Genomic DNA, 57,671 nt, shown 5'->3' with positions numbered 1-57,671 from the left:
AATTTAAATTGGCTTAAAAGTCAAGCCTAATCCAGCACTGCGCCCTTAAACAAAGCCTGTGGCTGGAGCGGAGGAACCAATTTTCGGGGCGAATCCCTACAGAATTAAAAACCAAAGTTAAAAATTGCCAAATTTGAGTGTAATTTTGAGTTTGAAATCTTTAGAGAAGGACATCTCTCAGTCCTAGCCCGTCAGCTAACTTCGCAGGCATTGAGAAGAGACTGAAGAGTCAACTTGTCTTCAATAGATAGTTTGGCTTCGTCAGTGTCTCCGGTTGGTATTGTTCAAGATTTCTTGTACCGCCCCTGACTCTGAGGAGATTTAAATGTCAATTCAACTTAATTTATCTGCGATCGCAATTGCCGGACAAGCTGCCTGGAAACGAACAAAACCCGTCATCATCCGAGATAATGTATTGTTGCCGGCGGTTGGTTTTTTGGGAATTCTTGGCCTGTGGTGGATTGTTGCCAGCTTCAAAAGCGATTTAATTCCCACTCCGTATCAAGCGTTAATCGCTAATTTAGATTACATATTGCATCCATTTTACCAGCGCGGGCCGGGAGATTTAGGCATTGGCTGGCTGCTGCTGGCGAGTTTGCGGCGGGTGTTGCTAGGATTTTTGCTGGGTGCCGTTGTGGCGATTCCCGTGGGATTTCTGATCGGGATGTCGAAACCGGCGATGATGGCGCTCAATCCGCTGATTCAAATCTTCAAACCGGTGTCGCCGCTGGCTTGGCTGCCGATCGCTCTATCAATCTTTAATTTAGCAGATCCGTCGGCAATTTTTGTGATATTTATTACGTCTTTGTGGCCGACAATTATCAACACGGCTTTGGGAGTCTCTAGCGTTTCCAAGGATTATCTGGATGTGGCGCGAGTGTTGGAGATGCCGCGCTGGAGGCGGATTACTAAGATAATTTTGCCTGCGAGTTTGCCTTACATTTTTACTGGCTTGCGGATTAGTTTGGGGATTGCTTGGCTGGTGATTGTGGCGGTGGAAATGCTGACTGGTGGTGTAGGAATTGGCTTTTTTGTGTGGGATGAGTGGAGCCGTTTGAATCTAAGTTCGGTATTTTTAGCGGTGTTTGTAATTGGCATAACTGGTTTGCTGCTCGATTGGGCTGTTGGCAAAGTTCAAGAAATGGTAACGCATCGATCGATCGAGAGTCATTAGTTATTAGTCATTAGTCAGTAGTCATTAGTCAGCAGTCATTAGTCATTAGCTAAAAACTCAGGTTTGAGATGGCGGATAGTTAGCGATTAACGATGGAGAATTATATCATAGTGAACTCCAAATAAAATGCAATTGATTTGCTAGAGCCAAACCCTTAACTCATCAGTAATTGCCAATTCTTCAATTCTTCAATTCTTCAATTCTTCAATTCTAAAATCTAAAATCTAAAATCTAAAATGGTATGAGTGATAACTTTTCCAATGAATGGAATCGGCGGGAGTTTTTGCAAGGAATGGGTGCGGCGGCGGGAATGGCTTTATCTGGTTGTGGGATTAACGCCGATCGATCGGCAAAAGGACTCACAGAAGAAGCCGAAGCGGTAAAGCCGATCGTCAATTCCCAAACCTTAGAGAAACCCAATCTAACCATAGGGTACGTACCCGTTAACGATTGTGCACCATTTGCGATCGCCTGGAAGAAAGGATTTTTCCGCAAATACGGCTTAAACGTCAAACTCAACCGCGAAGCAAGCTGGGCAACCTCCCGCGACGGCCTGATTTTCGGGCGCCTCGACGCCTCCCCAGTCGTATCCGGCGCCATCACAAACGCCCGCATTGGTGCCGAAGGAGCGCGTCACGCACCCATGTGCGCGGCAATGACAATTCACCGCCACGGCAACGCGATGACGATGAGCAAAGCAATGTGGGATTTTGGTTTGCGCCCGTGGCACGAATACAACGGCAATTTAGAAGAATTTGGCAAGCAATTTCGAGGTTTTTTTGAGAGTCAACCAGTAGAAAATAAAGTCTGGGCAGTTGTACTAAGTTCTGCTATTTACGAATACTTTGTGCGTTATATATCTGCCGCTGCCGGTATCGATCCGTTCAAAGAATTTAGGATAATTATTGTGCCGCCGCCTCAAATGGTAACGAATATGAGAATCGGGGCGATGCAGGCTTACATGGTGGCAGAACCTTGGAATACGCGGGCAATTAAAGGTAATTTGGGCGTGGGGTTTACCTTCGCGCAAGGTAAGGAAGTTTGGCAGGGACATCCCGATCGCGTTTTGGGAGTAATGCAATCATTCATTGACGAAAACCCGAAGACTTATTACTCGCTGGTGAAGGCAATGGTGGAAGCTTGTCAGTTTTGCAGCAAACCGGAAAATCGCAGTCAAATAGCAGCATTGTTGACCGATCGATCTTTTACGGGGGCTAAACCTAAAAACGGGGCGATCGACAAATTTACGCGACCGGGAATAGTTGGGGAATACAATTATGGTGGGTTTGATGAAAAAGACCGCACTATAATATCTGAAGATACCACAATTTTCTATGACATTCCTAAGAACTTGCCCCAAATACCGGGAAATCATTCAACATTTTTGTGGCAGTCTCACAGTATTTGGTTGATGACTCAAGCGGCCCGCTGGGGACACATTAAGGAGGTGCCGAAAAATGCTGATGAATTAGCTAAACAAGCTTGGAGAACCGACCTTTACCGCAAGATTGTTGCCGAAATGGCGATCGATTGTCCCCAGGAGGATTACAAAGTCGAACCTGCGGAAGTTTTCATTGACAAAAAATCATTTGACCCCAGCGATCCGGTGGGTTATTTGAATAGTTTTGAAATTCGAGCCAATCGCCCTCAATCTTTTTTTCAGTCTTAATATTTGACTGCTTTCGCTGTTCCTATGACATCTTGCACCATTTTCAACAACCTGTATGGGCGGGGAAAGCCAACAGCCTAAAAGGTAGCAGACAGGTTAAATAAACCCGCCCCACCCCACGAAAAAGCCCCAATTGACATTGATGCAAGAGCTCAGTTGAAACCGACTGCTAAATTTGAGGCTTTAGGCAGTGGCAGTTAAATTAAATTACTTTACTACTTGTTAGGAGAATACCGTGACTCAATTTACTTCTACATCTACCCCCACCAACGACAAAGTTAACAGCAAATCTGCTAATTTTCTGGAAATAAACAATTTGTTCAAGTCGTATAAAAATGCTGATGGCAGCGAATTTAGCGTTTTGGAAAATATCAACTTAAGTATTGGATCTGACGAATTTATTTCAGTAATCGGTCACTCGGGTTGTGGCAAATCGACGCTGCTGAAAATAGTAGCAGGTTTGGAAAAACAAAGCGGCGGAATTGTGACACTAGAAGGCAAGGAAATTCGCAAACCTGGAGCCGATCGCATGATGGTATTCCAGCACTACGGATTGCTGCCTTGGTTGACGGTGCGGGAAAACATTCGCCTAGCAGTTGATGAAGTTTTGCAAAATCTCAACCGCGCTGAGAAGATTAGCCTTGTCAATGAACACCTAGCAATGGTAAACTTAACAGCAGCAGCAGATAAATATCCCGATCAAATTTCAGGGGGCATGAAGCAACGGGTTGGGATTGCGCGAGCTTTGGCACTTCGGCCGAAGATGTTATTAATGGACGAACCATTTGGAGCGCTGGATGCTCTGACTCGTGGCAAGTTGCAAAAACAGGTGCTCGATATCTGGGAAAATCACAGACAAGCTGCAATGATGATTACCCACGACGTGGACGAGGCTATCTATATGTCCGATCGCATTGTGTTGATGACAAACGGCCCGGCGGCGACAATCGGCGAGATTTTGGCAGTGCCGTTTTCGCATCCGCGCGATCGCCAGGAGTTGCGGGAATCTCAGGAATATTACGAACTGCGAAACTACGCTTTGAATTTTCTCGATCGCTACTTTACTCAAGACGAATAACCCAAGGGCGACTAGAAGAACCGACAAAAAAATTCACTTAAGAGAGGTCTAGCCTGTGAATCTCAAAACAATTTTAGCGCGTTTTGAAAGTGCATTAGGATGCCAAAACTTAGCGGAAGAAATGGTGTTGCTGCCGGAGTCAAAAGTCCCTGTTTCTAAGAAAAAGTCAAAACCGACAAAACCGACAAAATCTATCAATTTTATTGTGGGTTACAACAGTTCTCCTCAAAGTCAAACAGCTCTCGATATTACCCTTTGGATTGCTCATCAAACTCGTTTAGTAACAACTCAAGAAGTCACGGTGCAAGTCGTCTACGTACTCGACGAAACTCCCAACATTTACGATGAAAATACTTGTAGTTTGGGTGTGGAAAATGCCTGGGCTACGAAGCCCCAACTGTCGGATTTAGAGGAAAAATCGGCTCTTTACTGTGCAGCGCCTGCGATCGCATTACCTACAGCCGAAATCCAATCGGTATCCCAGCGAGCGACCTGGATCGATCCGCCTTATTTTCGGGCAATTTTCTGTCAAAATAATGAGTACGAGGTAGCAGATAAGTTGCTGTGGCAAGCCCGCTGTTTGGCTGAGGAATGGCGCGGTTTATTCAAAGCTCATTTACGCATCGGTAAAGTTGCGACAGAATTGAGAAATGTGGTAGAATTAGAATCGGCAAATTTACTATTTTTAGGCTGCAATTCTCGCAACCACCCGCTGGTTAGGCAACTCGGCAAGAATTTTCCCTGCTGCGTGTTGGGGATTCCTGCCGCACTCAGCTATCCGATGGATTTGGGGCCCGAAGAAAGTTTGAGCAACTTGCAGTTGGCTACAGCTATGCCTGCACGTTAAACTTGTGGGAAATGGAAGCCTCTGAGGTGAGATTTTATAGCGCGAGCGAGTTAAGATCCCTGCGCGGTTGGTGCTTCTCTTGCTTCAAAAACGCTAGATTGATGAGTGTTATTAAGGGTTGTTGAATGCTTATCGGATCGCAGAAAGTTCATCAACTAATTTTATCCTGCCCCGGCAGACAGAGCGCAGGAGGCGATCGATAGAGCGTTTGTCATCCTCAGTCAAAGTCTCGTCAAAAATAGCCGCCAGCAAACCGTAGCGATCGGCTACAGTAATGTAGCCTCTATGATTCACTTCGGCAAACAACTCGCCCAAAGCAGATGGAATTAGGTTGACAGGGGTTTGCATAGAGATTGACTCTCAACTCGACATCGCGCGATCGATCTTTTCTGCGGTAACAGAGATCGATCGGACTATTTTATTCTCTCGGTATATTGCCTGAAAAGATGTGATAATAAACAGCAAAATTTGTGATAATAAACATCAGAATTTGTGAACGAAATCACATTTAATCTTGGCGAATTATGATTCAATTTTACAGTTGCGTTGGGATCATCTCAGTTTTGCAAGAAGCATTTTTAAAGAGCGGACTGAAGTCCGTACTACGAAGCATTTTTTGAGCGGGGCAGCACTGTAAATGCAAAACTGAGATGATCCCGTTGCGTTCGATCGCAAACAGAGCAACTGCAACGTTAATTTTTGTTAAAGATTGTAAATCGGCACTGGTTCCACCGGTTCAGCTAACTCAAACCCAAACACGCGGGAATAGAAATAGAATTCCCCATCAAGAGTTCTTTTAATATTTTCAGCGCGACGAAAACCGTGCTGTTCCCCTTCATAAGCAACGTAAGCAACCGGTAAACCTTTAGCTTTCAATATCTCTACCATCATTTCGGCTTGATTGGGCGGCACGACTTTATCTTCCAATCCTTGAAAGAAGATAACGGGACAAGATAAACCTTCGGCTGCATGAATGGGCGATCGAGCTACATACAAATCTTTTCGTGCAGGATAAGGCCCGATCAATCCATCCAGATACCGCGCTTCAAACTTGTGAGTATCATTTGTCAAAGCCTCCAAATCGCTAACTCCATAATAGCTCGCACCGGCCTTAAACACATCGCGGAAAGTCAGAGCGCACAGAGTTGTGTAGCCCCCTGCACTGCCTCCGGCGATCGCCATTCTTTCGCCGTCTACCAAACCCTGTTCGGCTAAATATTTAGCACCATTAGCGCAGTCATCAACATCAACAATACCCCAACTATCTTGCAGCCTTCTTCTGTATTCCCGGCCGTAACCAGTGCTACCACCGTAGTTGACATCAAGCACCGCAAAACCGCGACTCGTCCAATATTGAATTTTCAAATTCATGCTGCTAGAAGTAGCAGCAGTCGGGCCGCCGTGGCTTTTGACAACTAACGGCGGTTTTTCAGATTCAGGTGCAGCGAAGTCTTGGTTTTTCGGAGGATAGAAGAAGCCAAAAGCAGTCAAACCATTTTCGGTGGGAAATTCCAGCGGTTCCGGTACAGAAAGATAACCAGAATCGATGTTTAAATCGCTCGACTTTCGCAAAATTTTCCGTTGACTTGTGGCTAAATTTAGCTGTACAATAGCAGTAGATGCGATCGGCGAACCTGCCAGGAAAACTACCGTTTCTCCGCGCGCTTGCACCGACGAAATATCAGTGTAACCTGTCTCAATATTTGTCAACTGCTTTGTCGCTAAATCGAGACTCGCTAAATGCCACTTTCCCTGCTGAGTGTAGGTGCAAATAATTTGACTTTCCGACACAACAGCATAGGTTGACATTCCAAAAACCCACTGAGGGAGACCGAATTCAGCGGACATTTCGCAGACAGGTTCAATTTCTGGTTGTTCGCGCAAGCTTGTTTCTATTTTTGCTTCCCCCCTTGCTAAGGGGGGATTGAGGGGGGTTCTATAGAAATTCCACCAGTTCGATTTGTCAGAAACAAAATACAAAACTCCATCGGGCGACCATTCCGGCTGAAAAATCGACTCATCAACTCCGCCAGCAACTAAGTTTTTTTCACCTAAAGAACCGTCAACATTAATTTCTGCCACCCACAATTCGGTGCCATCCCACGGCATATTTGGATGGTTCCAACAAATCCAGGAAAGTTGAGAACCGTCAGGGTTCAAACGAGGGGAACCATAAAAATCGTTGCCCTGAGTTAAGATTTGAATATCTGCGCCGTCATCCAAATTAATGCTAACAATTGTATTCACAGATTCGCCTTCACCTGCATTGTCTTCGCGCACGCAAATCAGGCGATTTCTTTGCTTGTCAACAATCGCATCTGCGTAGCAACACTTAGCAGCAGGTGTCAAGGGTTCTGGTGGAGAATTTAATGTTTGACAATAAATTCTTTGGTCGGCAAAATGAGAAAAATAGATAGTGTCGCCAGCAACTGCAAAAGCACCGCCTCCGTATTCGTGAACGCGGGTGCGAACGTTGAACGGAGGCGGTGTTACGTCAGCTATTTTACCGTCGGGAGTGCGCCGCACGATGACGCTTCGTCCTGCTTCCGAGGGCCGTCCTTCTACCCAGTAAATAGCGTCGCCGTCAATAGCAATTTGTCCGAGTCCGACAGTTCCCGAAACAATTAAATCTGAGGTAATGGGAGATTTCCAAGAGCCGTAAGGTGATACTGTATTCATATAGTTTAGGTTGTTTTGTTTGACGCACAAATACAGGAGTTACGCACTCTCGACAAAGAAACCGGGTTTTTTGCATAATCTGCAAGTTGCAACAAAGTATTTTCGTAAAAAACCCGGTTTCTAGTCACCCGTGCGTTGAGGACTAACATAAATTTATATTTGTACTTTACAGGAATTCAGTCACGGGGAAGCAGAATGTCGAAAAAATTGGTACTAATGGATCACGACGGTGCAGTTGACGACTATCTCTCAGTCGTGTTGCTGATGACAATGGAGGAAGTGCAAACTCTGGGAGTAATTGTCACTCCGGCGGATTGCTACATTCAGCCAGCCGTGAGTGCAACCCGCAAAATCCTCGATTTGATGGGGTGTTCAGAGGTGCCAGTGGCGGCGAGTACGGTGCGGGGATTGAATCCATTTCCGGTGTTGTTTAGGCGAGATTCCTTTGCGTGCGATCGACTTCCCATTCTAAATGAAAAAGCAACCATTGACACACCGTTAATATCAGAACCCGGACAAAACTTTATGGTGGGAGTTTTGCGGGATGCAAAGGAACCGGTCACATTAATGGTAACGGGGCCGCTAACAACAGTGGCACAAGCCTTAGATATTGCACCAGAAATTGAAAGCAAAATCAAAGAAATTGTGTGGATGGGAGGGGCGCTCAACGCTATAGGCAATGTTAGCAAAGATATGAAACCGGGACAAGATATGTCGGCGGAATGGAATGCTTACTGGGATCCGATAGCCATTGAGAGAATTTGGCAAACACAAATTCCCGTTGTGATGTGTCCTTTAGATATCACCAATAATGTACCGCTGACTGTGGATTTTTCTAATCGCTTAGCCAGACAGCGCAAATATTCAATCTCCGATTTAGCAGGACAGTGTTATGCTTTAGCAATATCTCAAGATTACTATTTTTGGGATATTTTGGCAACGGCTTATTTGGTACATCCAGAATTTTACGAACTGCGAGAATGGGAAACCGAAATAGTTACCGAAGGTGTCAGTCAAGGGCGTACAAAAGTTGAAACAGGAGGGCGAAAAATTCAAGCAATGGATCGAGTAGATACGGAAAAGTTTTACAATTACATATTGCAACAGTGGGCGCGTTAAGCATAACAATATCTGGTAGAGGCGGGTTGTTAGCCAAAAATATCCCTACAAAACCCGCCCTAACTCAAATATTTACGCTATCTTCTCTTTCCTCTCTTTCTCTGCGCCCTCTGCGCCCTCTGCGGTTAATCAAAAAAAATCTCATTCACAAATCCAACAAAATTGCGGTAAGCGGCGTGGACTCGGTTCGTCAATTGTCGATAGTGGAAAAAATCCGATGAAATTATCCTCAAAAAAATTCTGGATTGTTGCGTGTGTTTTGTACTTGTTAATTATTCTCAGTATCATGCTGGTAGCAGATATGGGAAAGTTAACTAACTTTCCTCTGGCTCATCCGCCTTATGACAAACTCGGACATTTTATTTTGTACGGAATAGCATCTTTTTTGTGCCATAGAGCAACGGGCAAAAAAATGATGATGGTGTTGAATTATCCAATTCCTTTCGGGCCAGCACTGTTTACTATTTTCACTGCTGGGGAAGAAATGCTGCAAGCTATTTTGCCAAATCGTACTGCTAGTATTGAAGATTTTTTAGCGAGTTTTGCGGGTATTGTAGTTTTTTATTGGATTGGAGAAGCTTGGGATAAAGAAAAAGGAAAGTTCGGCAACTGATTGTGTAACGGATGTAACGGATGTAACGGATGCAAGGAAGAAATAAGAATAAGGAAGAAGGAAGGAAAGAAGGAAGAAAGAAAGAAGAAGGAAGAAGGAAGAAGGAAGAAGGAAGAAGTTGAGTTTGTAGGGTGATATTCGGCGCATCGGTTGATGGGGGCGATCGACTAATGTTGTGTTTATGTATTATCCAACCATTGCGATCGGGTGCGTAGCTATTAAATTAGCTAGGGATTGTTGGTGGATCCACACCCTAGGACTTTTTTGGTATAAGGATATTTTGGCAGCATAAAATGGAGCAAATGTCAATAAAATGTGTTTGCGAGGGATCAATTAGTCTCTTCCAAAAAGGTTTGTACTCGACCGTTTGGTCTTAAGACTACTCGAATTTTCGGGTTTTTTCCATGAGTAACGGCAGAAACAAAGGGCTCGCCGACTAAGGGCATACTAGCCCGATCGATATAATCGGCGGCTGCTTTGCCCATCGGGACAATAGTTTGAATTGAGCCGTTTTCATCGATTTGCAGGCTGTATTCTAAGGTTTGTTCCATTCCTTCTGGTGGCTTCCAGCGTTCCTCAAAGTAGGTTCTAGCTTCTGAAACTTGGGGAATTGTGTCAAATAAGGTGCGGTTTTTTTTGCTGGCGGTAGCCCGGTTGTTGTCCTCAGACTCGGCTTGCGGTTTAGTGTCCTCAAGGGGTGGGAGTTCGGTGCTGGGGGGGGAAATAGGCTGGGGGAGGGGGGGGAATGATTGCGGTGGGGGAACTGGGAATCGCGATGCAGATAGGGATGGTGGCAGGGGGGGCGGTACGGCGGGAGCTAGTCTCGGCGGTATGGGGGGCAGCAGGTAGGGTGCTTGGGGGGCGGCAATTGGGGGCCCTGCGGGATCGGGAATTGTGATGATTTGCCCTTGGGGGAAGGCTGGGGCGCTCTGTGATACTGCGGGTGCGCTGCTGTTGGGGGGGAATAGCAGGGGTGGCTGCTGGATGGGGCTGGGTTTGTTGGTGCTTGGGCTTGGGGCTAGGGCGATAGGGGGCAAGCTGGGGCTGGGGGTGGCGGCGGCGGTGTTGATGGGCGGGGGCGGTAGGGGGGGTAAGCCTGGTGTGGCTGCGGCTGTTGGTGTTGCTGTTGGGGATGTGGTGGGGGATGTGGTGGGGGCGGGAACTGGGCTGGGGGTGGCGCCGGCAAGTATTTGGGGCTGCGGGAGTGCGGGGGTAAATTGTGGGTTGGTGGGGGCTGTGACGGGGGCTGTGGCGGTTGTTGGGGAGGTGTTGGAGGACGATCGATCGAGCATTTTAACAATTCCCGTGGTCATTCCGACGCTGGCGACTAGGATTGCTGCGATATTCAACCATGGTAATGCTTTCGCTTCTGGGCGATCGCGGTTGAGGTTAGGGACTGCCATGACTTCGGCGGCGCAGTCATCTAGTGCGGTGGCCAAGTCAAAGAGTTGGAGGGTACTCAAGTGTACTTCCGGCCCGGATTCGGCGGCGCTCAATGAGCCTAAGAACAAGTTGTGGGCTAGCAAGCCGCGGGGTTCTAGGCGGGGGGGGACTGGCAGGTAGGTAGTGTTTGGGGCGGCGGTTGCTAGTTCGGATGCGTTGGGGGGTCGATCGAATGTAACGACATTGCGCGCGACTTCTGGCGAGTCTGGGGCTATGGTAAAACCTGTTTGGGAGTTGAGGTTGTTGTCCCAATCGCGGGCTTCGCCGAGGAAGTTTTGGACGTAGTTGGTGACTGCTTCGTGGAGGGTTTCGAGTTGATTGCGATCGCCCCTGAGAGTAACGTGTTCGGTATCTGGTAGCCTGGGGTCATCTAGTCGCAACTCAAAATTTAAAGATTTAAACACGGGTTTGCCCGCCCAACGAGATAGAGGCGAACTTTTGGCTGTAATTTCCAGCGTGCAAGTGGGGGGCGTGTAGCGTTTGAGAGCCATAGCAAGAAGACTGTATGTTATTTGTTATTTGTTATTTGTTATTTGTTATTTGTTTGTTCTAATAACCAATAACCAATAACTAATGACTGGTGACTAATTCTTAGCACGATCTAGGAGGGCGAGCCAGAGGCGCCGGTGGCCGCCGGGACTGCTGTAAAACAGCAAATCGATCAGGAGTTTCAGGGCCAAATTAGTTAGTTCTTTTGCCGATAAAGTTTCTGCATCTTCCATGCGATCGGCATAAGTGTTGCTGAACCTATCAATATAGTCTCCCAACAAAGCGACTGTGTGAGGTTCGCGGTTTTGCTCAGCCATTTGTTCGAGCAAGGCCACGGCGCGGCGGATTAAAGCTTGATGCTGTTTTGCCAAATTACAGCTTATCAAAACGAGCGATCGAGCTTCCTCCACATCCAGTTTTTTCCGTCCTCCCTGGCCTTTTCGCAGCGGGTTCGATTGGCGCAGCCGCCACAAAGCTACGCGATCGGCTACCATTGGCTCTAAATTCAGTTCGGCTGCTACCTTGAGCATCGCCTCTGAGCCAATTTCTGCCAGGGCTTCTAGGGCTAACAGCACTAAATCCAGTTGGGCTTTAATGTTGTCCAACTGGGTAGGTTCTGGTGCTTTTTGGGTCAATTCTTCCCAGTTGGGAGATGGGCCCGTTTCGTTTGTGGGAGCGGAGGGCTTTACAGTCGAGCGCATGGCTTGGGCACGGGAAATAAGACAGGTTGATGCAGGATATCGACAGTATGCAGTAATGCAAGCTTTGTGGCCGGACAAAAGCTGATCTGTTAATTTTTCTCCATAACTCGTGGCTTTGATTCCGGCAATCCTAGTTGCTGGACGGATTTGCGAGTTGAAAGTTGCGGTTGCAAGTTCGATCGCCCAACCGCAGCAAAACCCAAAAATTTTCACCCCCAACCATCCTACGCCGCAGAGTGACCGAAATCAAATCAGTGTTTTGAGGCGATCGGAACTTATATCAAGGCCAAACTCTTAGCATTCTCGAATGCTACTTATAGTCTGTCGCTACTTATAGTCTGTCAGATTATAGTTGTCATTGCTTAATCTGGCGCAATCTATGGATATTACGGAGCAATTTGGCAAAAAAGTTAGACATTTCAGAAAGCTCAGAAATCTTTCCCAAGATCAGCTTGCAGAACTATCTGAATTACATCGTACTTATATTGGCTCTGTTGAACGAGGAGAAAGGAATATAACGCTGCTGAATGCAAACAAAATAGCCAAAGCATTATCCGTTAGTTTAGCTGAACTGGTAACTGATGACTGAAAGAAAACTAGATCAAATTTTAGCAAAATACCAAAATTCATTTACCGAGAAAGTTTACGCAGAAGAGAATGAAGAACACGATATTTTAATGGATGTGTTTGGTATTTCTCCCATAATAAAAAGAGAAAATAGGCAATATTGGGGGCGCGAGTTAGGTATGTGTTGGCAATTGTTAGTTATTGAAACGTGCAAAACATATTGCAGTAGTTTTCAGCCAGCATTTAAAGTGGGAAGCGATGAGCCGTGCGATCTAATTGTTGATGGGTATGCGATAGATACAAAATATCGTATTGGCTCAGGAGATTCTGGAACACTGAAAAAGTTTAAATCCTATGGCCAACTACTTCGTACCTATAATTATGAGCCAGTTTTTTTAATACTTAGACAAGATAATTTGTCCGCAGCTATTACAGCGTGCCAAGTAGGGACTTGGAGAGTTTATACTGGCGATGCTTCGTTTGAGTTTATACAAACAATAAGTGGGTTTGATTTAAAGTCATTTCTTATTGAAAGAGTGGGAGAATTCCCTGTACACCGATGAAACTATCAAGGCGCTTGTTAATAATATCTATGTAGTCAGGTACTATTTCAATGCCAACATACTTAATCCCAAATTCTTGCGCCGCCAGTAATGTAGTTCCCGATCCTGCGAAAGGATCGATTAGAATAGAATTTTCCAAACGCGGTACAAATATTTCAACCAACTTTCTCATTAGAGCGATCGGTTTGACTGTGCAATGAACGTTAAACTCCTCGGTTTTCTCACGCTGTATACCTTCTAAAATATTTGACTGAAAACCACCGCACCGATCTTTAGTATAAAATAGACCAGTACCATACTCCTGTAGAGTTTCCAAGTAATTATTGACCAGTGGTTTTTGAAGTACGCAGATTGCTTCCCATTCGTTCCTCAGACAACTGTGCCAACCATCCCATTTTTCAGGATTTTCATATCCTTTCTTCTCCAACTGTTGTTTGATATTGACACCTTTAGGGATACCACTGGATCTTTTATAAACAAGCATATCTCTCGCATAGAAACCAGCACTTTCAAGTGCTACTTGTACGTGAGCAACAGTCCGCGTGCTGTTGAAAACTAAAACTGTCGCACCCGGTTTGCAGATCCGAAAAAGCTGCTCGCCCCACTCAAAGCACCACTTTTCATAATCCAGAGTGTTGTTACGATTCCTTTGATACCATTTTTCGTTTCTGACTCCACCTGCTAAACCACTGCCATATGGAATGTTTTTAACAAGGGTTTTACTTCCTTTGTCATTGACTTTTTCAATACGTCTTTGAATTTCTGAGTCATCCCATTTATGCCCAATAAATTCATAATTGTAAGGTGGGTCAGTGATACACGCAGAAATATAATTTTCTGGCAATGTCTTCATCACTTCACGACAGTCGCCAACCAAAACTTCATTTGAGGGAGTTTTTTTCATTAGTCAGGCAGTTAGTTACTCAATATGATACTTTATGGTGTTTATATCATATCAATTCCGGCTGCGCCGGAATGACAAGCGAGGAGACGGCTTGGCCTTAGTCCCTACGCCAGATTAATTGTAGGGACTAAGGCCAAGCCGTCTCCTAATTTCGACTACTAATAATTCCGATGGTACCGGATTTGATATCAACCGGAAATGTGTAAATCCTGACTATTTCAAATAAACCAAGGTCACACCTCCACCTCCTTCTTTTTGACTGGCGAGCTCGTAGCGGGAAACCTGCGGGTGAGAATCGAGGAACTCGTGAACCCCGCGCCGTAACTGTCCTGTACCTTTGCCGTGAATTATCCACAGCGCACCGTATTCGACTGCTTTGGAAAGAGCTCTGTCGATTTCGATTTCGGCATCGGAGACTCTGGCGCCCCGAAGGTCGATCGAATTATTAGCAGTGCGGATGGCAATTTCGGGATTGGGTTTTGCTGGTTCCGACGCTGCTTGTTTAGCTTTGGCGGTAGCGGCTGCTTGAGCTGCAACCTTGGCTAATTGAGCCTTAGTTTCCGGTTTTTGACCGTCGAGGGATTCAATTTCTGTTAGTTTGACGGTCATTTTCATAATCCCAAACCGCACGCTCAACTCTTCGTTAGCATCTGGCCCGCTGAGAACTTCGGCGGTTTGGCCTAAGCTGGGAATGCGGATACGATCGCCCGTTTTTGGCATAAAACCCGGTTTCGGTTTCGCCGGTTGTTTCCGAGAGGGCAGGTGTTTTTGGGAAATTTGATTTAAGGTTTCTGTCGCTATTTGGGCATTTTGAGCCGTTTGGTCGCCCGCCTGCAAGCGACGAATAATTTGAGCAATTTCTGATTTTGCCGATCCTATTGCCTCATTTACTGCCACTTCCTGAGCTATTTTTAGTTCTCGCTCCCGCTCTTGCAAAGCCGCTGCTTTTTGAGAAACTTCCTTGTGCAGTTTTTCGGTTTGGTGCAGCAGTTGAGTTGCTTCTCTGGCCTTGGTTTCCTGTCTCCGGCGCTGGGCTTCGAGTCCAGCAATCACTTGATTGACATCTTGAGATGCTCCGCCGACATAGGTTTGAGCTTCATCGACTATCGATGCTAGCAAACCGAGTCTTTTAGCAATAGTTAGGGCGTTGGAACGTCCGGGAATTCCCCACAGCAAGCGATAGGTTGGCTGCATCGAACTGTCGTCAAATTCTACTGAGGCATTTTCAAAGCGGGCGTCTTGATATTTGAGGGCTTTGAGTTCGCCAAAGTGGGTAGTTGCGACTGTTAGCAGCGAATGTTGGGCGAGATATTGCAATAGGGCGATCGCCAATGCACTGCCTTCTGATGGGAATTGGGAATTGGGAATTGGGAATTGGGAATTGGGAATTGGGAATTGGGAATTGGGAATTGGGAATTGGGAATTGGGAATTGGGAATTGGGAATTTTCTTCTCCTTCTCCTGCACTTTCCCCTTCCGATTTATTATGCAAAACTTCTAAAATGCGGCTGATGCGGCGGATGTGGCCGGAAAAAGTAGACAAACTTTGCTGCAAAGATTGTTCGTCACCAATATCAGCAAGAATATTGTCGAACCAAGGCAATTCTACGGGTTCGCGGGCGGCGACAAACATTCCTGCTTTCGCCATTAAAGCTGCCAATCCCAAGGTTTTGAGCGTGACAGTTTTGCCACCGGTGTTGGGGCCGGTGATGGCGACGACGCGGATCTGGGGGCTGATTGTTAAATCGACGGGAACGACTGCAAAGCCTTGTTCGTGCTGTTGCTGCCAAACTAATAAAGGATGGCGCAATTGACGGAGGGTAATTGGCGATCGCAGATTCCGAATTAATACTTGGCTTTTTTCTGGTTGTTCCTCATCTAAATTTTCATCACTCGAATTTTCATCATCTAATTTTTCTGTATTTTTTGGTGCTAATTCTGGCTCTCCCAAGTCGATAAATTTCGGCGGGTTTGCTTGGAGCCAATAACCGTAGCGCGCTTTAGCCGCAGCTAAATCTATAGTTGTTACTACCACCACCAATCTATCTAAATCTGGTTTGACTGCTGCGACTTGCTCGGTGAGGGCGCGGCGGACTGCTTCTTCTTCGGCTTGTTCTTGCCGGAGCAACTGCCGCATTTGGTTGTTAAGATTGACTGTGTTGTGGGGTTCTACGTACAGTGTCGCGCCGCTGGCGGAGGAGTCGTGAACGATGCCCGGTATAGCATCTTTTTGGGGAGCTTTTACCGGAATCACAAAGCGCGAACTTCTTTGGGTGATTACCTGTTCTTGGACGGCGTTGGATTGGCGCTGTAAAATTCCTTGCAATATTTGATAAATGCGATCGCGCAACTGTCGCATTTGCACTCGAATTCCTGCTAATTTAGGAGTGGCGCGATCGGCTACTTGAGCGCGATCGTCTATACAGCGATGGATTTCTTGCTCGATTTCGGGATAAGTCCGCAGTTGCGATGCCAGTTCTTTGAGCGTCGGGACATCGGGCGCCGAGTCAATTATCCGGCGCAATTGCCTTGCTCCTGCGAGTGTAGTAGCAATCGCGAGCAATTCTTCGCCACCGAGCAAACCTTGAAGTTCGGCTCGTTGCAGGGTAGAGCCGATGTCTTGGATGCCCTCAAAACTCAAAGCACCCCCAGCGCGGCTTTCTAACTGATAAGCTTCCTGAGTTTGGGCTAGGAGTTCGGCTGTTTGAGCTTGAGTTGCTGGGATTTGGAGGTCGAGGGCGGCCGCGACGCCGAGTTTAGTAGCAGCGAAGGTAGCCAAGTGCTGACACAGGCGCGGCCATTCTAATAGTTCTAGTGTTTCGGATTGAATCAAAGTTGAGGTGGTGTTGGTGATTGGCATTCCCAGGCGCTGACCGAGAAGGTTCATTTGACGATACTATTAATTAATTTTAAAGTTTTTTATGGTTTCCGGGCGCAACTTGAGAAAGTATCTGGGATAACCGTCAGTCTATTTTCCATGTTTGGATTTGAGATTTGAGATTTATTGCACAGGTGAATCTGCGAGCTTGAACAGGGTCTAAAATTGTAGGATCTCCACGACTCCTGTCGGGGGCTGGTATCTGTTTGCGGGCGGGTGACAAATTAGCAAGGCGAGAATTTGTATTTTTGGGTTCGCCGTCTCAAATTATACATTCTACTGATACCTGTTTGGCAAAACGATGCAACTGTAGGCCCGCAATCCAAATCATTATCCAGTAACTCCTGCCCAATCTAAAATCTCCAATCTAAAATCTCAAATGGTATGAGCATTTTTGCTGTTGAGGGAGCTAGCATCTACTGTTTTTTGCTGGGATTAAACTATTTTGTTTTAAATATGTCCGGGTAATTGTGGCGGTTGTATCCTAAAGAGAAAGTTGTGGAGCTGGTGTTATGGCAAAGATTCTGACGATCGCAGATAGTGTGACTTGGGAAGTCGTCCAAGAGTTACTGGAAAAGGAGGGACATCAGGTAAAAGTCGCTTCCGACGGCAAAGATGGTTTTGACATGGCGAGGGAATTATCTCCGGATGTGATAATTTGCGATGGGACTTTGCCTCAAATTCACTGGTTGGAGGTGTGCCGGCTGGTGAAAGCCGATAGAGAATTGAGTACAGGGTATTTTCTGCTGCTGACAACACCCGAGCAATTTGCCGAAGTTCAAGAATTGGACGCGCTGGTGGACGATTTTCTGTTGAAACCGATAGTGAAGCAAGAATTGTTGGGGAGGCTGCGGGCGGGATTGCGCGAGCGCGAGTTGAGGCTGGAGTTGGCACGAACTCAGCAAGAATTGCAACTGTCGCGCGATCGATCGCTGGAAAGTGAAAAAATGTCCAACTTGGGGGAATTAGTGTCTGGTATTGCCCACGAAATTAACAACCCAATTACTTTTATTTACAGCAATCTCACCCACGTCCAAAGTTACGCTACCGATTTAATTGAACTACTGCGATTGTATCAAAAACAGCTCGTCAATCCTGACGCGGAAATTATGCAAAAACAGCAAGATATGGATGTGGAATTCCTGCTCGACGACTTGTTGAAAATTGTGAGTTCCATGCGTACCGGGAGCGATCGCATCCGCCAAATAATCTTGTCGGTACAGGATTTTTCCCGCAGCGATCGCTCTGGCTGGCAGTTATTCGATATTTCCGACGGTTTAGAAAACACTTTGTTGTTGTTGCAGCACCGCTTGCCGGCCCGCGATGGCAGGCGGGATATCAAGGTGATGAAGGAATACGGAAATTTGCCGCAAGTTGAGTGTTACGCGGGTCAGCTCAATCAAGCTTTTCTGAATATTATCAATCATGCGATCGATGCTTTAGAAGAGTCGAGTCAAGAGTTGGATGAGTCGGAATCGGTCAAATTTAGACCTGTAATTTTGATTAGCACTCAGGTAATCGATGCTCAGCGGATTGCTATTGAGATTGCTGATAACGGCATGGCAATCAGCGAAGAGATTGCAGCGGAAAATTCGGACAATTTTTTGATGGGGAAACCTGCGGAATACAGCAGCACCTTGGGGATTGCTGTCAGCTATCGGATAATTGTAGAGCAGCATAAAGGAGAGTTAAAGTATTTTTCGGAACCGGGTAAAGGTACTAAGTTTCGGATAGAAATCCCGCTCAGGCACAGTTAATTAATGGGAGGTTAATCTTTAGGTACGTAGTTGCGCTTCAGCGCTCTTTGTTTATATAGATAAGAGCGCTAAAGCGCAACAACGTACCTTATTTTTCGTGAGATATTGTGGCGAATCCGCCCCAAGCGATGGGTGCATCTCACCGTTGAAGAGGGCGAAGCATGACCGCATATAAGTTATTAGTTATAATCCCATATTGACTGCGGTCATGCTTCGCCCCTACAAACATATTTGCCAAAACCAGATGCACCATTTATATTTATATAATAGTAGATTTAAATGATTTGTAAGATGCTGTTTCTCTGGATCAAGAGCCTGCTCTGCGGTTAGTTGTAAAAACTCCGATCAACCGCCAGACCCGGAAATTGAGAAACTACTTCGATATCAAATATTGGAAAATGTAAAATTTTGTATAGAAATTACCCAAGTTTCCGAAAGATAGACGATAGTTGATATTCAAGAGACTTCAATCGTCAACAAAAACAAGTTTAAATTAGGTAATAAAATGGTAGTAGCAGCACCTGTTCAATCCGGCAGTCAGTCGATTTTTCAAGCTCGTTATGACAACTTTATTGGCGGTAAGTGGGTAGCACCGGTGAAGGGGAAATACTCGGAAAACCTTTCTCCAATTACCGGAAAATCAATTTGTCAAATTCCCCGATCGAGCGCGGAGGATGTAGAATTGGCACTAGATGCTGCCCACGCCGCGAAAGACAAGTGGGGTAAGACTTCCCCCGCAGACAGGGCACGGGTTTTGCACAAAATTGCCGATCGCATCGAAGAAAACCTCGATCGCCTCGCCATCGCCGAAACCTGGGACAACGGTAAACCAATTCGCGAAACCAGACTAGCAGACATCCCACTGGCGATCGACCATTTCCGCTACTTCGCAAGCTGCATCCGGGCCCAAGAAGGGTCGATCGGCGAACTCGACGAAAACACCGTCGCCTACCACTTCCACGAACCCCTAGGCGTCATCGGACAAATCATCCCCTGGAACTTCCCAATCCTCATGGCTGCGTGGAAACTCGCCCCAGCCCTCGCCGCCGGAAACTGCGTTGTCCTCAAACCCGCAGGGCCAACCCCCGCATCCATCCTAGTATTGATGGAAATCATCGCCGACTTAGTACCGGATGGCGTCATCAACGTCGTCAACGGGCCCGGCGCCGAAATCGGCAAAACCCTCGCCACCAGCCCCCGGATTGCGAAAGTAGCCTTCACCGGTGAAACAACCACGGGCCGGCTGATCATGCAGTACGCCTCCCAAAACGTCATCCCCGTCACCCTAGAATTAGGCGGAAAATCGCCCAACATTTTCTTTGAGGATGTCTGCGCCCAAGATGACGATTTTCTGGACAAAGCAGTCGAAGGCTTTGTGATGTTTGCTTTCAACCAAGGCGAAGTTTGCACTTGTCCTTCGCGGGCGTTAATTCAAGAGTCAATTTACGATCGATTCATGGAAAAGGCGATCGATCGCATCCGCCAAATCAAACAAGACAACCCCCTAGATCCAACAACCGCCCTCGGCGCGCAAGTCTCCGTCAACCAGATGGAAAAAATCGCCGAATACGTCAAAATCGGGCGTGAAGAAGGCGCAGAATGCCTGATTGGCGGCGAAAGAAAAATCTTATCCGGCGACTTACAAGACGGCTATTATTTCCAGCCGACAGTCTTCAAAGGAAACAACAAAATGCGAATTTTCCAAGAAGAAATCTTCGGCCCAGTATTAGCAGTCACCACCTTCAAAGACGAAGCCCAAGCCTTAGAAATTGCCAACGATACGTTGTACGGTTTAGGCGCCGGAGTTTGGACGCGCGACATCAACACCGCCTACCGCATGGGCCGCGCCATTCAAGCAGGCCGCGTGTGGACAAACTGCTATCATTTGTATCCCGCCCACGCAGCCTTCGGCGGCTACAAATCATCGGGTATCGGCCGCGAAAACCACAAAATGATGCTCGATCACTACCAACAAACCAAGAACTTATTAGTCAGCTACAGCCCGAAAGCATTAGGCTTCTTCTAAAAAGGTACGTAGTTGCGCTTCAGCGCTCTTAGATTATCTAAAAAAAGAGCGCCAAATCGCAACAACCAAGAACTTCTTCTAAAAGGTACGTAGTTGCGCTTCAGCGCTCTTATCCATATACAAACAAGAGCGCTAAAGCGCAACAACGTACTTAATTACCATACAATAATTTCTCCCATGGAAACAATCCCCAAAGTCACAGCCACAGAAGCCGCCTTAAAACTAATAGAATACCTCAAAACCCAGCACGGAGAATTGATGTTTCACCAATCCGGCGGCTGCTGCGACGGTAGTTCTCCCATGTGCTATCCCAACGGGGAATTAATCGTCGGCGATGGCGATGTATTGCTGGGAAAACTAGACGGTTGTCCCTTTTATATTGCAGCACAGCAATACGAACATTGGCAGCACACGCAGTTAATCCTAGACGTAGTACAGGGGCCCGGAGGCAGCGATTTTTCCCTGGAAGGGCCGGAGGGAGAGCGTTTTATTACTCGTTCTCGCTTGTTTATCAATGTTGATTAATTGTATTTTGCCTCTTGTTTGGACTAAAGAAATTTTATTTGTATTGAACCGCAGAAGGCGCAGAAAACGCAGAGATAGGACTTACGAGAGCAGTCAGAAACCGGGTTTTTTACGAATATCCTTCGCCGCAGCTACAAAATTTAGGAAAAAACCCGGTTTCTTGGGCCTTGATGCGTAAGTCCTAAGAGAAAGAGAACAGAGAGATATCTTATAGATGTTGACAATCTAGGCGTTTTTTGCTAGATGTACTTTGTCTAAGGCAAGCGCGTTTCTTTAATAAATGAGATGCCATCAAAAATACTGTTTTTAAAGGCTTGAGTGCTGCGAACTCGGTGATTTTCGCTGAGTAATGTCATTGTTTCCATAAAGGTAATAAGGACGTTATCTTCAGTTTTATTTGCCCGAAAGCATACTGTTTCCTGGCCTGCATCCCAGGCGATCGCCGAAAAATCAGAATAACTGCTAGAATACAGTTTCAGAATCCGTTCTTCAAACTCTCCTTGAAAATTAAGCTGAACGCGAGAACCGTCTGAAAATTCATAATTGTTAACTTGTTGGTAGTGACTTCCTTGAATCCAGATGGTAAAATTACCGAAAAAGCTGCGAGAAAAATGTCCGCGAGTATCGGTCTTGATGTATTCTCCTTGCCAAGTACCAATATGACGGGTAAAAATTTCAGGTACTTTCTCCAAATCTGGAGAACTTACAGGGGTTACTGTATTTTCACGAATTACAGGATTGTTACTCATTATTTCCTCTCCAGTTTTTCTCGACACCTGATTTGCTTAAGACTGACGGAAAAATCAAGTTAATTTCATCATTAAACCACCCAGAGTTTGTTGATCTGTACTGCATTTAATTAAATTGTAAATTTCAATTTCATCTCCCCCTCTCCCCCTCTCCCCCTCTCTCTTTCTTAACGACGGCCAACTTTTTGACTAATTTCTCGGCTGCTGCGTTGATATTCGTGGACAATTGGGAGTCTTTCAGTTTGGAAGTTTTCCAGGGCTTCGGGAATATTTGCACTATTTGCGAGATGTTTTGCTAAATACAAACCATCTTCCCAACCGGAAGTCATTCCTCTGGCGCGTGTGGAACTTTTGGCGTGGGCTGCATCTCCAATTAAGATAACACGACCATCGTAGATTTTCGGTAGGGGGTCAATGTCATAGGAAAAACGACAGACAATATTTTCTAAAGGCGTTGATTCTATAAGTTTTCGGGCATCTTCTGGGAGTTTTGCTAGTTCTTCGGGAGGAATGGTAATATTGGTAGGTTGCAGTTTCCCGATTTCAGATTCAGTGCGCTCTTTTTCAATAAAGAAGCCCCAATGAGTGCGACCTCCACCGATGTGAAAGAAGTTGGCATAAATTCCCCGACCCCGTACATAAACAAAAAAGTTTCCTTCGGGACAGAAGCTGTTATCTTCGACTATTCCCCGCCAGACGACATCGCCTAAATAAAATAGTTCTACGTTAGGAACTATAAATTGACGGACTTTTGAGACAATGCCATCGGCACCAATTAATAGATCGCCTTCCCATTTTGTGCCATCTTTAAAGTGGGCGATCGCACTGTGCTCGGTTTGGGCGATCGATGCCAATTCTGCATTAAAATGAATACACTCGGGGGGTAACTCGTCAAGGATTGCTTCTAATATAGCTTTGCGGTGTACCAGCATTGCTGGGACTTCGTTTTCTTCGTAGGTGACTGGCTCGGAATTGATGACACCGCCGCGCAGGTTGCGAAACTCGAATAATTTAACTCGATCGCCCGAGTTGATGATTTTTTCGGTAATTTGAGCGTTGCCTTGATGCAGTGCTTCCATACCTGCTTGCACGATCAGAATACCACAGCCATCGGTACGCGGATAGGGTGCTTTTTCAAACAAGTCAACTTTAAACCCTTGTTGAATCAGCAAAATTGCCAGATAAGCTCCTGATGTTCCTGCGCCGATAATACCTATCCTGGTCTGGGACGGAACCATTTGTGCTGCTCCTGATTTTAAGATTGCGATCGCTCCTCAACCAATATTATTATTACATAAAATAAGATTTGGGCTAGGTCTGGATGGGCGATCCTCTTTGAGGGCTTTGCTAACGAGCTTTTGGTGATAGCGACTGGTTTCAAGCAGCAGTTAAAATCAGTATCGGAAGTGATGCAGGATTAATAATTAATATTATGTCAGATCTAACGACCATATTGGTTTGTAGTGAGGACTTTAGTCCGCATCAAAGAGAGGACTGAAGTCCTCACTACGAACCGTTACTGATTGTGGTCAATTGACCGGACATAATATAATGGGTGAGTTGAAAATTATCGCACTCACAACTTAAGGCTGGTTTAAGCTTTAGGAGTGGTAATTAAAGCCAATTCAATTTTGTCATCAGGCTTTTGAGTGACTTTTGCGTCCAAACCAGGACCAAAAAATTTAGCTATTTTTTCTTGCTTTTCTTCCCAAAGTGCGATCGGCAGCAGCGGCGAATAAAACTCTAGAATTAAAGCATAAGCACCGTCAATATCAACTTCCCGCAAGCTTTGGAGGAGGGGGCGTTCCTCGTCAGTCGGGGCCATTCCCAAGCGTTCCAGAGCGTCATCTAAGTGGGCGGGTTGGCCGTAACGAAATCGGGTGATATCTTTGCGGACTTGGTTTTGAGTATCCGTGGCCTGACTTTCTCTCAACAGGAGAACTTCAGGAGAAGTCGGTTCGGTGAACTCCACTGGCTCGAGTTCGGCTGCTTTCAGGGCCAAACCTCCCAGCAAAAGGGGAATTCCATAAAAAAAACCGGCTAGGTTGAGGGTAGCTTGGTCGGTGAAGTAGGCATAGAACCCGACTACTGCTAAAATACCGCCCACCACTAAGGCTAGGCTTGCTAAAGAAATTTTACGTAACATATTAGTGAGGTAAGTAGCTGGAATCAACAATATACTTTAATTATTATCGGGCAAGAAGTCTGGAATAAATTTAGTTTTTTTGCCAAAATACCGGTCAAAACTGCTAGCATCTATGAGAGCGGGTTCTCTGTGCATCCACAATCTTGTCTCTAGCTTCAAAAAAATATCCCGCTTTCCCTCGCCGCGGCGCCACCGATAAATATCCGGTTAATTGGACGCCGTTGGTTCCAGAAGGTAATCGAGATCGGCAGTATCATCAAAGTATAGAGAGCGGCGATCGCGATCGACGCTCTTGCCGACGCCAGTTTTCCGCTCTGTCATCTGCAATTAAACAGTTTTAAAGTCACTGAAACAGTGTTGCAGGTCTAACAAGCCTTTATAACCAGGTCGAGGCGAACATTACCCCGCAAGGGAGAAAGGATACAACTGTATCGACCTTGGAGGGGCAACCATACCCCTCTAACCCCGAAAGGGGATTCAAGGCGGTTGAAACCGCGCCCGTCGTTTTCCTCTCAGGTCTAAAGACTTGCTCGTTTCCCACTTACCGAATATTTTTTATGATTAAAGACGAAGACAAACAGACTGCGGTCGCCAACAAGTCTGTTCTAGACCAGATTAACTCGCTCAAACGCGAAGATGAAAGGCTTTATAATATTTTAGCGATCGATGTCTGGGCCCTAGCCAAGACAATGGATGAATATCAACCGGGATTTTGGGCTGCGTTCATGAAAAACCGCGAGAAGGCCCTGAAGCGATTTTTAGCTGAAATGATGAAAAATAAACCCGCAGATAGCAAACGTCCGCCTTTCCTGCGCTAAAGTTTTGATGTACAATCAAACTATAACACAGACTCAAAAAAACCAGATCGCGCTCATCACTTCTATATAAAAATAGTAAAGGATTGGCGCCGAAAGGCACGTCGGTGAATTAAGAATTCTCGTCTGTTCGCAGGGGGGAAAGTCAAATATTTTTGTTAATACTAGCCAAGGCAAAAAACAATGGATGTACAGACAATCAAAGAGCGCGTAGCAGAAATCGAAGTCAAGCGGGAATCCCTCGTGCGGCTGTTAGATCGATCGGACTTGGGAGCTCTGAGAATTGATGTCAGTCAGGCGATCGAGGAAATTGATGATTTGTTAGAAGAATTTAAGCGCACTTTTGACAGTTGACAGTTGGCAGTTGACAGTTGGCAGTTGGCAGTTGTTAGTATTTGTAGGGTGTGTCGCTATCGATAGTATCCAAAAAAGATGAAAAATCGAGCGGGCGACGCACCAGCGACAATAATATTTGAGAAAACAACCTCAACCTCAATCGTTGTAGCAGCAATGATTTGTTGAATTGCTATTACTTATCGCGCCTTTGATTTGCATATTTCGGTGGGTTAAAAACTTTGTGGGGTGGGCATCTTGCCCGCCCTAAAAGTTAAAATTAAATGCAGTACAGCTTAATAACTAACAATAACTGACCACGACTAACTGCAAAATTTGACCGCTGTCAACTGTCAACTATCAACTATCAACTGACTAATTCATCGCCATATCCATCAAAATCTGCTGAGAGTTAACCTCCGGGTTATTAGCAGGTGGCCGCCGCTGAGAATAGTGTCCCCCAGGCTGCAAATCCCAAGCTTGACGGTTGTCCGCCAGCATCACACCGAGAATTTCTTGCAATTCCATTACTATAGTCGGATCTTCGACTTGGACGATCGCCTCAACCCGCCTGCTAAGATTGCGCTGCATCCAGTCAGCAGAACCAATATACACCTCTTCGCTGCCACGGTTGAAAAAATAAAACATCCGCGAATGCTCTAAAAAGCGGCCGATAATACTGATAACTCTGATATTGTCGCTAACACCCTCAACGCCCGGACGCAAACAGCAAATCCCGCGAATAATCAAATCAATTTTAACTCCCGCTTGCGAAGCTTCGTACAAAGCAACAATAATTTGAGGGTCAACTAAAGCATTCATTTTAGCGACAATCCGGCCGCAGCTACGAGTGCCGCTTTCCGCATTCAAGCGACATTCGTCGGCCTCGCGGCGGATTAATGCTAAAAAACGATCGCGCATATTGACAGGCGCCACCAACAATTTACGATAAGATAGCTGTCGCGAATAACCGGTTAAATAATTAAACAAATCTGTCAAATCTGCACCCAAATCCTCGCGACAACTCAACAAACCGACATCCGTATACAGTCCGGCTGTTTTGGGATTGTAATTTCCCGTGCCGATGTGGACGTAGCGGCGAATACATTTGTCCTCGCGGCGCACTACCATCACAACCTTAGTGTGGGTTTTGAGTCCCACCAAACCGTAAACGACGTGGACTCCTGCTTGTTCTAACTTGCGCGCCCAATTAATGTTATTTTCTTCATCAAACCGGGCTTTGAGCTCTACTAAAACAGCTACTTGCTTGCCGTTTTCCGCTGCTTGAATTAAGGCGCTGACGATCGGCGAATCACCAGAAGTGCGGTATAAAGTCATCTTAATCGCTAACACCGAGCGATCGTTCGCCGCCTCAGTAATAAACCGCTGGACAGTCGCTGCAAACGAGTGATAGGGATGGTGTAGCATGATATCCCCTCGACGGATGACCGTAAAAATATCCTCACCATCCTCAACATCCAACATCGATTTGCCTAAAATCATTGGCGATTCCGAATTCCGCAAGCGCGGCGGCACCACCGGAGTCCAAGGCGGGTCTTTGAGTTCCGGCACAGGCAGCCCCACAAAAGACATCAAATCCTTGAGGCCTAACAGCCCCTCCACCGCGTAAACATCCTGCTCGCCGAGATCCAACTCATCCATCAGCATATCTCGCAGCGCAAGCGGCATAATCGCTGGAATTTCCATCCGTACCGCAGAACCTGTAAACCGGCGCTTGCGGAGTTCCTGTTCGATCGCCAGCAGCAAATCATCTGCCTCATCTTCCTCGACAGTCAAATCGGAATTGCGAGTAATCCGAAACGGGTGATATTCCTGAATATCCATCCCCGGAAACAAAGCCTCTAAATTGTGGGCGATTACCTGCTCTAAAGGTACGCCCGTCCACACAGGAGTTTTGCCCCTTTGCTGCCACTGCAAATGGGCCGGTAAGGGCAAAAATCTCGGCAAAACCTGCGGTACTTTAACCCGCGCAAACAATTCCTCGCGGGTGTCGGGATCTCTGACAACTACTGCTAAATTGAGGCTGAGATTGGAGAGGAATGGGAATGGGTGGCTGGGGTCAACTGCTAGGGGAGTGAGTACGGGAAATACTTGTTCTTTGAAGTAACGGTGCAAGTAATTTCGTTGTTCTTGATTGAGGTCAATGTAGTCGAGAATGTGGATGCCGCTTGCTGCTAATTTGGGCCGCAGAGTTTGGTCAAAATAGGCGTGTTGCTGAGTTACCATCGGCAAAAGCCGCTTGTTGATGGCATCTAGCTGTTGTTGGGGCGTGCTACCATCGGAGGTTAATTTGGTGACTTTTGCTTCTACTTGCTGTCTGAGGGCCGCCACTCGCACCATGAAGTATTCGTCTAGGTTTGAGCTAAAAATAGCGAGGAATTTGAGTCTTTCTAGGAGGGGCGTGCGGGGATCTAGGGCTTCGTGGAGCACGCGGTTGTTGAATTCTAACCAGCTTTGTTCTCGGTTGAAGTAGTATTGAGGGTCGCTGAGGTTGATTTCGGTGTAGGTTTTGGCTGGGGTCTTTTTTGGCTTGGACATGGTTTGCGGGAGTCTTGCGGGGAGGCTCGATTGTATCTTTACCATTAGTATTGCAGTAGTATCGCGGTAGTGGGGCGGTTGCGGGCGATTGAAATCGCGTGTTGATAGAGTAACGGGCGATTGAAATCGCACGCCAGAGAGACAAAACCCGAACGAGCGAGGGGTTGGAGAAATTAAAACTCTTGTGGGGCGATGCTCCTAGCCCGCTCCGGAGTAGCGGGCGATTGAAATCGCACGCCAGACAGACAAAACCCGGATGGTGCGCGGGTTGAAGAGAATATGTCATTGCGCGCGAAGCAAAGCAATCGCAGATCCCAGGGAACACCATGACTATCCCAACATCACGCACCAATCCCGCGAATCCAATTCTGCACCGCCTCCAACACATCCTCTCCATCGGCGGCAAAACCTGTTAGCGGCAATTCCAGCGGTGTATCGGTAATCCAGGCGATATGAATACCCATGTGAGTGTCGGCGAGTTTGCGACAGAAAGACGAAAGCGCATCTTCGCAGGGACAGGAGTGCAAAATTAAGGCAATGTGCTGTTTTTGCAGGCGGTTTTTGAGTTGCGGAATTAATCGCTTGAATTCGGGGGCGTTGCGGATGGCGGGGATGTCGGTATCTGCGGGGAAGATTGCTTGATATAGTTGGGTACAGAGCTCTTGGGCGATCGCACTTGCATCGGTTTCGCCTTCTAAGCCGCGAATGTTGAGGGGAACGGGGCAGGTTTTATCGGTGGGTTGGAGTTGTTTGAGGAGTGTGGGGATATCTGTATTTTGTCGGTGGTTGTCCGGTATTGGGGAATTGGTGGGTTGAGTGTGCCATGCTTGATAAAAGTCTGGGTAAGTCATATTTTGGGCACAGACCCAGATAATTGGGTAGCGATCTTTATAGCGATTAAAATCGTTTTCGTAGACTTCGGAATTTAGACAATCTTTCAAACCTGAGAGTGCGAGGACGAAGTGTTTACCTTTGATAATTTCCCCTAAGATATCTGCCGCTTGCCACCGGGCAATGTTATCATCTGAATTTCTGATTAAATCGACTAAAGTGGCGATCGCAACTACGTTATCTTTGCATATTTTCCCTAAGCTTACGGCCGCTCTCCTCTGGGTATTTTTATCCTGAAAAGTACCGATTAAATCGACTAAAGCTGAGATCGCAACTGAGTTATCTTTGTCGATTTTTCCTAAGCTATCTATGGCACTCCTCCAGGTATTATCATCCTCAGAAGTACCAATCAACTCCACTAAACCGGACATAGCAACTGGGTTCGATCCACCTATTTCTGCTAACTCTTTTACTACTTCTATCTGGGTATCTTTATCAATCTGAGAAGTACACATTAACTCCACTAAATGGTAAATCGCGCATTGCCCCCGATCCGTCTCTTTCAGTATGTCCCTTGAACCCTCTGCAATTGGATCAGAATATGTTTGCCACTCTTTCTTCTCCTCATTAAAATAACCAAATCCCCACTTAATAACCTGCGACACAATCTCATCAGCAAAACTACAATCCTTAAACTCAGCAATCCCCGCAGCCGCTAGAAAATACGCACGATATTCATAAAATTCACCACACCCATCCTCAAACTCAACCAACGCCTTAATAAACCCTTCCTTCTCCTCCTTCCCTACCTCCTCACGCCCCAACCACAGCAAAATAACCTCCTTCCACTGCTTCTCAAAAATCCGGTAAACCCTAGTAGGGGCGGTGTCCCCGTGCCCGCCCTCTGGGGGAATATGATTCAAGAAAAAGTGCCAATCCTCAACCGCCAACGCCGCAAAATATTCCTGAAAAGTCGGATGGTAAAAAGCATAAATCCCTTCCAGCGTCTCCCCATCCCTCGCCACCAAATTCAGCCAACCCAAACGACAAGCTAACTCAAACTGCGATGCACCCATCACCCGATATCCCACACTTTCTCGCAACTGAAACCGCGCAGTTTCATTTAACATCCCAGAAAGTGCCAATTTCCCCAAAGCCGCATTCAAATCCTGCTGCTGAATCCAATTCAAGTGCGGTTTTTTCCACTGATACAAAGTAGTCACAAACCGCCGATAAAGTTTAGCCTTAGTATCCGGCAAATCCCCATCTAAGGATTGCCAAGTGCCGCACAGCAGCGAACATCTCAGGGGATTTTTTACTAAATCTCGAATTCGCTCTTTTCCTGATGCTGCTAATGCTTCCCGTAGCTGTTGAGAAAGCACCCCCCCAGCCCCCCTTGCTAAGGGGGGAGTAAGAGTTTCTCCGGCTTCCCGTAGCTGTTGAGAAAGCACCCCCCCAGCCCCCCTTGCTAAGGGGGGAGCAAGAGTTTCATCTTCTCTTGTCTGCTCCCCATCTTCTCTTGTCCCCCCCCTTACCAAGGGGGGGTTAGGGGGGGTTCCAAACTGGGGGTTAAGGGGGGTTCCAAACCACTTATCGATAAACATTTCCACTTGTTCGGGATAGGAAAACTCCAGAGTGCGATAAGTATCAAAAGTATCCAACGCAGAGCCGATCGCATCCCAGACATTTTGCCGACAACTTAGCACAATTCGCGCCCTTTGAATACAGCCCCCCGTCCTAATTTGCCGCTCAATTTCCGCCAAAGGATTCCCATCTCCCACCGCCATCTCATCCGCCCCATCCAACACCAACCATACGCGATCGGCATTAAATTGTTCTAAAAAATCATCCTTAATATCCGCCGTCGCCTCAGCCTTCCCAACTCTCTTAATTGCCGCCAGCAGCCAATTATCAAATAAATAGGTTTCTAATTCCTTCCCCTGCAAATCCGCCAAGGATACCCAAATTACAATCGCCTCGGAAATGCCCGTCGCTACCCAATTCGCAATCTGTCGCAACAGCGTTGTTTTCCCCGCCCCCGGTTCCCCAATAATTCCTAACCGCTTCCCATTGCTTTTCGGGCTAATTCCTTGCTGGATTACTTGTTCGAGAAACTCGCTATGTTCAAATGTCTGAGTAACTTCTTTTTCCCGATACAAATCCGAACCTTCTTCAGCCCCAAGATTCTCGCGCTTCTCAGTCACTTTGTGCCGTTCCACCAATCCCAGCGGTACATAAACATCATCTATTTGATGGTTGCCAAAAGTTAGCTGATTGCTACTGAGTCGCTGCTGTTCTTTCTCGTCTAAAATCTCCTGACAAATATCCCGCCAGTCAATCGGCACGTAAGCAATCCGGCTCTTTTCAACTATCTCCTCTAGCCAAGCATACATCTCTTGGGTTCTGCTATCAATCCGCGTTAAAGTTTGACCCGTAAAAATCTGAAAAACTTTCTCGTTTTCCTTGATTTCCTGAGCAAAGTATGCAGATACCAAGGCAAATAATTCTTGCTCTAACTTTGTCTTGTAGGGTGCGACATCGCAATTTTCCAGGGCAAGTTCCAGCAGTTTTTGGTTGACTTCTGCTACCCGATTCTGCTTTAACTCATCTGTCGCAGTCAGCAGCAATTCTATTTCATCTAAACCCTCAATCGGAATCCCAGACGGGACTGTTTCTTTATCGACTTTTTCCAATTCAGATTTTAACTGCTTAATCTTCTTATCGAGCCATTCTAAATCTGGACGGTGTTGAGGTAAGTAAATAACGATTCCTTTAGAAGCCCTGCGAGATGGCTCAACCAATTCTTTATGACATTCTGAGGCGATTTGTTGTTGAGCTTTCAAGAAAGAACGTTTCAGCGCTTTTTCTAAATCGTGATTGACTATTTTCCCGTTTCGTGATACTTTTTTGATTCCGGTCAAACAAAGGTGCTTTGCTGCATCATTAACTTGAGTCCCCAATATGGCTTGCCACACGACTGTGAAAAGTCCTCCCAATAACGCAGCATCTAGCATTTGACAGTTCTCCTAATTTCAGGCTCTAGGGGGTTAGTTTGATTGTAGGCGATCGACTTTATTTGCGATCGCACGAGTTGACAGGTGCGTCGCTCGCTCGATTTTTGATGTTTGGCTAAGGATTTTTTGTGGCGACACACCCGAATACTTGATTGTAGGCGATCGACTTTATTTGCGATCGATAGCTTCAGGAATTTGTCTGCTTAACAGTCACCGTCAGTTGAAAACCGAGTGGTAACTGCTCAAAAACCGCTGAAAAAATACAAAAACCGCTGGTAAATCAGTGAATAGGAAGGCTGGAACCACCTAAAATCGTTGGCTATCGTTCAGATTCTCGAAAATCACCAGCGGTTATTGAGTAGTTATATATAAACTCTAATTAAATGTTTTGTATGTAGTCAATAATTCTTCTCCAATATACTAGATTGTGTTAACATAAAGTTTAGATGCGTTCGCCCTGAGTCTAACCCAACGCTCAGTAAATCCACCTGCTAATTCAACGTCAAGTATGGATAGCTAAAAAACTTACTGTATATATATCTTCTTCCTTCTTCCTAATGACGGCAGAACTGATGGGTAATCGGTAATCAATGATGGGTAATCGGGAATTCTATCCGTTACATCCGTTACATCCGTTACATCCGCTGCCGAACTTCCTTCTTCCTTCTTCTTACAATGCCCAATTTTAGATACTCGTCGCTGATAAACGCCACCGTTGAAACAGTCTGGAACTTTTACGAAAGGCCGGATATTCTGCAAGTGTTGACTCCGCCTTGGCAACCGGTGAAAATCATCCGCCGCGAAGGGGGACTCGATGTGGGTGCTGTGTCAGAATTTCGGCTGTTATTGGGGCCGATTCCAGTAAAATGGGTGGCGACTCATACTGAATGCGAACAATATCGCTTGTTTGTTGACGAACAAACTGAGGGGCCGATGGCACGTTGGACTCACCGACACGAGTTTACTACAGAAAATGGTCAGACCCGATTGACGGATGCGATCGCATTTTCGATACCGGGCGGTCCGATTGTCGATTTGCTGTTAGGTTGGTGGGTAGAAATGCGGTTAACTGATATGTTTCGCTACCGCCACGAAGTCACTAAGCGAGAGTGCGAAAAAAATGTAAATAATGGCTGAAAAATTTCATGCAGATATAGTATAATTGATGGACTTGGAAGCTGCTGCTTCGACGAAAGCCCGAAAAATTCCGCAGTCGGGGAGACTTTTTGGGGACATTTCTGGATGCCACTGAACTGCTACCATCCAAGGGTGATATTTGTATTCGATTGCTTCTATTAAACCGTCGGGGGCTCGTGCTACAATTTGCCAGCCGGGAATCATTGTTTGCACTGCTTGATGGTGCCAGGAAACGACGTTTGTAGAGGTAGTTCCCATGATTTTTGCTAGCCGGCTGTCGGGGTCTATTTTAATGATATGCTCGATCGCACGAATCGGGTTTTCTTGTCGGTGATTCACCTCCTCTCCGTAAGCATCCGGTACGTGCACGACCAAATTCCCGCCGCTGGCTACATTCAGGACTTGCATTCCGCGACAAATCCCCAACACGGGTATGTCAGCCCTCAAAGCTAGCTTAGCTAAGCTTAACTCAAAATTGTCGCGTTCTGCGTTAACCGAGTAAACCGTGCGATCGACAAAACCGCCATAAAGTTCTGGATTGATATCTCCACCACCTGAAAAAATCAAACCATCTACGGCATCAAAAATACTAGCCGGATCTAATTGATTGGGAGGCAGTAAAATTGGAATACCACCTGCTGCCTGCACTGCATCAATATATGCTCCGTTGAGGCAATATTCGCCTGCTTGACTGCGACAGTAAGTTGTGATACCAACGATGGGATGTTTTTTCATTTTTTAGAGAGTGGGAGATAATTATTTACATTAGTTCTAGGATATTCTAGTATTATCAATAAGTTTTTCTTGCACGGGCTAGAAGCCCATGCCAGGCTAGAAGCCCATGCCACCAGAAAATTTACTGATTGTGGAACAGGCATCTTGCCTGTTTTTTGCACGGGCTAGAAGCCCATGCCACCAGAAAATTTACGGGCTAGAAGCCCATGCCACCAGAAAATTTACTGATTGTGGAACAGGCATCTTGCCTGTTTTTTGCACGGGCTGGAAGCCCATGCTACAAGAAAATTTACTCATTGTGGAACAGGCATCTTGCCTGTTTCTTCCATTATTACGCTCAATTCCTAGATTAAACTGAGCATTTCCTGCACTGCTGTCTAATTTGTAACAATTTTAGGATTATTTTCAGGCAGCGGTGGGCGGGTACACAGATAAGCCAATGGCCCGAACAGTGGCACTAATGTTACTGCCCAAAATGCTGTAGAATTTAGCACTCCTCGGCGCGCCATATCGTCGGTTAATAAAGCAGGAAATAGCAGGGAAAGCAGACAAAAGTCTAAACTCATCACGTGGATAAAACGGCTGGTTTGCCACTGCCCAACAAAATCAGACCAATCGCCTTTTGTCAAGCCAAAAGCAACCAACGCAGCAGCGCCTAATGTTAGGACAATCCCAGTAAAACGGGAGTCTAATATTTTTAAGAAAATATTTTTAGTGCCAGAAAATTCTGGATTCGGTTCGCGCAGGGCTAAATAAGGGAGCAAGGCAAATGCACCGACGCCAAATGATAAAGTTGCAAAAATCCATGCTCGTATTTTCTGCCCTCTGCCGTCGGCAAATAAGACGCAACTGTAAATCAGCGGCCAGACTCCCATGATGTTAAACAAAGCTACAATTAAAGGGTTGATGCCTGCTATTTTGCCTGTGGAAAGGTTGGTAATTAGTGTGATGGTGTCGGGGTTGTCGGGTGGCGCAAATACAAAGGCGTAGGTGCTGAATATAATCCAAAGCAGAGCAAATCCAATTTTTCTAGACATATATTCCTTCTCAGAATCGAAAATCGACTCAACCTTCTAAAAATCATCATCGGAGCCCTCATCGGAGCTCTCATCGCTGCGGACAAGTTCCGAAGGAGGCCTGTCATTACTCCAAGCCCACCACACGGCGCCGCACTGGCAGCGGTAAAATTCTTGCCACTTGCGGCGGTTGGACTCGGTGTATACTGGCGATCGACGATTAATCCAGACCTCATGGGCATCCGTGCAGCTAGCAGCGCACTTGGGACAGCAAAACTCAGTAGCGTGAACCGCCGCCGCAGTCCATTCGGGAGGATGTGGAGCAAAAGCTTCCATGTGTTGCGTGTTTCTATCTAAACTGCTGTTAAGTAGGCAAATCAAGGGTTGCTAAAGATCCGTAGAGCTCGCAACGGCATAAGTTATGACATAAGTACGCTGTTGAGTGCGTAATTCCTATGACAGTTATTTTTTTGGCATTTGCCGTCCGATGAATAGTATAACTGATGTGGTGTAAGCCGTCGATCGGCATTCTCAGCTATTTCAAGGACTAGGCTCATGTCTATCTACAACTTTATCTCTTTTCTGGGCATCTTTGGCTTGTGTGCGATCGCCTGGATTTTTTCAGAAAACCGCCAAGTTCGCTATATACCTTGGCGCGTCATCATCTGGGGCATTGGCCTGCAATTAGTATTAGGATTTTTAGTATTCCAGTTCGAGCCAACTCGCATCGCCCTAGAGTGGTTTACCAGCTTGCTGAATGGAGTATTCACTGCTGCTGACTTTGGGGCGAGATTTGTATTCAGCAAAAACTTTGTACCGCTACCGCCGCTGCCCGGTGATAAACCGTCAGTTATTGATTTAGGACAGATTTTCGCCTTTCGAACATTGCCAACTGTCATCTTTTTCTCGGGATTAATGGCACTGCTAGAGAACATAGGTGTCATTCAAATCATCACCAATTTTTTCGCCAAAATTTTTTACTTGACAATGCGCTTGAGCGGCGCGGAAGCTCTTAGCGGTGCCGCTAATATTTTTGTAGGAATAGAAGCGGCAATTGTCGTCAAACCCTATCTGGCACAAATGACCCGTTCCGAACTTTGTGCTATTTTATCTTGCTGTTTTGGAACCGCTGCATCATCAATTTTAGCAATTTACGTCAGTGCCCTCAAACCTGTTTTCCCAAATATTTTAGGGCATTTAGTTTCAGCCTCAATTATTGCAATTCCCGCTTGTTTTGTCATCTCAAAAATCGTAGTTCCCGAAACCGAAGTACCGCTGACAATGGGCGGTATTCCCAAAGAAAAACCGAAGGCGCAAGGGCGCGATTTGGTGGGCGAAGAAATAGGCGAAAACGATGGCGAAATGCCCAAACAAGAAACAGTGGGTGGAGATCTGATCGAGCGCGTCAGCCCTTTAGATGCAGCAATTACCGGCGCTTTAGACGGTGTAAAAATGGCAGTGGCGATCGTGGCTGTTTTGATTTTGATTCTTGGCTTGGTTTCCTTAGTAAATCAAAGTTTTGAAGCCTTAGCTAGCTTGCAGTCTTCAGAGAATCTACTGTTGCAGATGATCGGCAATTTTTTTAGTTTTATCACCCTGCAAAACATTCAAGGAGCCTTATTTTATCCGCTAACTTTGTTAACCGGAGTTCCCTTTGAGGATTCTTGGACAGCATCAGTCATCATCGGACGGCGGTTGTTAGAAACGGCGATTCCACCTTATCAAACCTTAGCAGAAGTGGCGGCAAAAGGACTGATTAGCGATCGCACAGTATTAATTGTCAGTTACGCCCTTTCCGGTTTCGCCCACTTAGCCTCCGTCGGCATATTTGTCGGCGGTACAATCGCCCTAATTCCTTCTCGGCGCAAAGACATTTCCGAACTCGGTTGGAAAGCCTTATTTGTCGGCACCTTAGCTACAATGATGATTGCCTGCATCGCCGGATTATTTGACACCGGAGACTCCAGCATTTTAGGCACTAAGACACCGCCTACTGCCCCGATTAGCGCTCCTGCTTCGCCGAAGTCGGGCGCATCTCCCGCCGCAAGTCCGAAGCCGTCAGTTGCCCCAACAATTGCCAGCCCGAAGCCTTTGCCGAAGGGTGAAAAAGCTGCTCCGAAAGCTCAAGAATCTCCTAAATCTGAATCGAAGAAAACGCCTTATCAAAAAGGTGAGGTATGACTGACAGGTTATATAACCACTGAAACCAAGAGGGCCCAAGCCCAACAACGTACCTCATCTTTCTGAGAACCGCTATAATATCTTATAAGGACTTGTATGGGCGGGTCAACCAACAATATTTGTCAATTATTGACAATCTTTAAAACCCGCCCTCACTCACTTTATTATATATGTATGAAAGAGCGCCCAAGCGCAACAACGTACTTAAAAATTAACCTTTATTTTGTGCCTATGGCGTAAGTAATGTTACAGTTATATTTTCGTATTGGAGCGAAATCAAAGTTGATGTAGTTTATTGGTTGTGTGGGGGCGGGTTTATGTAGGTTATTGATGGGAGTTAAATATTGTTGGTGAACCCGCCCCTTGTATCTTAAAAGAGTCAGGCGATCAAACCGTAGACCGCAGGCTATAGAACCGAAGACACGGTTGTAATCAAACCGCAGACACGGTTGTAACTGAATCCTAACACGAGTAAATATAAAGAAACCATTAAAGTTTCTTGCCTATAGGTACAAATGACAGTAGAAAGTGTTGTGATCGGACATCAGAAATTGGTGAAGTTGGCCCGCCCCTTAGACACTCACAAGTCTGTTGCGTAGATAAGCTCCCATGACTGATGACAGGCGCATATAAAAAACTGGACAGTATCTTAGGCGCTCGTTTTCACGGGACAGCCTGCATTTATAAGGTTAGTTAAATTGCCTGTCATGTTCTTTCATACAAACAGGGAGCTTGGAGCAAACAATGACACCGACATTTTTAGGCATAGATATCAGTAAAAAAGACTTTCATGTTTTTTTACTGAAAGAAGAACGTGGCTCAAAACCCAAAAAGTTCACGAATAATACCGAAGGGTTTGAGAGCTTAAATCAGTGGCTCAAAAAACAAGGTGTTGAAGAACTTCATGCTTGTATGGAAGCCACGAGCAATTAGGTCGATGCCCTAGCTGAGTTTCTGTATGAAGCAGGCTACCAGGTGAGTGTGGTTAATCCGGCTCGGATTAAAGGGTTTGCTAAAAGCGAACTTTTACGTACCAAAACTGACTCTGTAGATGCAGCATTGATTGCTCGTTTTTGTGCGGCGATTAAACCGTCATTTTGGAAGCCAACTCCGCTCGAAGTCAAGGATTTACAAGCTTTATTGCGACGACTAGAATCTTTAACCGAGATGTATCAACAGGAAGAGAATCGTTTGGAAACAGCTACAGAAACCGTAGCTAAACTTACGAAAGCTCATTTGGAATACATTAAAGAACAACAAGCCGAAATCAAAAAAATGATTAGCGATCATTTTGACCAACATCCGCATTTAAAACAGCAGCGCGAGCTGTTGACTTCGATTCCAGGTATTGGAGAACAGACGGCTGCTGTATTGTTAGCTGAAGTTGGTCGGATTGAAGATTATAAGAATGCTCGTCAACTGGCAGCTTATGCAGGTTTAACTCCCTGTGAGCGTAGCTCAGGAACTTCTGTACATGGCAAAACTCGTTTATCTTGTACCGGAAATGTCCGACTGCGAAAGGCTTTGTATATGCCTGCTGTGGTGGCGATGCGTTGTAATCCCTTACTCAAAGCTATGACTGAGCGATTATTGGGTCGTGGAAAGGTCAAAATGCAGGTGATTGGCGCTCTGATGAGGAAGTTGGTGCATTTGGCTTTTGGTATTTTAAAGTCCCAAAAGCCTTTCGATCCAACTTATTTACTTGCTACCCCTTGACAGATCAAGACAGTATCTACGAGTCTCTGATAGATAAGATTGTTTTTTTTGCAATTACCAATTATCGATTACCAATTATCCCAAAAATCTATGAATCCAGAACCAGAAATTCGCCGCCTGTTAGATGTGATGCCGGCCTCCGGCCGCATGATGAGTAAAATTATTAATAAGCCTCAACAATCGACGGTAATTGATTGCGATTTTCCTTTACCTTGGCATCAATCTCGCCCGATTTATATTAATTTTGATTTGTGGCGCCTGCTATCTAAGCCGCAGCGGGATTTACTGCTATTGCGTACTGTAAGTTTTCTGGGCAATTTCAAGTGGTTTAAGCCGGATATTTATCAAGGGGCGGCTGTGGCGGGTATTCTCGGCACTGTTGTAGAATTGTTGCAGGGAGATGCGATCGGAATTGCGATCGCCGGTGGGTTGACGGGGCTGGCGATGACTCGAATTTGGCGCGACAACCGCAGTTCGCAAGTAGAGCTAGATGCCGACGAAACGGCTATTCGGGTGGCGGGAAGGCGCGGTTACAGTGAATCTGAGGCGGCGGGACATCTGCTGGGTGCGATCGAATCTGTGGCGCAGATAGAACAGCGTACTTTGGATTTTAACGAGTTGATTCGGTGTCAAAATTTAAGGGCGATATCGGGTATTTCGGCGGTGGGCGTGCCCGATAGCGTCAGACAGGATTGAAAAAAACATCGAAAGTACGCGCGAGCGAAGCTATCCCGTAGGGAATCGCCCGTACTGCAAAAAAACATCGCTATTCAACCAAATTAGCCTTAACAGACAAAGATTCCAGAAACTTAACTGCCTCATCCAGCATAGCTGCTGGTAATTTCTCAACAATTGCGATCGCCCTTTGACGAGTTTCTAGATTAACTGCTTATGTCGCAGGTTTAACTGACAAAACTTGCACTTTCATCGTCTTAATCAGCTTCAGTAACGTACTTATTTTAAGCGAAAGCGCGATCGCCCGATCGACCTCCTATGACTCCTCCTCATCTACCCACCGACTGAGATAATCCGGCAACTCATCAAAAGATACCCCCACCAAACGGCAAAAATCCCGGCAGTGCCGTGTATCGGTGCGAAAACTTGAATTATGTTTCACCTGAATTGTTAGCATCTTGCATTTATTAACGTTTGTTTATAATTGTTTTTGCTTTTAATTCGCCTATTTTAAGCGCCTATTTTAAGCGCTTATTTTGAACCTTTACTTGATTAAATTACATTATGTAAAAACGCACTCTCAAAGTTAATTCTCGATGTAACATAACGTCATTGCCAACAGGATATTGTTGCCGCTAGTTCTGCGGCGTATCGATAAAAAATCATGAATTAGGACGCAGATTTATTGCAGTAGCTCGATCCTCTATCGCGCTCGCACTCGCGTGCAATTCTGTCACTTTCCTGTGGGCAAACATACCCAATTTAGAATACAGCCATGAACACCCCAGAAACTACGAATTCCTGGATTATTTACCGACTGCTGCCCAACTTTCAGCGCTTACCCATCGGACAATTTCGCAGCCGCAGCGAAGCAGAATCTTCCCTGAAAGTCATCCGACAACTGCTACCCAATACCGACTTAATACTTGCTTTCGAGATTGGCGCCGAAAGTCCAATCACCGAACTCATTGGGCCCCCTGCTAAGGAACCAAACTTGCCCAATTCAGTTAACCGAGAACTCTTGAAACTGTTCATTATCAGTTCTCGCCCTGTTGTTTCCCGCGTCATTCATTCTTTTCACCGCGATAATTTTGCTTGCGCTACTGACTGGAGTCCGTTTGTTCCGACTCAAAATCGAGGTGAAGTGATGAGCGTCTTAATTAAGTATTTTGCCGCTGACTCTTAGCGTTCGATCGAACATTCCTGATTGTACTGCAAAGCGCTCTTTCCTCATATTATTAAGAGCGCTGAAGCGCAACAACGTACCTAATTTTAAAACTGCGCTGCCTAGTTGGAGCGCTGAAGCGCAACAACGTACCTAATTTTAAAACTGCGCTGCCTAGTTGGGCTTGGGCGCTTTTTCCTGATATTATTAAGAGCGCTGAAGCGCAACTACGTACCTAATTTTAAAACTGCGCTGCCTAGTTGGGCTTGGGCGCTTTTTCCTGATATTATTAAGAGCGCTGAAGCGCAACTACGTACCTAATTTGTCTGACGATAATAAAATCGCCCTGCTTATTAAGGGGGATTTAGGGATATTTGAGGAATAAATGGTAATTTAAGAACAGTGATAAACTTGATATTCATAACCATCAACAGGTGACAAGTCGCGAGATTCAATCTGACACTTTTGTGCTGCTAAATTTACGGGCGCGCGAAAATTTACTAACCACAAATCTAGCGGACGTTCCAATTGACTGAGTGTCTTGTCAAGTATCCCTGCCACAATTTCCGGCGATTCCCTTCTCTGCTTAACTAAAAGAAACTGTGGAGAATCAAAGGCTTTAATTTCCTTCTTTCCTCTTCCTTCTTCCTTCTTCCCTCTTCCTTCTTCCTTCTGACTCTTTTCCCATTCCAATCCTATCCCCATCAACTCTCCTATTTCTACATGAGTTTTTTGAGTAGTAGCAATTAACACGGGAACTTGCGAGACTTCGCGGATAATCGGAATTAACAAGTCTGGTTTGTAATATTTGCGATAGCCGAGATTGGAATTTACTGTTACACTGCTGACAAAACCCATTACTAAAATTAGCAGAACTGCTTTTTTGCCAGTAAATTCTACAGCAGGTAAATTAAACCATCGAGTTTTTATTGTAGGTGTATCATAAATAAATGCTAAGGTTGCTCCTAATAGTAATATTACTCCCGGAAAGTAGACGAAATTGTATCGAGGCCCGCGAGTTAGGTCAATTCCTAGAATGTATGCAAAGCTGAAAAATAGGAAAATTGCTCCTAGCACAAATCCGCCAAAAATAACAGTACCTAAATGAGTATCGGTGGTTTTTAAGGCATTTTTCACAGCGTTAAACAGGATGGGAAGCACCCAGATCAAAAATATTGCCATTACGATCGCAGATCCAACCACCACGGCCAGATTTGACGATTCCACCGGAAGCAGCGATATCACAGCGATCCATCCCGCCAAAGCTTGGAAAATCGGCGCAATCCAATCTACAAATGTGCGATCGCCACTGACAATCCAATTCGTGAGCTCGCTACCGTATTTATTCGACAAAAATATCGGTAGCCAAACTAAACCGCCCGCTACAGTCCCCAGCGCTACTGCAAAAAGCCGCCAGAGGATTTGAAATTGCCAAATATTCGGCTGCTGACTCTCTGAAAGCGCCAATTTTCCATGAAACTGCTGCCAGATTACAGCAATTAATGCTATGGCTTCCGCACACAAAGTCAAGGCAAAAAAGTAGTGAACCGCAATTCCCAAACAATTAACAATTATCCAAAATAGCACCGTCCAGATAGGCATTGGAGCGCGCTGTTGCAGCTTTTTTGCAGCTACTGTCAAGCAAAAAAGAGACGCAATAACTAATAAAATTGCTAAGGTATAATGGCGGGCTTCTTGAGCGAGATAAATGCCGTAGGGAGAAACTGCCATCATCGCAGCCGCACATTGACCGACTAAACGAGAATTGAACGCAAATTTGCCTAAAAGGTAGATAGCTGGAACTGAAATCACTCCTAATAATGCCGGAAGCGATCGCCCAATCCACACTAAACTATCCTCAGTCGGTGCAAACAGCCGCATCCACCAGTGGGCTACCATAAAATACACTGGCGGATGGTTGCTTTCCACCAGCAAATGCTTGAGAACATCTGCAATGCCAGCATCCGGGCCCAATTGCAGCGGTTGTAGTAGAGTCGAAAGTGCGATCGGGCGATCGATCGGCACCCCGCGAAAACTGTTGCCCAAACTAAACACCAGAGTCGAAAACTCATCCGTCCACAGCGGTTTCGAGTCCAAATTGGCAAAACGTAGCATTAGGGCGATCGCCGTCCACAGTAATAGCAACAACAGTTGTTTATGCTTAATCATTAATTCAGTCAGTTGTGTGTTGTCAGTTGTGTGTTGTCAGTTGTGTGTTGTCAGTTGTGTGTTATCAGTTGACCGCCCACTGCCCACTGCCCCATGCCCCATTCCCAATTCCCAATTCCCTAATCAACTTCCGTTACCCGCCAGCTCAGCTTCATGTTGATCCAGAAATTCCAAAGAGTCACAGCCACGATCGCAATTAAATTAGCCAAATATTCATTGATGCCAAAAACATTAAACATCAAATTAACCAGCAGCACATTCAAAATCAAACCCATCAAGCAAATTGTATTAAACTTCAACAGGCGTTTGAAACGCTGGCGATTTCCCGGTTGCCGCTTAGAAATGTCCCCAAAAGTCCACAAATCATTCCACAAAAAATTACTAATAATTGCTAATTCAGCAGCAATAATTAGACTGCGAGTCAGCTCCAAATGCAGACTATTTCGCAGCACGTACAAAACCCCCATATTGACAAACACACCGCTGAAACCCACGATGCCAAATCGCAGAAACTTACCCACTGGCCAGCGGGCAAACCGCAATATGAACAAATGTCGCAAATACTCAATATACTGTTTCCCAGTAACTTTGCTCTCGCCTTCTTTCCGCTCCTGAAATACATAACCAACTTCTCCAATCCAGCGGATATTTCCCCTACCGAGCACTTCAATCAAGATTTTGTAACCCGCAGGATTCATGGTTTGGCCGGCAATGCAACTGCGACGCACCATAAAATAGCCGCTCATTGGATCGGAAACTCTACCGACGACTCCAGGCAGTATAATCAATCCAACAGTTTGAGCGCCCCGCGACAAAAATCTCCTGACAACGCTCCAGTCGCTCACCCCGCCCTCGGCTACGTGGCGGCTCGCAGCGGCCAAATCTGCCCCCCGCTGAATTTCTGCTAAAAGCTGCAATAGCGTCTCCGGCGGATGCTGCAAGTCGGCATCGATGACACCCAAAACCTCGCCCCGAGCAGCCTGCCACCCGCGAATTACCGCTGTCGAAAGTCCACGCTCGTCTTCCCGGCGCATCACCTGCAATTGCGGATATTCGGCCGTCAGGGACAGGGCAACTTCCCAGGTGCGATCGGGGCTGTTGTCATCGACTACAATTAATTCGTAGTTGCCGGGAATGCTGCCATCAAGCAACTTGCTCAATTGTTCCACAATACTTTTGACATTCTTGCACTCGTTGTAGGTGGGAATCACCAAGGAAAAATAAATTGGCTGTGTATCTTCTGCAAAAGTTGAACCACAAGTCCCTACAGCAGGAATTTGCAAAGGCCCAGACGGCACTGGCAACAGGTGATTTGCTTCGTTGACGCTCATAGTTACCGTTTCTTAAAATGAAAAGATGTTTTTTTACGACTTTATACTTTAGAATCTGTTTCGTCCATAGTTGATTTGTTAAGATATAAAAAGCCGTTAATTTTAGTGGTGGATTTTGTGACTGAATCGGAAAATAAAACTGTTGATGCAATTCTCGATCGCGCTTTACAACTTTATAACATCTCTAGCGCAGAGGCATTGGTACTTTTGCAGCAAAGAGAGCCAGATGCGATCGCTTCTATTCAAACAACCGCTGACTTGCTCCGCCACCGACAATCAGGCGATATTGTTACTTATGTTATCAACCGCAATATTAATTTCACCAATATTTGCGAGCAGCATTGCAGTTTCTGTGCATTCCGCCGCGACGACGGAGATGAGGGCGCTTTTTGGTTGGATACAGCCCAAATTCAGGACAAGGCAACAGATGCAGTGCAGCGGGGTGCGACGGAAATTTGTATGCAGGGCGGCTTAAATCTTCAAGCAAAGCTTAATGGCGGATCTTTGCCTTATTATCTGCAATTAGTGAAAACTATTAAGGATAAATTTCCGCAGTTACACTTGCACGCTTTTTCGCCCCAAGAAATAGAATTTATTGCCAGACAAGATCGTCTTAGTTTCAGCTATGTAATTTCGGCATTGCGGGATGCGGGAGTCGGTTCGATACCTGGTACTGCGGCGGAGGTTCTCGACGATGCGGTGCGACGGGTGATTTGCCCGGAAAAACTAGATTCGGCAACTTGGCTAGAAATCGTAGGAACTGCTCACAGCTTAGGTTTGCCGACAACGAGTACGATGCTTTGCGGGCATATTGAGACGGCAGGGCAGCAGGTTTTGCATTTAGAAAAAGTGCGATCGCTCCAACAAAGTGCCATTAACAACAACTATCCAGCTCGCATCACAGAATTCATTTTACTGCCCTTTGTCGGGCAAGAAGCACCAGCCCCTTTACGCAGTCGAGTCGGCCGCGATCAACCAATTTTAGCAGATACATTGTTGCTCACCGCAGTATCGAGAATCTTCTTGGGAAATACGATTTCCAATCACCAACCGAGTTGGGTGAAATTAGGTTTAGACGGAGCTAAAGAAGCGTTAAAATGGGGTTGCAACGACATCGGCGGCACATTGATGGAAGAACACATTACCACGATGGCAGGTGCGGTTGGCGGCGGTTGTCAATCTGTAGAAGATTTGCAAAATGCGATTAGTTCTTTGGGGCGAGATTATCAGCAAAGGGATACAATTTATCGACCTGTGGGGGTTGAAAAAATGGCGCCAATAGGTATTAGGAGAAATTGAGCGATGTCTTACAGCGAGTTCACCACAATTGTCAAAGTCAAACAAGCCTTTGGATTAACAACTGTAGAAGGCCCGCGATTTCTACCGCAAATAACTCCGATCGCTCCAAGTGCAACCCTGACAGATTTTTTGGCGCACAGTTTACCCGTAGCTGTGGCGACAGGAAGTGAAAAAGCGCGATCGGAAATGATTATTACCCCCGTACTGCTCGAAGTCAGAAAGATTTTGCAGGAGAAGATTAGCTTGTTTTCGGGAGAAGACTTTACCGTAGATTTCAAACAAGGACTGAATGGAATTTGTGATTTCTTGATTAGTCGCTCTTCAGAAATGTTAGAAATTGAAGCACCAGCAGTCGCAGTTGTTGAAGCTAAAAAAGCAGATTTAAAAACAGGAATTGGACAGTGTATTGCCGAAATGGTAGCAATGCAGAAGTTTAATGAAGCGAAGGGAAAACCAATTCCTGTTGTTTATGGGAGTGTTAGCAACGGTACGCAGTGGCGATTTCTTAAATTGGAGGAAAAAACTGTATCACTGGATCTTAATGATTATGCCTTGGTTCCGCTGGAGCAAATTTTGGGAATGCTAGTTTGGATGGTACAAGATGGGTGATTAAGTGCGATCCTCTTCGAGGGCTTCGCTAACGCTCTTTTGACTCAGTTGGTAAAGTGCGATCCTCTTCGAGGGCTTCGCTAACGGACATTTAGGATTTCATTAAAAGTCAACGATCGATCGCGATTTAAAGTTTGGGACTATCGGGCGATCGCACTTTCAAATTCTTCTAGCGCTTGACAACTTCCTACCTGCAAAGCACGTTCCACTGTAGAAGGAATCAGTTTGGCGATCGCAATTCCTGGAAAATTCGGACTAATATCCGATTCTACATACTCTCCTTCTTGCAGCAAATAGATGCGAAGTCTGCCGCTGTCGTAAACCCAGACTTCTGGAACTTCAATAGCTAGATAAGCATCGATCGTAGTTTTAGAAGCTACATCCGTTTCAATTGCTAAATCCGGCGGCGGATCGTCCGGCAAAAGTCGGCGACGACTAATCATCCGCTGATAATTTAGAATATAAAAGCAAGCATCAGGTTCAATTCCCGCTGCACCTTCCCGCTTGAAAGTAGTAGAACCGAATGGTTCGTATCTTCTACCCGCAGACTTGAGTAAAATTTTGACAATATCAGAGATTAAATCTTTCGTTATTTCGCATTCTAGTAAGGAAACCGTAATTTCTAAAGTTTCTTTGCTGTAAGCAACTCGTGCCGATCGCTTTTCTCCCAATTCTTCCAAAATCGACTCGAATTCGAGCCAAGTTATATTGGGAATAGTTACGACACTACCGGGAGTAAGCTGAATCTGGCTAATAGGTTTGAGGACGGGAGCGATAACAATCATAAGCTGAATTGAGAGCTAGTTGTTAAGTTTCTGCCAAAGGCAGGCAGGATGCCTACCTCACAAGAGTTTTTGAAGATATCTGTTGAGTGTAGCACGGGCAACGAGAAGAGATGGGCGATCGCAGATTTATGATTGCTAGACATCAAAGCCAGATTTGGTATAATTAGTATTATCAGTCATTTTAAAAACCTATGACTCAAACTTTACCCAAACTCGTAAACTTCGAGGAATTTGTAGAGTCGCTACCTGAAAATGCGACGGTACGCTACGAACTGCATAATGGAGAGATTGTTGAGATGGCACAACCAGTAGGCGAACACGAGGAAGTTATCAGCTTTCTTGGCATCGAAATTCCTTATGAAATCAAACGTCTGGCATTGCCCTATGGTATCCCTCGCCAAGTGATAGTTAGACCTCCTGAAAAAGATTCTGGTTATTGCCCCGATTTGTTGGTGCTGAACCGTGCAAACCTTGTGAATGAACCATTGTGGCAAAAACAATCTGTCCTCAGTTTAGGTGCATCGATACCTTTGGCGATCGAAGTTGTGTCAACCAATTGGCGCGATGATTACTATTTGAAATATGGTGATTATGAGGAGATGGGTATCGCTGAATATTGGATTGTGGACTATGCTGCGTTGGGTGGACGCAATTTTATTGGTAATCCGAAACAGCCGACTATTTCTGTGTGTAACTTGGTTGATGGTGAATATCAAATTCTCAAGTTTCGGGAGTGCGATCGGATTGTGTCGCAAACTTTTCCCGATTTGAACCTCACAGCCAATCAGATTTTTCAAGCTGGTTTAGTGTAAGCCGATATCTTGCAAAATTATAATTGAGGTGTTTTATTCAAACGAACTCATGCAATGTGTTGAAAAAAAAAGGAATATGACACTTAACATCGCTACTTTGCTGTGAATAAAATTCTCCAATCTTTAGTGATAGTTGTTCTCTAAATCGGCGTTCTATAGCTTTGCGATCCTCATCAGATTGGCGCTCTTTACCACTCCAGCCAACGGGTGACATAATTTTTTCCCAAGAATTTTTAGCTTTTTTAATTGTGAGCAAAGCCATAATTAATTGCTGCTTGCGCGTTTCATCAGACGTATTTTCAAACTCAGTTTTCCATGAATCCTGAAGTTTATCTAAGTCCGTACAATTTAAACAATGATTTATGCGATCGAGCGCTCTATGTATGTTAAGGTTATTCTTCAAGTCTGGATCGCTACTAATTTTATCAGCCATATCCATATAAATAGTATTCAGTTGAACAGGATTATCCTGATACATCGGAGAATTAGGATAATCATCAAATACTGATTGAAGTTCAGGTGTGACAAAATATGCCTCCTTATGAATCAAGCCTGTAATCCATATCCGGTGCTGTGCTGCATTTTGTGCTTTCACCTGGGAATTTTCGTAAAGACTGCAAAAAATTGCTTCTGTATCACGAAAACTGTAATTATCAATATTAATCTTTTGCAAGTGCAAGTCTAAATCTATCATTGCAAAAAGCCGATTTGGATCTAAATACGAGTTAGTGGTAGGCTGTTCGTGTAATCTTAAAAGATTGAAATAAGTATTGATTACAGTTTCGCGATCGCCACAGTTGAAAAATTGTGGTCGTTTCTGAGTCCACCATTTTGGAACGCAAGCATTATAAAAGTTTGCATCCGGCAGTGTCTCCATGTTTTTATAAGCTTGAGGCGATTTTATACCCTCGATTGTTGAAATAACACCCTCGCAGAGAACAACAATTTTATTCTTAATTCTGCGAGATTCAAGAATCATCTTGCAATGTTCTTTTAGCTGTTTTGAATTCAGACTCATTTCTAGTATTAGGATTCTTGTTTGATTAGTTTTGGCTCGATTTCTTTAACATGAGCAGGTGTCAAAGCTTCACACAATGCGTAGGAGTGAGTTGCCAGAATATATTGATTGCTCGGTGCCCACTCTTTGAGGTCTGATATAATTTGATATTGCCAATCTGGATGAAAAGCAATTTCAACTTCATCCATCAAAACTATAGCATTTTCTATGCTCCGGGATTTGAGCCATATATAAATGCTAAGTCTTTTGAGTTCGCCGTGACTTAAATCTTCGGGATATAGTTCTATAGTCTCACCATTATGATCCAATTTAAAGTTAACTCCCGAAAAATCTTTATTTAAATTTATCCTTTTATTCCCTAACAGCAGATTTAAGTCCTTAATTAGAGTTTGATAACTGTTCCCGTAGCTACCTGTTTGTATCGCTTCTCCGAAATCGCGATCGCGAGCAGCCTCAAATGATTCAATAAGTAGCTCTACAGCAAGGAAGTCATAGGTAAACAAGCCTTGTAATTCAGATCGTGCTGATTCGAGTATACCATAATAATTATTGTCTCCGGTACTGGATTTTTTAAATAATAGTTCCCTAGATTTTTGCGGGAGAAATAAAAAAATCTGTGTCGAAGGAGCTGCTAGAAAAATTTTCTGCGATATCTTCTTTAGGAATGATTTTACTTGCTCCTGGCTTTGATTGTTAAAACGACATTTTAACTCTGTACTTGCTATAGTTGTCATATCATCTTCATCTTCAAACTTTTCAAGAGAACATATATATATGATATTATTTTCCTCATTGATATTTTCATCGTCGCCTCTATAATCATACTCTGGGGAATATTTTTCCTCTTCAAAACTAATTTGGCAATAAAATTCAAGTTTGACAATATTTTTTCCATCCCAAATATCAATGATTGCTATTTTTTTTTCTTCCCAGCCCAAAATTTTAAATCCCTGAAGCAGATTCTGTATAAACGGTTTTTTCTCGTCATCAACAGAACAGTGCAGCAATACAAAAATTAACTGCAACAGCGTACTTTTACCGCCGCCATTTTGGCTTCCCAGCGGAAAAATACTAGGAACAAAATCTTTTTCAAAAGTGATGTCTATATTTTTTAATCCCCGAAAATCAGGAACTTGAACTCGTAGCAAGTGCATAAAAAACTCCTGGTGTTGGCTGGTATTCTTTATTGAAACGCTGAGCCACAATCATTTTAGATTATAACTCACATTTTTTACTATTTTCAGGAACAGGCAAGATGCCTGTTCCACAACACATTAATAAATTCTTGTGGGGTGGGCATCTTGCCCGCCCAAAGAAACAGGCAAGATGCCTGTTCCACAATACATCAAGTTTCTTGTGGGGTGGGCATCTTGCCCGCCCCCAAAAAGACTTATCTCTCGCCGTTTTACACCTTAAACTTCTCCACAATTCGTCTCATTGCTTCCTCCACATTCTCCCGACTGTTAAACGCCGAAATACGGAAATAACCCTCGCCCGCTGCACCAAAACCAGAACCCGGTGTTCCCACCACATTGCAAGTTTCCAGCAACTTCTGAAAGAAATCCCAACTCGACAAACCATTCGGTGTTTTCACCCACACGTAAGGCGCATTTTCGCCGCCAAAAACCTCAATTCCTGCTGCTGTCAATTTCTCGCGGATAATCGCGGCATTTTCCATGTAAAAATTGACTAATGCCTGAATTTGTGCTTTGCCAGCTTCGGAATAAACCGCCTCAGCACCGCGCTGCACGATGTAAGAAACGCCGTTAAATTTAGTAGATTGGCGGCGATTCCACAACTTCCAAATTTCGACATCGGAACCGTCGGCGGCTTTTCCTGTCAAAGTTTTCGGTACGACTGTTAAGGCGCAGCGAGTACCTGTAAAACCGGCATTCTTGGAAAATGAACGAAATTCGATCGCACAATCGCGCGCCCCTTCAATCTCGTAGATGGAGTGTGGTAGGCTCGGATCGGTAATATAGGCTTCGTAGGCTGCATCGAAGAAAATAATCGAACCGTTCGCTTTAGCATAGTTTACCCAAGCTTGCAAGTGTTCCTTGGTTGCGGTTGCGCCCGTCGGATTGTTGGGGAAACACAGGTAAATTAAATCGACTTTCTTGTCTGTGGGAATTTGGGCGGTAAAATTGTTGTCTGCGGATATTGGGAGGTACACAAAACCTTCGTATTCGCCATTTTCGTTCGCATCTCCCGTGTGTCCCGCCATCACGTTCGTGTCTACGTACACCGGGTAAACTGGATCTGTAACTGCGATCGTATTATTATTGCCGAAAATATCGAGAATATTGCCGCAATCGCACTTAGAACCGTCAGAAATAAAGATTTCCGAAGCATCAATATCGCATCCCCGCGATTTGAAATCGTGCTCTGCAATTTTCTCCCTCAGCCATTCATAACCTTGTTCCGGGCCGTATCCTTTAAATGTATCCCGCGAACCCATGTCTGCTACCGCTTTCACCATCGCCTCCCGACAAGCTTCCGGTAGCGGTTCCGTCACGTCGCCAATCCCCAGCCGGATGATGGGTGCACCGGGATTCGCGTCTGCATAAGCTTTTACCCTGCGCCCGATTTCGGGAAACAGGTAGCCGGCTTTGAGTTTGAGGTAGTTGTCGTTGATAGTTGCCATAGTGCGATCGCTCTCAATGTCGTACAATAGCTTATACCATTTTAGATTTTAGATTTTAGATTTTAGATTTGAAGAATTGGATAATTGAAGAATTGAAGAATTGGGAACAATCGAGCGATATGCGAGTTTGCAGCATGGGGCCGGCAGTTGCATTCTGTTTGAAAATTGCTATTACTGCTAATTGTCTCCCTCAAGACGTAGAAAGTTCGGCAACGGATTTTACAAAGGATTAAATAAATCCCAATTGAAGTTCGATAGAAAAAATTTCCCCATCTCCCCATCTCCCCATCTCCCCATTCTCCCCATCTCCCCATTCTCCCCATCTCCCCCTCTCCCCATCTCCCCCTCTCCCCATCTCCTCCATCACAGCCATTGACAAAAAAATCAACCAGCTTGTATAATTAGATATAGTGTGCAACGCAGAACCAATTATGGATGAGATAGAGTACGCCAAACTGTGTCAAGAACTGGCGGCCATTCTGAATGAGTTTAATTTAGGTTGGGTAGTTGAACAAGTCGCCAATAGTGTAGAGATAGGTAAAGTAATTGAAGAGCGATCGCTCAAACGAAAGACACCGCTGCTCAAGATAGAAGATTATACCGCAAAAGAACAACTTTTGCTGTTAATTGCTGCTGTCGAACAAGCGACGGTGAACACTTCGGAAATGGAAGACGAGATTGCTTATTTCTTGAAAGTAGAATCGGAAACCTCTCCCCTCGGTACCAAAATTATCTTTGCCAATTCCGGCGCAAAAACAGCCCAAACCATCGAGTTTACGTCCACTTTAACAGCCCCACGCCACAAACAGGCGATCGCCCTCAAGCAATTACTCGAAAAACTGCCCTCTGAACCTAGCAACTACGCCATCAATTCTGAAATTAAGAGCAAGTTAAAAAGCTCGATCGATCCAGATTTCAACGGAGTGGCAGAACAAGCTAGAATTTTTGATGCTTACCTATTCACCATCCTGCTGAAAGCAGTTGCTAACGAAGGCGGCAACATCTATTATAACAATGTTTTAGACGACGAAACACCGAAATATTTAACGTTTAGAAAAACAGCCGGAAAAATCCACGGAACAGCACATCCATACACTCATGCTGTTGTAGAATTTCCCGACAAACCAGCCCTGGAAATTCATCTCGGAGTCAAAGTGCAAGGTAGAGCCGGAGTTCTGCACAACTGCAACGTTTTAATTCTGTACCAAAAAGAAGCGAATGTCTGCCGTTTGCTCAACCGCGAACCCCGACACTCGCAAGTAATTTTAGCGGTGAAATCTGAACACTGCACCTCGGAACTTCAACTAGAAATGGCTGGTGCTTTTATCGGATTGGCGTCAGATATTCGCTACGAAGGTGGCAGCTATTTCATTTCTAATAGTTACTCGCAACCAGTGGCAAAATTACTGACTACTGCGCGCAAAAAATGGGAACACAATATCTTTCCTAGGGCCACAAACGATGTTCACAGGCTGATGTACTCATTTCAAACTATCTTTAAAGACTTTAAGGCTAGAAACTAAGATTGGGGAATAGGGCATAGGGCATGGGGCATAGGGCATGGGGCATGGGGCATAGGTAATTTGTTATTTGTTGTTTGTGATTATAAAAACTACTAACTGCTAACCGCTAACCGCTAACTATGCCGGGTACATCTGGTTTTTGAAGCCTGAAGAAGCATGACCGCATATAAGTTATTAGTTATAATCCCATATTCACGGAGGTCATGCGAGAGTCCCTACGAATATATTTGCCTTGCGCCAGATGCACCCACTATGCCCAATGCCCAATGCCCTGTTTGCCCTATGCCCTATTCCCAATTCCCCATGCCCAATCCCCAATATAATTTATGATGTTTCGAGTACCAGAACTTTACGAATAATGTTCAAGAAAGATAAATCTTCCCTGCTGTTTACGATCGGAGCCGCCACACTTCTGATCGGTTTAGGTATCCTCGCATACTCGATCGTCATTTCCCGAGGCCCCGCCAAAGATTTGCCAGCGGGAGCCGTCGTTGTTCCCCAAGATGCGATGATGGCTCTATCCATCACTACCGATGAATCGCAGTGGAATAGGCTGCGAGAATTTGGTACGCCGGAGTCAAAAGCTTCGTTTGAAAGGTTTTTAAGCGAATTGCGCGATCGCCTCCTGACAAGCAACGGTTACGCCTACCAGCAAGACATTCAGCCTTGGGTGGGTAACACGGTAATGGTGGCGTTTCTCCGCAACAAAACAGCGATACCAGTTCCCCCGCGCGCGCCCAACGCGCCCCCACCTCAGCCAATTCAGCAGTCAGTAGCAATTATCCTGCCCATCTCCAACCCGATTAAAGCCAAAGAATTATTAGCAAAACCCAGACCCCTCAACCAAGGAAAAATGGTTGAGCGCAATTACAAAGGAGTGCAAGTTACAGAAACTCAAGGTATACCCGATCGCAATTTCTCAGTCGCGGTACTCGGAACAAACTATCTAGCAGTCACCACAGATCCCACCGCCACAGACAGAATAATTGACACCTACAAAGGCGAACCATCCCTCGCAAAAACTCCTGGCTATGGAGACGCCATCCAACAAATTAAGGATGTCGGTGCCTTCGGTCAAATCTACGTGAATATGCCCGTTGCAGCAGCCTTTACAGCCGCCAACTCATCCCGCGAAATTTCGGTAGAAAACCTGGAAAAACTGCAACAAAATCAAGGATTTGCCACCACAGCGACGCTGGATGCAGACGGAATTGGATTCAAATCAATCTCTTGGCTAAAACCAGATTCTACTACTCGTATAGCAGTGGAAAATAATGCTCTAAAAATGGCTAATCGCCTGCCAAACAATACAATCATGATGGTATCGGGCGGTAACTTGCAGCGTTTGTGGCAAGACTACGTATTGGGATCTGATGCTAACCCGCTTGCACCGATTAATCCTCAAGTTTTGCGTACTGGTTTAAAATCGACTACTGGCCAGGATTTAGATAAAGATTTCATCAACTGGATGGCGGGAGAATTTTCTTTATCATTAATACCAGCCCCCGCGCAGAATCCGAAAGACAAATTTGCTGCTGGATTTGTATTTATGGTGGAAACAAACAACCGCGGCGCCGCTAACAAATCCCTGAAACAGCTTGATGAAATGATGAAAAATAAGCAGTATAGAGTTGAGGAAATTCAAGTTGGCGGTCAACCTGCGACTCAATGGAAATCGCCGTTTGGAGGGATTACTGTAACTCGCGGCTGGATGAAGGATGTGCTGTTTATCACAGTAGGAGCACCCGTGGTGGACGCGATCGTTCCGGCGCCGACAAGTCCGCTTTTAAGTAGCGAATTGTTCCAAAAAACTGTACGATCGCAACTTAAGCCTCACAACGGCAATTTTTTCATCGACACCGAGAGTGCGTTTAACCCGAAAAACCTGGCTTTGCCGGAGTTTCCTCCCAACCAAAAAATCTGGATAGATGCCACGCGGTCGATCGGCATTACAGCGGCCGTGATTGGCGATCGTACCACCCGCTACGACGCTTTTGTCGGTCTCAAAAAATCCGACCAATCGACTCCTTCACCAAAGCCCTCACCGAATCCATCTTCACCGAGTTCACCTTCACCGAGTTCATCGTCACCGAGTTCACCTTCACCGAGTTCACCTTCACCGAGTTCACCTTCACCGAGCTCATCCTCACCAAGCCCTGATTCACCCAGTCCCTCGCCCACCGTCCAAACTTCACCGAATTAACTCTTAAATCCTGCCAAAAATCCGCTATGACAGCCCCTTAAACAGCAAAATGGCGATCGATTAAAACCGAAAAGCAGCAGATCGAAACCGACAATAGTGGATTTGATTTTAAGAGGAAAAGTGAGCCGGATTTAAGTTGTTTTACGTCACCAAACCTCACACCAAGAAACCGCCAAACCCGGTTTATAAAAAAAACCGGGTTGCAGCAAGCAAACTCTAAAAAATTGGCTTGTAGCCCAAGGAAGAAAGAAGAAGCAATAACATTCCGGGACACACACCAACCTTCAAACCTTAAGATGAGGTACGTTGTTGGGCTTCAGCCCTCTTAGTGGAACTGGTTATATAAGCTATGAGTCATACCTCATCTTTTTGAGAAAGGCTATACTTTTTCTTGTCATAATTTTCGTTACAGGCTATCGTGGAGATAGCTTTGTTGTTTTTGAACCGAGGAAAGCAAAGATGTTTGACCAGAAATTTTCCCGATCGCTCTTGGACGCAGAACCTAATTTTTAACCCCATCCTTCGTTGAAAGTCTTAATAAGAGTAAAAAAAAATCGGTTAATCGGCGTCGGAGTGGGTCTAAAATGCCGTTTTTTTGAGTGTATCATGTGGCAGATGTATAGTCTAGGTATTGCGAGTTATATTGAGAGTGTAAAGAAGATATAGCCTTTCTCAAAAAAATGAGGTATGACTGACAGCTTATATAACCGCTTAAACCAAGAGAGTCCAAGCCCAACAACGTCCGCGAATCTTTGTGATAGCCGCTATACGTTATTGTTGCGACCTATTAAAAATTAAACCCTTTAAAACTATGAAAAACCCCAAGAATCTTCAAATACCGGCTAAATTAATGTCAAGAAAAAGAATTGGCAAACTGGCACTTTATGTGCAAATAGTCTTGATAAATATTTACTTTTTGCAAGCAAAAGCCGAAGCTCAAATTGTGCCAGCGAACGATGGAACTGGCACTAAAGTCACTCCCACCCCAAGCGGAACTCCTACACCGCAAACTCGCTTCGACATTGAAGGCGGACAATTATCGAACGACAAACAAAATCTCTTCCACAGTTTTACACAATTCGGTTTGTCGCCAAATCAGATAGCCAACTTTATCTCAAATCCCAGCATTCGCAACATTTTAGGCCGCATCAATGGCGGTAGCCCTTCGATTATTAACGGCTCAATTCAATTAACCGGCGGTAATGCTAACTTGTTTCTGATGAATCCCTCGGGCATCATATTTGGCAACAGTGCCAGCTTAAATGTGCCGGCTTCTTTCACAGCAACCACGGCTACCGGTATTGGATTTGGTTCTAATTCGTTTAACGCGATCGGTACTAACACCTACACATCTCTGACGGGCACGCCCAATTCCTTTGCTTTTGGAGCCGATCGAGCTGGGGCAATTGTCAACACAGCCGACTTAGCAGTCAAGTCAGGGCAGAACTTAACTTTGCTTGGCGGCACCGTTGTCAGCACAGGCAATCTTTCGGCACCGGGCGGTAAAATTACCGTTGCGTCAGTCACCGGGACAAATTTAGTGCGCGTCAGTCAGGGAGATAGTTTGCTGAGTTTGGACATCCAGCCGTCGTCAGCGACAAGCAGCCCTGGAACAGCAGTCGCATCCTTGCCGGAACTGCTGACAGGGGTCGGTCAAACCAATGCTACAGGAATCAGCGTCAATGCAAGCGGTCAATTGGTACTTACAGCATCTAACCGAATAGTAGCTGCGGGGGATGTTGCAGTCAAAGGTGCCAGCGCTCGATCGATCCAAATTCAAGCAGCCAACACCCTTGCAGCCAGCGGCAACCTGACGAGTACACAAGGTGCGATCGTCCTACAAGCCAGCAGCGACATTAGCACTCTCGCCCTCAACTCCAACTCCACCACCGCAGCAGGTGGCAACATCACCGTCACCAGCCGTACAGGAAAAGTAGAGACCGGCAATATCAACGCAGGCTCGATCGACAAAACCAGCAACGCCGGAGACGTTAGTATTGCAGCCTCAAGCAGCATTCAAACAGGCTTCATAGACGCCAACTCCGAAGAAAAAAAAGGCGGCCAAGTCACCCTCAAGGCCAGCAATGACATTGAAGTAACCCGTATCAACACCCAAGGGCGAACAGCCGGAGGAAATATTAACATTTCAGCCGGCCGTTATTTCCGAGCTACAGGTACTTTTACCTGCTTGGCGCAAGCTTGTAGCATTGCCGCGGCCGCGACTGGTAGCGCGAATGGTGGAGATATCACCATTAGCCACGGTGGTCAAGCCTCAAACACTATTTTCGGCGTCGGGCCCAACTATAACAGCTTGAACGGTACTGCTGGCAGCATTGCCACTGGGAGCGACAAGAAGGAAAATGTTATTGCATCCGGAAGTTTTCCCAGCTCAAAGACTCAGATCGTACAGCCGACGCAAATTAATATCACAACTTCTTCAACCTCGCCGACGCCGACTCCGGCACCGACTCCTGCACCGACTCCTGCACCGACTCCTGCACCGACTCCTGCACCGACTCCCGAACCAACCCCTGCACCGACTCCTGCACCGACTCCTGCACCGACGCCCGCACCGACTCCTGCACCGACTCCCGAACCAACTCCGGCGCCAACTCCGGCGCCAACCCCTGCACCGACTCCTGCACCGACTCCCGAACCAACTCCGGCACCAGCACCTGCACCGACGCCCGCACCGACTCCGGCACCGACACCCGCACCGACTCCGGCACCGACACCCAACCCTCCGCCAGCACCCAGGCGAACTCCTGCACCCGCACCGACACCCGCACCAGTACCCGCGCCAGCACCTGCACCGACACCCGCACCCGCACCCGCACCTGCGCCAGCACCTGCGCCAGCACCAGCACCAGCACCCGCACCTGCACCTGGGCAGACAATTACTGAACCCAGCGTACCAGTATCAAATTTGTCACCAGCGCCGACAATTACTCAAAATCCATCGCCAACAATTACTCAAAATCCAGCGCCGAACTCGAATTTGTCACCAGCGCCGACAATTACTCAAAATCCAGCGCCGATATCAAATTTGTCACCAGCACCAACGATTACTCAAAATCCAGCGCCGAACTCGAATTTGTCACCAGCGCCGACAATTACTCAAAATCCAGCGCCGATATCGAATTTGTCACCAGCGCCGACAATTACTCAAAATCCA

Annotated in this window: 48 protein-coding genes and 1 riboswitch; of the genes, 26 read left to right on the top strand and 22 right to left on the bottom strand. The window is 45.7% G+C overall.

Annotation, left to right across the window (positions count from 1 at the left end):
• The first annotated feature begins 13 nt into the window (after positions 1-13).
• A riboswitch (cyclic di-AMP (ydaO/yuaA leader) is annotated at positions 14-225 on the top strand.
• A 100-nt stretch (positions 226-325) separates the two neighbouring features.
• The 4 genes from ntrB to JGK14_RS06515 all read left to right on the top strand — a co-directional run bounded on the left by ntrB (position 326) and on the right by JGK14_RS06515 (position 4,768).
• On the top strand, positions 326-1,174 hold the full coding sequence (gene ntrB / locus JGK14_RS06530; protein ID WP_293174528.1) for a nitrate ABC transporter permease: 849 nt from the start codon (positions 326-328) through the stop codon (positions 1,172-1,174).
• 241 nt (positions 1,175-1,415) lie between these two features.
• Positions 1,416-2,843 (top strand): ABC transporter substrate-binding protein, encoded by a 1,428-nt coding sequence (locus tag JGK14_RS06525; RefSeq protein WP_293174526.1) that lies wholly within the window; start codon positions 1,416-1,418, stop codon positions 2,841-2,843.
• Positions 2,844-3,078: 235 nt separating this feature from the next.
• The gene (locus tag JGK14_RS06520; RefSeq protein WP_293174523.1) at positions 3,079-3,921 is read left to right on the top strand and encodes an ABC transporter ATP-binding protein; all 843 of its coding nucleotides are present in this window, start codon (positions 3,079-3,081) and stop codon (positions 3,919-3,921) included.
• A 55-nt stretch (positions 3,922-3,976) separates the two neighbouring features.
• Complete coding sequence (locus JGK14_RS06515; RefSeq protein WP_293174520.1) at positions 3,977-4,768, top strand: universal stress protein; 792 nt, start codon at positions 3,977-3,979, stop codon at positions 4,766-4,768.
• Between the two features lie 129 nt (positions 4,769-4,897).
• Here the strand turns inward: JGK14_RS06515 and JGK14_RS06510 are convergent, their stop codons facing one another.
• Entirely contained in the window at positions 4,898-5,116 is a 219-nt protein-coding gene (locus JGK14_RS06510) for a hypothetical protein (protein ID WP_293156610.1), read from the bottom strand.
• A 354-nt stretch (positions 5,117-5,470) separates the two neighbouring features.
• Complete coding sequence (locus tag JGK14_RS06505) at positions 5,471-7,447, bottom strand: S9 family peptidase (RefSeq protein WP_325314868.1); 1,977 nt, start codon at positions 7,445-7,447, stop codon at positions 5,471-5,473.
• A gap of 195 nt (positions 7,448-7,642) precedes the next feature.
• Between JGK14_RS06505 and JGK14_RS06500 the strand changes: the two genes are divergently transcribed.
• On the top strand, positions 7,643-8,566 hold the full coding sequence (locus tag JGK14_RS06500) for a nucleoside hydrolase (RefSeq protein ID WP_293211526.1): 924 nt from the start codon (positions 7,643-7,645) through the stop codon (positions 8,564-8,566).
• A gap of 217 nt (positions 8,567-8,783) precedes the next feature.
• Complete coding sequence (locus JGK14_RS06495; protein WP_293174505.1) at positions 8,784-9,179, top strand: VanZ family protein; 396 nt, start codon at positions 8,784-8,786, stop codon at positions 9,177-9,179.
• Between the two features lie 329 nt (positions 9,180-9,508).
• Here the strand turns inward: JGK14_RS06495 and JGK14_RS06490 are convergent, their stop codons facing one another.
• Entirely contained in the window at positions 9,509-11,113 is a 1,605-nt protein-coding gene (locus JGK14_RS06490; protein ID WP_293231042.1) for a DUF4335 domain-containing protein, read from the bottom strand.
• Positions 11,114-11,206: 93 nt separating this feature from the next.
• Positions 11,207-12,025, bottom strand: coding sequence for a DUF3038 domain-containing protein (locus tag JGK14_RS06485; RefSeq protein WP_442921433.1), 819 nt, complete (start codon positions 12,023-12,025; stop codon positions 11,207-11,209).
• 166 nt (positions 12,026-12,191) lie between these two features.
• Here JGK14_RS06485 and JGK14_RS06480 point away from each other — a divergent pair, with 166 nt between their 5' ends.
• Together JGK14_RS06480 and JGK14_RS06475 are read left to right on the top strand one after the other, a co-directional pair.
• The gene (locus tag JGK14_RS06480) at positions 12,192-12,401 is read left to right on the top strand and encodes a helix-turn-helix domain-containing protein (protein WP_293204579.1); all 210 of its coding nucleotides are present in this window, start codon (positions 12,192-12,194) and stop codon (positions 12,399-12,401) included.
• Positions 12,394-12,942 (top strand): hypothetical protein, encoded by a 549-nt coding sequence (locus JGK14_RS06475; protein ID WP_293204578.1) that lies wholly within the window; start codon positions 12,394-12,396, stop codon positions 12,940-12,942. The genes JGK14_RS06480 and JGK14_RS06475 overlap by 8 nt, the downstream gene beginning before the upstream one ends.
• Here JGK14_RS06475 and JGK14_RS06470 read toward each other — a convergent pair.
• Positions 12,905-13,846 (bottom strand): DNA-methyltransferase, encoded by a 942-nt coding sequence (locus JGK14_RS06470; RefSeq protein WP_293204576.1) that lies wholly within the window; start codon positions 13,844-13,846, stop codon positions 12,905-12,907. The genes JGK14_RS06475 and JGK14_RS06470 overlap by 38 nt on opposite strands.
• A 213-nt stretch (positions 13,847-14,059) precedes the next feature.
• Entirely contained in the window at positions 14,060-16,678 is a 2,619-nt protein-coding gene (locus JGK14_RS06465) for an endonuclease MutS2 (protein ID WP_325314888.1), read from the bottom strand.
• A gap of 557 nt (positions 16,679-17,235) precedes the next feature.
• On the opposite strand from JGK14_RS06465, the gene JGK14_RS06460 reads away from it, so the two are divergent.
• From JGK14_RS06460 to JGK14_RS06450, 3 genes are all read left to right on the top strand, one after another.
• On the top strand, positions 17,236-18,480 hold the full coding sequence (locus JGK14_RS06460) for a hybrid sensor histidine kinase/response regulator (RefSeq protein ID WP_325314867.1): 1,245 nt from the start codon (positions 17,236-17,238) through the stop codon (positions 18,478-18,480).
• Positions 18,481-18,985: 505 nt separating this feature from the next.
• The gene (gene exaC, locus JGK14_RS06455; protein WP_293195661.1) at positions 18,986-20,506 is read left to right on the top strand and encodes an acetaldehyde dehydrogenase ExaC; all 1,521 of its coding nucleotides are present in this window, start codon (positions 18,986-18,988) and stop codon (positions 20,504-20,506) included.
• A 177-nt stretch (positions 20,507-20,683) separates the two neighbouring features.
• Positions 20,684-21,031: a DUF779 domain-containing protein gene (locus JGK14_RS06450; protein WP_293211534.1), complete on the top strand. Its 348-nt coding sequence runs from the start codon at positions 20,684-20,686 to the stop codon at positions 21,029-21,031.
• 254 nt (positions 21,032-21,285) lie between these two features.
• Here JGK14_RS06450 and JGK14_RS06445 read toward each other — a convergent pair whose 3' ends face one another.
• From JGK14_RS06445 to JGK14_RS06435, 3 genes are all read right to left on the bottom strand, one after another.
• Entirely contained in the window at positions 21,286-21,780 is a 495-nt protein-coding gene (locus JGK14_RS06445; protein WP_293174490.1) for a hypothetical protein, read from the bottom strand.
• Between the two features lie 167 nt (positions 21,781-21,947).
• Positions 21,948-23,018 (bottom strand): FAD-dependent monooxygenase, encoded by a 1,071-nt coding sequence (locus tag JGK14_RS06440; RefSeq protein ID WP_293195659.1) that lies wholly within the window; start codon positions 23,016-23,018, stop codon positions 21,948-21,950.
• Positions 23,019-23,374: 356 nt separating this feature from the next.
• Positions 23,375-23,926 carry a DUF2854 domain-containing protein gene (locus tag JGK14_RS06435; RefSeq protein WP_293174484.1) on the bottom strand — a complete coding sequence of 184 codons (552 nt, stop codon included), beginning with the start codon at positions 23,924-23,926 and terminating at the stop codon, positions 23,375-23,377.
• Positions 23,927-24,483: 557 nt separating this feature from the next.
• Between JGK14_RS06435 and JGK14_RS06430 the strand changes: the two genes are divergently transcribed.
• Both JGK14_RS06430 and JGK14_RS06425 read left to right on the top strand, forming a co-directional pair.
• Positions 24,484-24,744: a hypothetical protein gene (locus JGK14_RS06430; protein ID WP_293174481.1), complete on the top strand. Its 261-nt coding sequence runs from the start codon at positions 24,484-24,486 to the stop codon at positions 24,742-24,744.
• A 180-nt stretch (positions 24,745-24,924) separates the two neighbouring features.
• Positions 24,925-25,095, top strand: a complete 171-nt coding sequence (locus JGK14_RS06425) for a hypothetical protein (protein ID WP_293149374.1) — start codon at positions 24,925-24,927, stop codon at positions 25,093-25,095.
• Between the two features lie 354 nt (positions 25,096-25,449).
• Here JGK14_RS06425 and ppk1 read toward each other — a convergent pair whose 3' ends face one another.
• The 3 genes from ppk1 to JGK14_RS06410 all read right to left on the bottom strand — a co-directional run bounded on the left by ppk1 (position 25,450) and on the right by JGK14_RS06410 (position 31,618).
• A complete protein-coding gene (gene ppk1 / locus JGK14_RS06420) occupies positions 25,450-27,633 on the bottom strand; it encodes a polyphosphate kinase 1 (RefSeq protein WP_293223513.1) in 2,184 nt (727 codons plus the stop codon).
• Positions 27,634-27,974: 341 nt separating this feature from the next.
• Positions 27,975-31,478, bottom strand: a complete 3,504-nt coding sequence (locus JGK14_RS06415; protein WP_325314866.1) for an NACHT domain-containing protein — start codon at positions 31,476-31,478, stop codon at positions 27,975-27,977.
• Positions 31,472-31,618, bottom strand: coding sequence for a hypothetical protein (locus JGK14_RS06410; protein WP_293216398.1), 147 nt, complete (start codon positions 31,616-31,618; stop codon positions 31,472-31,474). Before JGK14_RS06410 ends, JGK14_RS06415 begins: the two co-directional genes overlap by 7 nt.
• A gap of 535 nt (positions 31,619-32,153) precedes the next feature.
• Here JGK14_RS06410 and JGK14_RS06405 point away from each other — a divergent pair.
• On the top strand, positions 32,154-32,615 hold the full coding sequence (locus tag JGK14_RS06405) for an SRPBCC family protein (protein ID WP_293216400.1): 462 nt from the start codon (positions 32,154-32,156) through the stop codon (positions 32,613-32,615).
• Positions 32,616-32,621: 6 nt separating this feature from the next.
• Here JGK14_RS06405 and JGK14_RS06400 read toward each other — a convergent pair whose 3' ends face one another.
• The 3 genes from JGK14_RS06400 to JGK14_RS06390 all read right to left on the bottom strand — a co-directional run bounded on the left by JGK14_RS06400 (position 32,622) and on the right by JGK14_RS06390 (position 34,702).
• Positions 32,622-33,350: a gamma-glutamyl-gamma-aminobutyrate hydrolase family protein gene (locus JGK14_RS06400; protein WP_293216402.1), complete on the bottom strand. Its 729-nt coding sequence runs from the start codon at positions 33,348-33,350 to the stop codon at positions 32,622-32,624.
• Positions 33,351-33,727: 377 nt separating this feature from the next.
• The gene (locus tag JGK14_RS06395; RefSeq protein WP_293312537.1) at positions 33,728-34,387 is read right to left on the bottom strand and encodes a DUF2834 domain-containing protein; all 660 of its coding nucleotides are present in this window, start codon (positions 34,385-34,387) and stop codon (positions 33,728-33,730) included.
• 36 nt (positions 34,388-34,423) lie between these two features.
• A complete protein-coding gene (locus tag JGK14_RS06390; RefSeq protein ID WP_293195650.1) occupies positions 34,424-34,702 on the bottom strand; it encodes a hypothetical protein in 279 nt (92 codons plus the stop codon).
• 219 nt (positions 34,703-34,921) lie between these two features.
• On the opposite strand from JGK14_RS06390, the gene JGK14_RS06385 reads away from it, so the two are divergent.
• From JGK14_RS06385 to JGK14_RS06370, 4 genes are all read left to right on the top strand, one after another.
• Entirely contained in the window at positions 34,922-36,547 is a 1,626-nt protein-coding gene (locus tag JGK14_RS06385) for a nucleoside transporter C-terminal domain-containing protein (RefSeq protein ID WP_325314865.1), read from the top strand.
• Between the two features lie 744 nt (positions 36,548-37,291).
• On the top strand, positions 37,292-37,480 hold the full coding sequence (locus JGK14_RS06380) for an IS110 family transposase (RefSeq protein ID WP_325314864.1): 189 nt from the start codon (positions 37,292-37,294) through the stop codon (positions 37,478-37,480).
• A gap of 21 nt (positions 37,481-37,501) precedes the next feature.
• On the top strand, positions 37,502-38,263 hold the full coding sequence (locus tag JGK14_RS06375; protein ID WP_325314887.1) for a transposase: 762 nt from the start codon (positions 37,502-37,504) through the stop codon (positions 38,261-38,263).
• A gap of 90 nt (positions 38,264-38,353) precedes the next feature.
• Positions 38,354-38,959 (top strand): DUF3318 domain-containing protein, encoded by a 606-nt coding sequence (locus JGK14_RS06370; protein ID WP_293174457.1) that lies wholly within the window; start codon positions 38,354-38,356, stop codon positions 38,957-38,959.
• 295 nt (positions 38,960-39,254) lie between these two features.
• Here JGK14_RS06370 and JGK14_RS06365 read toward each other — a convergent pair whose 3' ends face one another.
• Positions 39,255-39,395, bottom strand: coding sequence for a hypothetical protein (locus tag JGK14_RS06365; RefSeq protein WP_293203553.1), 141 nt, complete (start codon positions 39,393-39,395; stop codon positions 39,255-39,257).
• A 318-nt stretch (positions 39,396-39,713) separates the two neighbouring features.
• Between JGK14_RS06365 and JGK14_RS06360 the strand changes: the two genes are divergently transcribed.
• Complete coding sequence (locus JGK14_RS06360; protein ID WP_293174454.1) at positions 39,714-40,124, top strand: hypothetical protein; 411 nt, start codon at positions 39,714-39,716, stop codon at positions 40,122-40,124.
• 372 nt (positions 40,125-40,496) lie between these two features.
• On the opposite strand, the gene JGK14_RS06355 is transcribed toward JGK14_RS06360, so the two are convergent.
• Positions 40,497-42,272, bottom strand: a complete 1,776-nt coding sequence (locus JGK14_RS06355) for a glycosyltransferase family 39 protein (RefSeq protein ID WP_293226179.1) — start codon at positions 42,270-42,272, stop codon at positions 40,497-40,499.
• A gap of 119 nt (positions 42,273-42,391) precedes the next feature.
• On the bottom strand, positions 42,392-43,603 hold the full coding sequence (locus JGK14_RS06350; RefSeq protein ID WP_293193442.1) for a glycosyltransferase: 1,212 nt from the start codon (positions 43,601-43,603) through the stop codon (positions 42,392-42,394).
• A gap of 117 nt (positions 43,604-43,720) precedes the next feature.
• On the opposite strand from JGK14_RS06350, the gene cofH reads away from it, so the two are divergent.
• On the top strand, positions 43,721-44,902 hold the full coding sequence (gene cofH / locus JGK14_RS06345) for a 7,8-didemethyl-8-hydroxy-5-deazariboflavin synthase subunit CofH (protein ID WP_293174446.1): 1,182 nt from the start codon (positions 43,721-43,723) through the stop codon (positions 44,900-44,902).
• A gap of 3 nt (positions 44,903-44,905) precedes the next feature.
• Complete coding sequence (locus JGK14_RS06340) at positions 44,906-45,511, top strand: hypothetical protein (RefSeq protein WP_293174443.1); 606 nt, start codon at positions 44,906-44,908, stop codon at positions 45,509-45,511.
• A gap of 140 nt (positions 45,512-45,651) precedes the next feature.
• Here JGK14_RS06340 and JGK14_RS06335 read toward each other — a convergent pair whose 3' ends face one another.
• The gene (locus JGK14_RS06335) at positions 45,652-46,296 is read right to left on the bottom strand and encodes a Uma2 family endonuclease (RefSeq protein ID WP_293193443.1); all 645 of its coding nucleotides are present in this window, start codon (positions 46,294-46,296) and stop codon (positions 45,652-45,654) included.
• A 191-nt stretch (positions 46,297-46,487) separates the two neighbouring features.
• Here JGK14_RS06335 and JGK14_RS06330 point away from each other — a divergent pair, with 191 nt between their 5' ends.
• Entirely contained in the window at positions 46,488-47,108 is a 621-nt protein-coding gene (locus JGK14_RS06330; protein WP_293195639.1) for a Uma2 family endonuclease, read from the top strand.
• Positions 47,109-47,145: 37 nt separating this feature from the next.
• Here the strand turns inward: JGK14_RS06330 and JGK14_RS06325 are convergent, their stop codons facing one another.
• From JGK14_RS06325 to JGK14_RS06315, 3 genes are all read right to left on the bottom strand, one after another.
• Positions 47,146-48,126 carry a hypothetical protein gene (locus JGK14_RS06325; RefSeq protein WP_293312542.1) on the bottom strand — a complete coding sequence of 327 codons (981 nt, stop codon included), beginning with the start codon at positions 48,124-48,126 and terminating at the stop codon, positions 47,146-47,148.
• 8 nt (positions 48,127-48,134) lie between these two features.
• Positions 48,135-49,280 carry an AAA family ATPase gene (locus JGK14_RS06320; RefSeq protein WP_293312544.1) on the bottom strand — a complete coding sequence of 382 codons (1,146 nt, stop codon included), beginning with the start codon at positions 49,278-49,280 and terminating at the stop codon, positions 48,135-48,137.
• Between the two features lie 251 nt (positions 49,281-49,531).
• Positions 49,532-50,770: an LL-diaminopimelate aminotransferase gene (locus tag JGK14_RS06315; protein ID WP_325314886.1), complete on the bottom strand. Its 1,239-nt coding sequence runs from the start codon at positions 50,768-50,770 to the stop codon at positions 49,532-49,534.
• A 68-nt stretch (positions 50,771-50,838) separates the two neighbouring features.
• Between JGK14_RS06315 and JGK14_RS06310 the strand changes: the two genes are divergently transcribed.
• The 4 genes from JGK14_RS06310 to JGK14_RS06295 all read left to right on the top strand — a co-directional run.
• Positions 50,839-51,003: a hypothetical protein gene (locus tag JGK14_RS06310; protein ID WP_293174425.1), complete on the top strand. Its 165-nt coding sequence runs from the start codon at positions 50,839-50,841 to the stop codon at positions 51,001-51,003.
• 198 nt (positions 51,004-51,201) lie between these two features.
• A complete protein-coding gene (locus JGK14_RS06305; protein ID WP_293208088.1) occupies positions 51,202-52,293 on the top strand; it encodes a hypothetical protein in 1,092 nt (363 codons plus the stop codon).
• A 358-nt stretch (positions 52,294-52,651) separates the two neighbouring features.
• Complete coding sequence (locus JGK14_RS06300) at positions 52,652-54,496, top strand: DUF3352 domain-containing protein (protein ID WP_325314863.1); 1,845 nt, start codon at positions 52,652-52,654, stop codon at positions 54,494-54,496.
• A gap of 811 nt (positions 54,497-55,307) precedes the next feature.
• The coding region (locus JGK14_RS06295; RefSeq protein WP_325314862.1) for a two-partner secretion domain-containing protein at positions 55,308-57,671 on the top strand (2,364 nt) is incomplete at its 3' end.

The sequence above is a fragment of the Microcoleus sp. PH2017_28_MFU_U_A genome, from assembly GCF_020738035.1.
Classification (GTDB): Bacteria; Cyanobacteriota; Cyanobacteriia; order Cyanobacteriales; family Microcoleaceae; genus Microcoleus.
Note: the sequence above shows the minus strand (reverse complement) of the source record. Positions and strands in the feature narration are given on the sequence as shown.

Excerpts from the sequence above, each read along its gene's own strand:
- ntrB (WP_293174528.1), top strand. The coding sequence starts at position 326 with ATGTCAATTCAACTTAATTTATCTGCGATCGCAATTGCCGGACAAGCT.
- JGK14_RS06525 (WP_293174526.1), top strand. The coding sequence starts at position 1,416 with ATGAGTGATAACTTTTCCAATGAATGGAATCGGCGGGAGTTTTTGCAA.
- JGK14_RS06510 (WP_293156610.1), bottom strand. The coding sequence starts at position 5,116 with ATGCAAACCCCTGTCAACCTAATTCCATCTGCTTTGGGCGAGTTGTTT.
- JGK14_RS06505 (WP_325314868.1), bottom strand. The coding sequence starts at position 7,447 with ATGAATACAGTATCACCTTACGGCTCTTGGAAATCTCCCATTACCTCA.
- JGK14_RS06500 (WP_293211526.1), top strand. The coding sequence starts at position 7,643 with ATGTCGAAAAAATTGGTACTAATGGATCACGACGGTGCAGTTGACGAC.
- JGK14_RS06495 (WP_293174505.1), top strand. The coding sequence starts at position 8,784 with ATGAAATTATCCTCAAAAAAATTCTGGATTGTTGCGTGTGTTTTGTAC.
- JGK14_RS06490 (WP_293231042.1), bottom strand. The coding sequence starts at position 11,113 with ATGGCTCTCAAACGCTACACGCCCCCCACTTGCACGCTGGAAATTACA.
- JGK14_RS06480 (WP_293204579.1), top strand. The coding sequence starts at position 12,192 with ATGGATATTACGGAGCAATTTGGCAAAAAAGTTAGACATTTCAGAAAG.
- JGK14_RS06475 (WP_293204578.1), top strand. The coding sequence starts at position 12,394 with ATGACTGAAAGAAAACTAGATCAAATTTTAGCAAAATACCAAAATTCA.
- JGK14_RS06470 (WP_293204576.1), bottom strand. The coding sequence starts at position 13,846 with ATGAAAAAAACTCCCTCAAATGAAGTTTTGGTTGGCGACTGTCGTGAA.
- JGK14_RS06460 (WP_325314867.1), top strand. The coding sequence starts at position 17,236 with ATGGCAAAGATTCTGACGATCGCAGATAGTGTGACTTGGGAAGTCGTC.
- exaC (WP_293195661.1), top strand. The coding sequence starts at position 18,986 with ATGGTAGTAGCAGCACCTGTTCAATCCGGCAGTCAGTCGATTTTTCAA.
- JGK14_RS06450 (WP_293211534.1), top strand. The coding sequence starts at position 20,684 with ATGGAAACAATCCCCAAAGTCACAGCCACAGAAGCCGCCTTAAAACTA.
- JGK14_RS06445 (WP_293174490.1), bottom strand. The coding sequence starts at position 21,780 with ATGAGTAACAATCCTGTAATTCGTGAAAATACAGTAACCCCTGTAAGT.
- JGK14_RS06440 (WP_293195659.1), bottom strand. The coding sequence starts at position 23,018 with ATGGTTCCGTCCCAGACCAGGATAGGTATTATCGGCGCAGGAACATCA.
- JGK14_RS06435 (WP_293174484.1), bottom strand. The coding sequence starts at position 23,926 with ATGTTACGTAAAATTTCTTTAGCAAGCCTAGCCTTAGTGGTGGGCGGT.
- JGK14_RS06430 (WP_293174481.1), top strand. The coding sequence starts at position 24,484 with ATGATTAAAGACGAAGACAAACAGACTGCGGTCGCCAACAAGTCTGTT.
- JGK14_RS06425 (WP_293149374.1), top strand. The coding sequence starts at position 24,925 with ATGGATGTACAGACAATCAAAGAGCGCGTAGCAGAAATCGAAGTCAAG.
- ppk1 (WP_293223513.1), bottom strand. The coding sequence starts at position 27,633 with ATGTCCAAGCCAAAAAAGACCCCAGCCAAAACCTACACCGAAATCAAC.
- JGK14_RS06415 (WP_325314866.1), bottom strand. The coding sequence starts at position 31,478 with ATGCTAGATGCTGCGTTATTGGGAGGACTTTTCACAGTCGTGTGGCAA.
- JGK14_RS06405 (WP_293216400.1), top strand. The coding sequence starts at position 32,154 with ATGCCCAATTTTAGATACTCGTCGCTGATAAACGCCACCGTTGAAACA.
- JGK14_RS06400 (WP_293216402.1), bottom strand. The coding sequence starts at position 33,350 with ATGAAAAAACATCCCATCGTTGGTATCACAACTTACTGTCGCAGTCAA.
- JGK14_RS06395 (WP_293312537.1), bottom strand. The coding sequence starts at position 34,387 with ATGTCTAGAAAAATTGGATTTGCTCTGCTTTGGATTATATTCAGCACC.
- JGK14_RS06390 (WP_293195650.1), bottom strand. The coding sequence starts at position 34,702 with ATGGAAGCTTTTGCTCCACATCCTCCCGAATGGACTGCGGCGGCGGTT.
- JGK14_RS06385 (WP_325314865.1), top strand. The coding sequence starts at position 34,922 with ATGTCTATCTACAACTTTATCTCTTTTCTGGGCATCTTTGGCTTGTGT.
- JGK14_RS06380 (WP_325314864.1), top strand. The coding sequence starts at position 37,292 with ATGACACCGACATTTTTAGGCATAGATATCAGTAAAAAAGACTTTCAT.
- JGK14_RS06370 (WP_293174457.1), top strand. The coding sequence starts at position 38,354 with ATGAATCCAGAACCAGAAATTCGCCGCCTGTTAGATGTGATGCCGGCC.
- JGK14_RS06365 (WP_293203553.1), bottom strand. The coding sequence starts at position 39,395 with ATGCTAACAATTCAGGTGAAACATAATTCAAGTTTTCGCACCGATACA.
- JGK14_RS06360 (WP_293174454.1), top strand. The coding sequence starts at position 39,714 with ATGAACACCCCAGAAACTACGAATTCCTGGATTATTTACCGACTGCTG.
- JGK14_RS06355 (WP_293226179.1), bottom strand. The coding sequence starts at position 42,272 with ATGATTAAGCATAAACAACTGTTGTTGCTATTACTGTGGACGGCGATC.
- JGK14_RS06350 (WP_293193442.1), bottom strand. The coding sequence starts at position 43,603 with ATGAGCGTCAACGAAGCAAATCACCTGTTGCCAGTGCCGTCTGGGCCT.
- JGK14_RS06340 (WP_293174443.1), top strand. The coding sequence starts at position 44,906 with ATGTCTTACAGCGAGTTCACCACAATTGTCAAAGTCAAACAAGCCTTT.
- JGK14_RS06335 (WP_293193443.1), bottom strand. The coding sequence starts at position 46,296 with ATGATTGTTATCGCTCCCGTCCTCAAACCTATTAGCCAGATTCAGCTT.
- JGK14_RS06330 (WP_293195639.1), top strand. The coding sequence starts at position 46,488 with ATGACTCAAACTTTACCCAAACTCGTAAACTTCGAGGAATTTGTAGAG.
- JGK14_RS06325 (WP_293312542.1), bottom strand. The coding sequence starts at position 48,126 with ATGAGTCTGAATTCAAAACAGCTAAAAGAACATTGCAAGATGATTCTT.
- JGK14_RS06320 (WP_293312544.1), bottom strand. The coding sequence starts at position 49,280 with ATGCACTTGCTACGAGTTCAAGTTCCTGATTTTCGGGGATTAAAAAAT.
- JGK14_RS06315 (WP_325314886.1), bottom strand. The coding sequence starts at position 50,770 with ATGGCAACTATCAACGACAACTACCTCAAACTCAAAGCCGGCTACCTG.
- JGK14_RS06305 (WP_293208088.1), top strand. The coding sequence starts at position 51,202 with ATGGATGAGATAGAGTACGCCAAACTGTGTCAAGAACTGGCGGCCATT.
- JGK14_RS06300 (WP_325314863.1), top strand. The coding sequence starts at position 52,652 with ATGTTCAAGAAAGATAAATCTTCCCTGCTGTTTACGATCGGAGCCGCC.